Origin of the sequence: Micromonospora sp. DT48, assembly GCF_049844495.1 — a bacterium.
Lineage (GTDB): Bacteria > Actinomycetota > Actinomycetes > Mycobacteriales > Micromonosporaceae > Micromonospora.
On the sequence record NZ_JBNCLE010000024.1, the window covers coordinates 1 to 53,681 of the forward strand.

General features: G+C 71.6%; 62 protein-coding genes and 1 pseudogene (1 of these 63 running past the window's edge). 26 read left to right on the forward strand and 37 right to left on the reverse strand.

What is annotated here, in order from left to right:
* Window positions 1-194: 194 nt before the first annotated feature.
* From ACLQ2S_RS23715 to ACLQ2S_RS23735, 5 genes are all read right to left on the reverse strand, one after another.
* A complete protein-coding gene (locus ACLQ2S_RS23715; protein ID WP_309222743.1) occupies window positions 195-1,103 on the reverse strand; it encodes a hypothetical protein in 909 nt (302 codons plus the stop codon).
* Window positions 1,104-1,282: 179 nt separating this feature from the next.
* Window positions 1,283-1,891 carry a GNAT family N-acetyltransferase gene (locus ACLQ2S_RS23720; protein WP_155215418.1) on the reverse strand — a complete coding sequence of 203 codons (609 nt, stop codon included), beginning with the start codon at window positions 1,889-1,891 and terminating at the stop codon, window positions 1,283-1,285.
* 57 nt (window positions 1,892-1,948) lie between these two features.
* Complete coding sequence (gene glp, locus ACLQ2S_RS23725; RefSeq protein WP_155215255.1) at window positions 1,949-3,262, reverse strand: molybdopterin molybdotransferase MoeA; 1,314 nt, start codon at window positions 3,260-3,262, stop codon at window positions 1,949-1,951.
* Window positions 3,259-4,212, reverse strand: a complete 954-nt coding sequence (locus ACLQ2S_RS23730; RefSeq protein WP_155215256.1) for a UTP--glucose-1-phosphate uridylyltransferase — start codon at window positions 4,210-4,212, stop codon at window positions 3,259-3,261. Before ACLQ2S_RS23730 ends, glp begins: the two co-directional genes overlap by 4 nt.
* A 9-nt stretch (window positions 4,213-4,221) precedes the next feature.
* A complete protein-coding gene (locus tag ACLQ2S_RS23735; protein WP_155215257.1) occupies window positions 4,222-6,483 on the reverse strand; it encodes a diguanylate cyclase in 2,262 nt (753 codons plus the stop codon).
* A 118-nt stretch (window positions 6,484-6,601) separates the two neighbouring features.
* On the opposite strand from ACLQ2S_RS23735, the gene ACLQ2S_RS23740 reads away from it, so the two are divergent.
* Together ACLQ2S_RS23740 and ACLQ2S_RS23745 are read left to right on the forward strand one after the other, a co-directional pair.
* Window positions 6,602-7,231: a 5-formyltetrahydrofolate cyclo-ligase gene (locus ACLQ2S_RS23740; RefSeq protein WP_375335291.1), complete on the forward strand. Its 630-nt coding sequence runs from the start codon at window positions 6,602-6,604 to the stop codon at window positions 7,229-7,231.
* A gap of 61 nt (window positions 7,232-7,292) precedes the next feature.
* Window positions 7,293-7,433: pseudogene (locus tag ACLQ2S_RS23745) on the forward strand (FmdB family zinc ribbon protein); the annotation flags it as partial.
* 14 nt (window positions 7,434-7,447) lie between these two features.
* On the opposite strand, the gene ACLQ2S_RS23750 reads toward ACLQ2S_RS23745, so the two are convergent.
* Complete coding sequence (locus tag ACLQ2S_RS23750) at window positions 7,448-7,657, reverse strand: hypothetical protein (RefSeq protein ID WP_309222773.1); 210 nt, start codon at window positions 7,655-7,657, stop codon at window positions 7,448-7,450.
* A gap of 72 nt (window positions 7,658-7,729) precedes the next feature.
* Complete coding sequence (locus tag ACLQ2S_RS23755) at window positions 7,730-7,897, reverse strand: hypothetical protein (RefSeq protein ID WP_196222474.1); 168 nt, start codon at window positions 7,895-7,897, stop codon at window positions 7,730-7,732.
* 128 nt (window positions 7,898-8,025) lie between these two features.
* Here ACLQ2S_RS23755 and ACLQ2S_RS23760 point away from each other — a divergent pair, with 128 nt between their 5' ends.
* Window positions 8,026-8,391: a hypothetical protein gene (locus ACLQ2S_RS23760; RefSeq protein WP_309222745.1), complete on the forward strand. Its 366-nt coding sequence runs from the start codon at window positions 8,026-8,028 to the stop codon at window positions 8,389-8,391.
* A gap of 21 nt (window positions 8,392-8,412) precedes the next feature.
* Here the strand turns inward: ACLQ2S_RS23760 and ACLQ2S_RS23765 are convergent, their stop codons facing one another.
* Window positions 8,413-8,898 (reverse strand): DUF2231 domain-containing protein, encoded by a 486-nt coding sequence (locus ACLQ2S_RS23765; protein WP_425702992.1) that lies wholly within the window; start codon window positions 8,896-8,898, stop codon window positions 8,413-8,415.
* 125 nt (window positions 8,899-9,023) lie between these two features.
* Here ACLQ2S_RS23765 and ACLQ2S_RS23770 point away from each other — a divergent pair, with 125 nt between their 5' ends.
* Window positions 9,024-9,890: an oxygenase MpaB family protein gene (locus ACLQ2S_RS23770; protein WP_309222746.1), complete on the forward strand. Its 867-nt coding sequence runs from the start codon at window positions 9,024-9,026 to the stop codon at window positions 9,888-9,890.
* A 7-nt stretch (window positions 9,891-9,897) separates the two neighbouring features.
* Here the strand turns inward: ACLQ2S_RS23770 and ACLQ2S_RS23775 are convergent, their stop codons facing one another.
* From ACLQ2S_RS23775 to ACLQ2S_RS23825, 11 genes are all read right to left on the reverse strand, one after another.
* Window positions 9,898-10,740 carry a RecB family exonuclease gene (locus ACLQ2S_RS23775; protein ID WP_425702994.1) on the reverse strand — a complete coding sequence of 281 codons (843 nt, stop codon included), beginning with the start codon at window positions 10,738-10,740 and terminating at the stop codon, window positions 9,898-9,900.
* A 136-nt stretch (window positions 10,741-10,876) separates the two neighbouring features.
* A complete protein-coding gene (locus ACLQ2S_RS23780) occupies window positions 10,877-11,491 on the reverse strand; it encodes a MarC family protein (protein WP_425702951.1) in 615 nt (204 codons plus the stop codon).
* Between the two features lie 40 nt (window positions 11,492-11,531).
* Window positions 11,532-12,392: a PHP domain-containing protein gene (locus tag ACLQ2S_RS23785; protein ID WP_425702996.1), complete on the reverse strand. Its 861-nt coding sequence runs from the start codon at window positions 12,390-12,392 to the stop codon at window positions 11,532-11,534.
* Between the two features lie 25 nt (window positions 12,393-12,417).
* Window positions 12,418-13,623, reverse strand: a complete 1,206-nt coding sequence (locus ACLQ2S_RS23790; protein WP_425702953.1) for a hypothetical protein — start codon at window positions 13,621-13,623, stop codon at window positions 12,418-12,420.
* Window positions 13,624-13,673: 50 nt separating this feature from the next.
* Window positions 13,674-14,513, reverse strand: a complete 840-nt coding sequence (locus ACLQ2S_RS23795) for a SigE family RNA polymerase sigma factor (protein WP_425702955.1) — start codon at window positions 14,511-14,513, stop codon at window positions 13,674-13,676.
* A 100-nt stretch (window positions 14,514-14,613) separates the two neighbouring features.
* Window positions 14,614-15,480 (reverse strand): PH domain-containing protein, encoded by an 867-nt coding sequence (locus tag ACLQ2S_RS23800; protein ID WP_155215263.1) that lies wholly within the window; start codon window positions 15,478-15,480, stop codon window positions 14,614-14,616.
* Between the two features lie 6 nt (window positions 15,481-15,486).
* Window positions 15,487-15,645 (reverse strand): hypothetical protein, encoded by a 159-nt coding sequence (locus ACLQ2S_RS23805; RefSeq protein ID WP_007455302.1) that lies wholly within the window; start codon window positions 15,643-15,645, stop codon window positions 15,487-15,489.
* Between the two features lie 116 nt (window positions 15,646-15,761).
* A complete protein-coding gene (locus tag ACLQ2S_RS23810; protein ID WP_375335292.1) occupies window positions 15,762-16,511 on the reverse strand; it encodes a DUF6758 family protein in 750 nt (249 codons plus the stop codon).
* A gap of 29 nt (window positions 16,512-16,540) precedes the next feature.
* Window positions 16,541-17,164 (reverse strand): TrmH family RNA methyltransferase, encoded by a 624-nt coding sequence (locus ACLQ2S_RS23815; RefSeq protein WP_425702957.1) that lies wholly within the window; start codon window positions 17,162-17,164, stop codon window positions 16,541-16,543.
* Window positions 17,165-17,272: 108 nt separating this feature from the next.
* Window positions 17,273-17,740 carry a hypothetical protein gene (locus ACLQ2S_RS23820; protein WP_155215265.1) on the reverse strand — a complete coding sequence of 156 codons (468 nt, stop codon included), beginning with the start codon at window positions 17,738-17,740 and terminating at the stop codon, window positions 17,273-17,275.
* A gap of 133 nt (window positions 17,741-17,873) precedes the next feature.
* The gene (locus ACLQ2S_RS23825) at window positions 17,874-18,389 is read right to left on the reverse strand and encodes a MaoC family dehydratase (RefSeq protein ID WP_093408321.1); all 516 of its coding nucleotides are present in this window, start codon (window positions 18,387-18,389) and stop codon (window positions 17,874-17,876) included.
* A 614-nt stretch (window positions 18,390-19,003) separates the two neighbouring features.
* Here ACLQ2S_RS23825 and trxA point away from each other — a divergent pair.
* The 3 genes from trxA (at window position 19,004) to ACLQ2S_RS23840 (ending at window position 20,856) form a co-directional block, all read left to right on the forward strand.
* Window positions 19,004-19,366 carry a thioredoxin gene (trxA, locus tag ACLQ2S_RS23830; RefSeq protein WP_155215266.1) on the forward strand — a complete coding sequence of 121 codons (363 nt, stop codon included), beginning with the start codon at window positions 19,004-19,006 and terminating at the stop codon, window positions 19,364-19,366.
* A 123-nt stretch (window positions 19,367-19,489) separates the two neighbouring features.
* Window positions 19,490-19,930 (forward strand): hypothetical protein, encoded by a 441-nt coding sequence (locus tag ACLQ2S_RS23835; protein ID WP_155215267.1) that lies wholly within the window; start codon window positions 19,490-19,492, stop codon window positions 19,928-19,930.
* Window positions 19,927-20,856, forward strand: a complete 930-nt coding sequence (locus ACLQ2S_RS23840) for an HTTM domain-containing protein (protein WP_425702958.1) — start codon at window positions 19,927-19,929, stop codon at window positions 20,854-20,856. Before ACLQ2S_RS23835 ends, ACLQ2S_RS23840 begins: the two co-directional genes overlap by 4 nt.
* A gap of 71 nt (window positions 20,857-20,927) precedes the next feature.
* Here the strand turns inward: ACLQ2S_RS23840 and ACLQ2S_RS23845 are convergent, their stop codons facing one another.
* The gene (locus ACLQ2S_RS23845) at window positions 20,928-21,326 is read right to left on the reverse strand and encodes a thiol-disulfide oxidoreductase DCC family protein (RefSeq protein ID WP_155215269.1); all 399 of its coding nucleotides are present in this window, start codon (window positions 21,324-21,326) and stop codon (window positions 20,928-20,930) included.
* A gap of 91 nt (window positions 21,327-21,417) precedes the next feature.
* Here ACLQ2S_RS23845 and ACLQ2S_RS23850 point away from each other — a divergent pair, with 91 nt between their 5' ends.
* From ACLQ2S_RS23850 to ACLQ2S_RS23860, 3 genes are all read left to right on the forward strand, one after another.
* Window positions 21,418-23,478: an intein-containing Rv2578c family radical SAM protein gene (locus ACLQ2S_RS23850; RefSeq protein ID WP_155215270.1), complete on the forward strand. Its 2,061-nt coding sequence runs from the start codon at window positions 21,418-21,420 to the stop codon at window positions 23,476-23,478.
* An 83-nt stretch (window positions 23,479-23,561) separates the two neighbouring features.
* Entirely contained in the window at window positions 23,562-23,969 is a 408-nt protein-coding gene (locus tag ACLQ2S_RS23855) for a CoA-binding protein (RefSeq protein WP_155215271.1), read from the forward strand.
* 42 nt (window positions 23,970-24,011) lie between these two features.
* Window positions 24,012-24,557 (forward strand): DinB family protein, encoded by a 546-nt coding sequence (locus ACLQ2S_RS23860; RefSeq protein ID WP_155215272.1) that lies wholly within the window; start codon window positions 24,012-24,014, stop codon window positions 24,555-24,557.
* A gap of 52 nt (window positions 24,558-24,609) precedes the next feature.
* Here ACLQ2S_RS23860 and ACLQ2S_RS23865 read toward each other — a convergent pair whose 3' ends face one another.
* A complete protein-coding gene (locus ACLQ2S_RS23865) occupies window positions 24,610-25,806 on the reverse strand; it encodes an acyl-CoA dehydrogenase family protein (RefSeq protein ID WP_425702959.1) in 1,197 nt (398 codons plus the stop codon).
* 196 nt (window positions 25,807-26,002) lie between these two features.
* Here ACLQ2S_RS23865 and ACLQ2S_RS23870 point away from each other — a divergent pair, with 196 nt between their 5' ends.
* Window positions 26,003-26,485 (forward strand): DUF4190 domain-containing protein, encoded by a 483-nt coding sequence (locus ACLQ2S_RS23870; RefSeq protein ID WP_425702960.1) that lies wholly within the window; start codon window positions 26,003-26,005, stop codon window positions 26,483-26,485.
* 8 nt (window positions 26,486-26,493) lie between these two features.
* Here ACLQ2S_RS23870 and ACLQ2S_RS23875 read toward each other — a convergent pair whose 3' ends face one another.
* Window positions 26,494-27,330: an SDR family NAD(P)-dependent oxidoreductase gene (locus tag ACLQ2S_RS23875; RefSeq protein WP_196222471.1), complete on the reverse strand. Its 837-nt coding sequence runs from the start codon at window positions 27,328-27,330 to the stop codon at window positions 26,494-26,496.
* A 189-nt stretch (window positions 27,331-27,519) separates the two neighbouring features.
* Between ACLQ2S_RS23875 and ACLQ2S_RS23880 the strand changes: the two genes are divergently transcribed.
* Window positions 27,520-28,056, forward strand: a complete 537-nt coding sequence (locus tag ACLQ2S_RS23880; protein WP_155215275.1) for a DUF4190 domain-containing protein — start codon at window positions 27,520-27,522, stop codon at window positions 28,054-28,056.
* Window positions 28,057-28,110: 54 nt separating this feature from the next.
* On the opposite strand, the gene ACLQ2S_RS23885 is transcribed toward ACLQ2S_RS23880, so the two are convergent.
* Window positions 28,111-29,067 carry an HpcH/HpaI aldolase/citrate lyase family protein gene (locus ACLQ2S_RS23885; RefSeq protein ID WP_425702962.1) on the reverse strand — a complete coding sequence of 319 codons (957 nt, stop codon included), beginning with the start codon at window positions 29,065-29,067 and terminating at the stop codon, window positions 28,111-28,113.
* 109 nt (window positions 29,068-29,176) lie between these two features.
* On the opposite strand from ACLQ2S_RS23885, the gene ACLQ2S_RS23890 reads away from it, so the two are divergent.
* Window positions 29,177-30,001 carry an SDR family NAD(P)-dependent oxidoreductase gene (locus tag ACLQ2S_RS23890; protein WP_425702964.1) on the forward strand — a complete coding sequence of 275 codons (825 nt, stop codon included), beginning with the start codon at window positions 29,177-29,179 and terminating at the stop codon, window positions 29,999-30,001.
* A gap of 90 nt (window positions 30,002-30,091) precedes the next feature.
* A complete protein-coding gene (locus ACLQ2S_RS23895; protein ID WP_425702966.1) occupies window positions 30,092-30,805 on the forward strand; it encodes a GNAT family N-acetyltransferase in 714 nt (237 codons plus the stop codon).
* Between the two features lie 14 nt (window positions 30,806-30,819).
* On the opposite strand, the gene ACLQ2S_RS23900 is transcribed toward ACLQ2S_RS23895, so the two are convergent.
* Window positions 30,820-31,746, reverse strand: a complete 927-nt coding sequence (locus ACLQ2S_RS23900; protein WP_155215425.1) for a DMT family transporter — start codon at window positions 31,744-31,746, stop codon at window positions 30,820-30,822.
* Window positions 31,747-31,894: 148 nt separating this feature from the next.
* On the opposite strand from ACLQ2S_RS23900, the gene ACLQ2S_RS23905 reads away from it, so the two are divergent.
* Window positions 31,895-32,605: an HAD family hydrolase gene (locus ACLQ2S_RS23905; RefSeq protein WP_155215278.1), complete on the forward strand. Its 711-nt coding sequence runs from the start codon at window positions 31,895-31,897 to the stop codon at window positions 32,603-32,605.
* 23 nt (window positions 32,606-32,628) lie between these two features.
* Here the strand turns inward: ACLQ2S_RS23905 and ACLQ2S_RS23910 are convergent, their stop codons facing one another.
* Together ACLQ2S_RS23910 and ACLQ2S_RS23915 are read right to left on the reverse strand one after the other, a co-directional pair.
* Window positions 32,629-33,093 (reverse strand): hypothetical protein, encoded by a 465-nt coding sequence (locus ACLQ2S_RS23910; RefSeq protein WP_155215426.1) that lies wholly within the window; start codon window positions 33,091-33,093, stop codon window positions 32,629-32,631.
* 82 nt (window positions 33,094-33,175) lie between these two features.
* Complete coding sequence (locus ACLQ2S_RS23915) at window positions 33,176-34,045, reverse strand: PhzF family phenazine biosynthesis protein (protein ID WP_155215279.1); 870 nt, start codon at window positions 34,043-34,045, stop codon at window positions 33,176-33,178.
* A gap of 180 nt (window positions 34,046-34,225) precedes the next feature.
* Between ACLQ2S_RS23915 and ACLQ2S_RS23920 the strand changes: the two genes are divergently transcribed.
* The 3 genes from ACLQ2S_RS23920 (at window position 34,226) to ACLQ2S_RS23930 (ending at window position 37,369) form a co-directional block, all read left to right on the forward strand.
* Window positions 34,226-35,536, forward strand: coding sequence for a magnesium transporter MgtE N-terminal domain-containing protein (locus ACLQ2S_RS23920; RefSeq protein WP_425702969.1), 1,311 nt, complete (start codon window positions 34,226-34,228; stop codon window positions 35,534-35,536).
* On the forward strand, window positions 35,529-36,155 hold the full coding sequence (locus ACLQ2S_RS23925) for a DUF1003 domain-containing protein (RefSeq protein WP_155215280.1): 627 nt from the start codon (window positions 35,529-35,531) through the stop codon (window positions 36,153-36,155). The genes ACLQ2S_RS23920 and ACLQ2S_RS23925 overlap by 8 nt, the downstream gene beginning before the upstream one ends.
* A gap of 65 nt (window positions 36,156-36,220) precedes the next feature.
* A complete protein-coding gene (locus tag ACLQ2S_RS23930; protein WP_425702971.1) occupies window positions 36,221-37,369 on the forward strand; it encodes an Mrp/NBP35 family ATP-binding protein in 1,149 nt (382 codons plus the stop codon).
* 55 nt (window positions 37,370-37,424) lie between these two features.
* Here ACLQ2S_RS23930 and ACLQ2S_RS23935 read toward each other — a convergent pair whose 3' ends face one another.
* Window positions 37,425-37,838, reverse strand: a complete 414-nt coding sequence (locus tag ACLQ2S_RS23935) for a preprotein translocase subunit TatB (protein WP_309222755.1) — start codon at window positions 37,836-37,838, stop codon at window positions 37,425-37,427.
* A 72-nt stretch (window positions 37,839-37,910) separates the two neighbouring features.
* Complete coding sequence (locus tag ACLQ2S_RS23940; protein WP_375335293.1) at window positions 37,911-39,230, reverse strand: S1C family serine protease; 1,320 nt, start codon at window positions 39,228-39,230, stop codon at window positions 37,911-37,913.
* 193 nt (window positions 39,231-39,423) lie between these two features.
* On the opposite strand from ACLQ2S_RS23940, the gene ACLQ2S_RS23945 reads away from it, so the two are divergent.
* On the forward strand, window positions 39,424-40,098 hold the full coding sequence (locus ACLQ2S_RS23945; protein ID WP_230462281.1) for an O-methyltransferase: 675 nt from the start codon (window positions 39,424-39,426) through the stop codon (window positions 40,096-40,098).
* A 64-nt stretch (window positions 40,099-40,162) separates the two neighbouring features.
* On the opposite strand, the gene ACLQ2S_RS23950 is transcribed toward ACLQ2S_RS23945, so the two are convergent.
* Both ACLQ2S_RS23950 and ACLQ2S_RS23955 read right to left on the reverse strand, forming a co-directional pair.
* Window positions 40,163-41,629, reverse strand: a complete 1,467-nt coding sequence (locus ACLQ2S_RS23950; RefSeq protein WP_425702974.1) for a leucyl aminopeptidase family protein — start codon at window positions 41,627-41,629, stop codon at window positions 40,163-40,165.
* 224 nt (window positions 41,630-41,853) lie between these two features.
* Complete coding sequence (locus ACLQ2S_RS23955) at window positions 41,854-42,021, reverse strand: DUF3117 domain-containing protein (protein WP_155215283.1); 168 nt, start codon at window positions 42,019-42,021, stop codon at window positions 41,854-41,856.
* Between the two features lie 193 nt (window positions 42,022-42,214).
* Between ACLQ2S_RS23955 and ACLQ2S_RS23960 the strand changes: the two genes are divergently transcribed.
* Entirely contained in the window at window positions 42,215-43,039 is an 825-nt protein-coding gene (locus ACLQ2S_RS23960; protein WP_155215284.1) for a PaaX family transcriptional regulator, read from the forward strand.
* A complete protein-coding gene (locus ACLQ2S_RS23965) occupies window positions 43,036-43,827 on the forward strand; it encodes an enoyl-CoA hydratase-related protein (RefSeq protein WP_309222757.1) in 792 nt (263 codons plus the stop codon). Before ACLQ2S_RS23960 ends, ACLQ2S_RS23965 begins: the two co-directional genes overlap by 4 nt.
* A 12-nt stretch (window positions 43,828-43,839) precedes the next feature.
* Here ACLQ2S_RS23965 and ACLQ2S_RS23970 read toward each other — a convergent pair whose 3' ends face one another.
* Genes ACLQ2S_RS23970 through ACLQ2S_RS23985 form a run of 4 tightly spaced genes read right to left on the reverse strand, consistent with a single transcriptional unit; the run spans window position 43,840 to window position 46,250 of the window.
* Window positions 43,840-44,463: a hypothetical protein gene (locus ACLQ2S_RS23970; RefSeq protein ID WP_155215285.1), complete on the reverse strand. Its 624-nt coding sequence runs from the start codon at window positions 44,461-44,463 to the stop codon at window positions 43,840-43,842.
* 7 nt (window positions 44,464-44,470) lie between these two features.
* Complete coding sequence (locus tag ACLQ2S_RS23975; RefSeq protein ID WP_309222758.1) at window positions 44,471-45,058, reverse strand: DNA-3-methyladenine glycosylase I; 588 nt, start codon at window positions 45,056-45,058, stop codon at window positions 44,471-44,473.
* Between the two features lie 29 nt (window positions 45,059-45,087).
* A complete protein-coding gene (locus ACLQ2S_RS23980) occupies window positions 45,088-45,585 on the reverse strand; it encodes an SRPBCC family protein (RefSeq protein ID WP_309222759.1) in 498 nt (165 codons plus the stop codon).
* Entirely contained in the window at window positions 45,582-46,250 is a 669-nt protein-coding gene (locus ACLQ2S_RS23985; RefSeq protein WP_425702978.1) for a DivIVA domain-containing protein, read from the reverse strand. The genes ACLQ2S_RS23980 and ACLQ2S_RS23985 overlap by 4 nt, the downstream gene beginning before the upstream one ends.
* A 142-nt stretch (window positions 46,251-46,392) precedes the next feature.
* Between ACLQ2S_RS23985 and folP the strand changes: the two genes are divergently transcribed.
* On the forward strand, window positions 46,393-47,262 hold the full coding sequence (gene folP, locus ACLQ2S_RS23990; protein ID WP_425702980.1) for a dihydropteroate synthase: 870 nt from the start codon (window positions 46,393-46,395) through the stop codon (window positions 47,260-47,262).
* Between the two features lie 62 nt (window positions 47,263-47,324).
* Here the strand turns inward: folP and ndhC are convergent, their stop codons facing one another.
* Window positions 47,325-47,702, reverse strand: a complete 378-nt coding sequence (gene ndhC, locus ACLQ2S_RS23995; protein ID WP_309222761.1) for an NADH-quinone oxidoreductase subunit A — start codon at window positions 47,700-47,702, stop codon at window positions 47,325-47,327.
* Between the two features lie 346 nt (window positions 47,703-48,048).
* Between ndhC and ACLQ2S_RS24000 the strand changes: the two genes are divergently transcribed.
* Together ACLQ2S_RS24000 and ACLQ2S_RS24005 are read left to right on the forward strand one after the other, a co-directional pair.
* Window positions 48,049-49,896: a 2-oxoacid:acceptor oxidoreductase subunit alpha gene (locus ACLQ2S_RS24000; RefSeq protein ID WP_309222762.1), complete on the forward strand. Its 1,848-nt coding sequence runs from the start codon at window positions 48,049-48,051 to the stop codon at window positions 49,894-49,896.
* Window positions 49,889-50,926: a 2-oxoacid:ferredoxin oxidoreductase subunit beta gene (locus ACLQ2S_RS24005; protein ID WP_155215287.1), complete on the forward strand. Its 1,038-nt coding sequence runs from the start codon at window positions 49,889-49,891 to the stop codon at window positions 50,924-50,926. The genes ACLQ2S_RS24000 and ACLQ2S_RS24005 overlap by 8 nt, the downstream gene beginning before the upstream one ends.
* 78 nt (window positions 50,927-51,004) lie before the next feature.
* Here ACLQ2S_RS24005 and ACLQ2S_RS24010 read toward each other — a convergent pair whose 3' ends face one another.
* Complete coding sequence (locus tag ACLQ2S_RS24010; RefSeq protein ID WP_309222763.1) at window positions 51,005-52,018, reverse strand: potassium channel family protein; 1,014 nt, start codon at window positions 52,016-52,018, stop codon at window positions 51,005-51,007.
* Window positions 52,019-52,179: 161 nt separating this feature from the next.
* Here ACLQ2S_RS24010 and ACLQ2S_RS24015 point away from each other — a divergent pair, with 161 nt between their 5' ends.
* The gene (locus tag ACLQ2S_RS24015) at window positions 52,180-52,812 is read left to right on the forward strand and encodes a helix-turn-helix domain-containing protein (RefSeq protein ID WP_196222466.1); all 633 of its coding nucleotides are present in this window, start codon (window positions 52,180-52,182) and stop codon (window positions 52,810-52,812) included.
* 162 nt (window positions 52,813-52,974) lie between these two features.
* Window positions 52,975-53,562, forward strand: coding sequence for a ClpP family protease (locus ACLQ2S_RS24020; RefSeq protein ID WP_155215288.1), 588 nt, complete (start codon window positions 52,975-52,977; stop codon window positions 53,560-53,562).
* Between the two features lie 55 nt (window positions 53,563-53,617).
* Here the strand turns inward: ACLQ2S_RS24020 and ACLQ2S_RS24025 are convergent, their stop codons facing one another.
* A protein-coding gene (locus ACLQ2S_RS24025) for a hypothetical protein (RefSeq protein ID WP_155215289.1) crosses the window boundary here: on the reverse strand, window positions 53,618-53,681 show its final stretch. Its footprint extends 536 nt past the window's final position; only the last 64 of its 600 coding nucleotides appear in the window; the start codon falls outside the window, past its right edge; its stop codon occupies window positions 53,618-53,620.

Consider the following 53,681-nt stretch of genomic DNA (forward strand, 5'->3'; position numbering starts at 1 on the left):
GACAAGGCTAACAGGTCGAGCGCTCCCGCCGCGAACCACCCCGCCACCCCGGCTCCACAAGATCCGCGCAGTTTCCCGGAAACTGCTGCCTCAAGCTCGGCCTGAGGCAGCAGTTTCCCCGAAGTTGTCGCCTCCCCGCGCCTTCCCACGCCTCCCCACGCCTCGGCGCGCGGCGCGCGCCGAGGGGGCGGGGATTAGGCGGAGTGGGAGCCGGGGCCGGTTTCGTAGGGGCGACCGCGTAGGCCACCGGCCCGGCGGTAGGACACCGAGCCGCCGTTGGCGGCCTGCGGCAGGTCGGCCGGGCGGTCCAGGCCCATCGCGTTGCGCCGGACGGATTCTCGCTGGGCGGCCAGGCGGCGCTGCGCCTCCCGGCGGGCGGCGGCCCGGCGGGCCTGTTCCCGGCGTACCTCGGCCTGACGAGCCGCCAGCCAGGCGGCCTCGCGGGCCCGGGCCCGGCGTCGGCGGCGGTCGGCGACCGCACGGGCACGCAGGTGTACGACGTACACGATCAGCAGGGTGGCGGTGACCGCGAAACTGATCCAGAATCCTGGGCCGACGACCAGCACACCGACCAGCTCGACGGCGTTGAGCAGCACCAGCGCGGCGAGCACCCGGCGGCGGCGGTAGATGGCGGGGGTGTGGTGGTGCCGCCGGTCGGGCCGACGTCGGGGTCGACCCCCTCCTGCCGGTACGGCACGTAACCGGCTCGGCCGACCGGAGCGGCGCGGAACAGCGCGATCACCGGCCGCGCCCCGAGTGGTTCCGTCAGCGGGACGCGTGGATGATTGGCCGTCGTCAGCTGAGCGACGGGGCTGAGGAGGAACCGCGCGGCGCAGGGCGGGCGGTCCGGAGACCGGAGCGGCGAGGCCACCGGAGCTAGGGCTCTCACTGAGGGTGATCACCAGGGCACGGGAGGGGTTGATCGGTCGCCGACCGGGGACAGTGCGACGGCGTCGGCGGCGCTGGAGCACCCGCGCCGTCGACTGCGCCCGCTCCGCCACCAGCCGCTCGGCGGCGTCGTACCGGCGAACCAGCGCCGGAGCGAGGGCGAGCAGCCCGGCGGCGGCGAGGACGGCGAGGAGCACCGAGGTCGGCACCCTCACCCCTCCCGTCACCAGAGATTCGGAGCAGACGCCGACCGCCGCAGGATCTTCCACCGATCGGCGTCGGCGACGTGAATCATGCGGGGCGGGCAGCGCCTGCCGCAGCTTGCAGTTACCTGAGGTTACGGGTCACCATCGCCGGAACCGCCGCGCCGCGCCGATCCCGCACGTGGGACGACTCACGGGGTACGGGCGCGCAGCCGGTGCCAGCGGGCCAGCAGGCCGCCCTCGGCCGCGATCTCCTCGCTGGTCATCGCGTAGCCGATGTGGTCGCGCCAGGCACCGTCGATGTGCATGTAGCGCGCGTGGTACGCCTCCTCGCGGAAGCCCAGCTTCTCCACCACCCGGCGGGACGGCACGTTCTCGGGGCGGATGTTCACCTCGATCCGGTGCAGCCCGCCCGGGCCGAAGGCGTGGTCGACCACCAGGGCCAACGCGGTCGGGATGACACCCCGGCCGGCGACCCGCCGGTCCACCCAGTAGCCGACGTAGCCGGAGCAGAAGGCCCGCCGCACGATGTTGCCCACGTTGATGTGGCCGACCAGCCGTTCTTCCCCGTCCTCGTACAGGCAGACCGCGAACGGCATCCCCTCACCGGTACGCCCGGAGCGTCGCTGGTCGCGATAGACCCACCGGAAGGTGGCCGGGGAGTTCAGGTCGTCCCAGTCACCGGGTGCCGACGATTCCCAGGGGGCCAGCCACTCCCGGTTGGCTCGGCGCACCTGCGACCAGGCCGTCGCGTCCGACCGCCGGTACGGACGCAGCAGCACCGGGCCGTCGGAGAGCATCGCCGGCCAGCCAGGCGCTCGTCGGAACACCGAACCTCCACTCCCGAGCGTCGCCGGTTACCGGCGGCGGTCCAGCAGCAACACGTCGACGGTGGAGCCGGCGGCGGCAGCGGTCACCCGCTCGCCGAGGACGAGAAGACCGTTCGCCTCTGCCAGGCCGGAAAGCGTGAACGGACCGCCGTTGAGCGGTTGGACAGTGTAACCCCCGCCCCGCCGCTCGGCGACGTGCGCGGGCCGGAACTCGCGCAGTCCGGCCGGCGAGGAGACGGTTTCCAGCAGGTGCGCCCGTACGCTGGGACGGAACACCGGCTCCGCGCCGGCCAGCAGGTTGATCGCCGGCCGGGCCAGCACCTCGAAGCCGATCATCGCGGCCCCCGGGTCGCCGGGCAGGCAGACCACCGGCACCTCCTCGGCGCCGACGGTGCCGAAGCCGAGGGCGGTACCCGGATAGAGCGCCACGTCGGTGAAGGTGACCGGGCCGGCGCGGTTGCCCTCCCGACGCGACAGGATCCGGCGGACCATGTCGCCCGGCCCGGTGCCGGTGCCGCCGGTAGTGATGATCAGGTCGGCGCGCAGGGTCTGGTCCTCCAGCAGCCCGCGCAGCCCCTCAGGGTCGTCGTCACAGATACCCACCCGGTACGCCAACGCTCCCGCCTCCGCCGCCGCGGCCGTCAGGGCGTGCGAGTTGGCGTCCACGACCTGGCCCGGTTGGCTGCCCCGACCCACGTCGACCAGTTCGTCTCCGGTGGCCACGATCACCACCCGGGGGCTCGGGCGCACCACCACGTGCCCGATGCCGGTGGCGGCGAGCACCGCCACCAGCGCGGGCGAGACGTAGGTGCCGGAGCGGGCGAGCAGCGCACCGGCCGCCACCTCCTCCCCCGTCCGGCGGACCCCGTACCCCCGCTTCGGGACCCGGAAGATCTCCACTGCCGCCATGCCCTGATCGGTCCACTCGACCGGGACGACCACGTCCGCGCCGATCGGCAGTGGCGCGCCAGCCGCCACCGAGAAACACGAGCCCGGGGTGAGGCGGACCGGCCGCCAGCTCGCCGCACCGAGGTCACCGACGACGTTGAGTCGTACGGTGCGTCCGCCTGGCCGACTGGACTGGGCCGGGACGTACCCCGCGCCCCGGCCCCCACCCGCGATGTCCTCCCAGCGCGCCGCGTACCCGTCCACGGCCGCCTGGTCGAAGGCCGGGAACGAGTGCGGGGCGACCACGTCCTCGGCGAGGACGTTGCCGTACGCCTGGGTGAGGTCGAGGTCGAGCGGAGGCAGCGCGCGCAACCTGCGCAGCACGCTGCCCAGGTAGTCGGCGAGCGGCGTCAACCCGTTTTCGGCCGCCTCGGCGTCGGCCGTCGTGGTCATGTATTCGGACCGCCCGACGCGTCGGAGTTGACGAACTCGACCAGCCACTTGCGGAACTCGCTGCCCAGATCCTCACGGTCGGCGGCGATCTGGACCACGGTCTGGAGGTAGCCCAGCGGCATCCCGGTGTCGTAGCGGGTGCCTCGGTAGACGATCGCGTGCACCGGTGTGCCCTCGGTACGCAGGATCTCCATCGCGTCGGTCAACTGGATCTCGCCGCCGCTGCCGGGCTTCGTCCGGCGGATGGCGTCGAAGATCTTGCCGGGCAGGACGTACCGGCCGAGCACGGCGAGGTTGCTCGGCGCCTCCTCCGGTTGCGGCTTCTCCACCATGCCTGTCACCTTCACGACCTCGCCGATGTCGGCCAGCTCGGACTCGGCCGGCTCGACGGAGGCGATCCCGTACCGCTTCGTCTCCGCCGGGTCGACCTCGAAGAAGGCGAGCACCACCCCACCCGTACGCGCCTGGAGTTCCAGCATGGCCGGCAGCAGCGGCTCGCTGGGTTTGACGAACTCGTCGCCGAGCAGCACCGCGAAGGGCTCGTCGCCCACGTGGGACTCGGCGTACCCGACGGCGTGCCCGAGACCCAGTTGCTCCGGCTGGCGGCAGGTGTAGATGGACGCCAGTTCCTCGGTCCGCTTGACGGCGGCGAGCAGGTCGGGCTTCTCCGCGAGTCGTTCCTCCAGGTCGGGGCGACGGTCGAAGTGGTCCACCATCGATGTCTTGCCCCGGCCGGTGATCAGCAGCACGTCGTTGATGCCGGCCTGTGCGGCTTCCTCGACGATGTACTGCAACACCGGCCGATCGACGACCGGCAGCAGTTCCTTGGGGACGGCCTTGGTGGCAGGCAGGAACCTGGTGGCCAGGCCGGCTGCCGGGATGACGGCTTTGACGGCACGGGGACGGCCGGTGACTGCGGCCGCTGAGGGGTTCGCTGAGTGCTCCGACATGTCGCGAGACTATCGGCCATCGGCATGTCTCGGCGGGTGAGGACCAGAAGACGCGCCGCCCGTCGGACCGGTTCTGCCGGTGCCGGTGGTACCCGCCACGGCAGTCGGGTCGCCGCTGTGCTGGACGGCGTCGGAGCCGGCCGGCAGGTCGCCGGTGTCCGGCGTGTCGGGACCGGCCGGTACGTCGAGGCCGGCCCGAGGCAGCCCGTCGGCGGGGCTATGGGCCACCACCGACACCGGCACCTCCCGGGTCGGTGACGACTCCCGAGGCATCGCCAACCGCCAGGTGTCCCGGGTCGCGGCTTTCGCGGCGTAGAGCGCCTCGTCGGCCGCCGCCAACACCTGCGGTCCGGTGTCGGCGTGGTCGGGAAAGACGGCGATGCCGATGGAGACGGTCACCTGGATCGGCTCCCGGGCACCGGCGTGCCCCACCACCGTCACCGGGGTGTCCCGCACGGCCGAGCCGAGCCGCTCGGCGACGGTGGCCGCGCCTCGGGCGTCGGTTTCCGGCAGCAGCACCACGAACTCCTCCCCGCCGCGACGGAAGGCCAGATCCACCTCCCGGATCTCGCCGCGTATCCGCCGGGCGAACTCGGCCAGCACGGTGTCCCCGGCCGCGTGCCCGTACGTGTCGTTGACCGTCTTGAAGCGGTCCAGGTCGAGGGCGAGGACGCTGACCATCCGGCCGAACCGGCTGGCCCGTTCCACCTCCCGGCGCAGCGACTCGCGGAGGTACCGGTAGTTCCACAGCCCGGTCAGCGGGTCGGTCAGCGACAGCCGCTGCGCTTCCTCGTGCACCCGCACGTTGTGCACGGCGACCGCCGCGTGCCGGGCGAAGGTGCGCAGGGTGGCCAGGTCGTCGTCGTCGAACTCCTCCCCGCCGAGGCGGTCGTAGAGGGCCAGCACGCCGAGCACCACCTCCGCCGGGCGGCCGGCCGCCGGGGTCGCGCCCGGCGCGTCGGCTCCGGCGACGTCGGGGGCGGCGAAGGGCACCGCGATGTACGTCCGGCAGGGTGGCTCGTCCGAGGAGGAGCCCGTCGGTTCCGCCCGGCCCCGGCGCGGCTGGCCGGTCGCCGCGACCGCGCCGACCACCCCACAGCCCAGCGGCACCCGCAGTGGCGCGGTGCCGGGCCACCGGTCGTCAAGCCCTTCGCTGCACCGGGCGACGAGCTGCTCACCCTGCTCGGTGAGGAGCACGGCCCCCGCCCGCGCCCCGGTCGCGGCGAGCGCGCTGTGCAGGATCAGCCGCAGGATCCGGGGCAGGTCGTGGGTGCTGGCCAGCGTGTCGCCGAGCACCGCGAGGTGGCCGCGCAACTGGTCCCGGCTGCTGGTCAACGCCGCCAGGTAGCCGCCGGTCTCGCGGGTCATCCGGTTGAAGGCGACAGCCAACCGACCGATCTCGTCGCCGCTGCGTACCGGTACCCGGACGGTGAGGTCGCCGGTGGCGACGCGATCGGCCGCGACGGCCAGTTCCACCAGTGGCCGGGTGGTCACCCGGGCCAGTCGCCAGGCCACGGCCACGCCCAACAGGGCGGCCAGCAGCACCACGCCGACCAGCACCGCGTGCAGGCCGGGTGGCTGGTCGCTGGGTACGGAGAGCACCAGCGGCAGCGGCTGCCCGGCAGCGGGGCCGGCTCGGCGCACGTACCGCCCGTCGATGGTGCCGGTGACGCGCTCGTCGCGCAGTGACGCGGCGGCAGCCAGCACCGCGTCCCGACCGTTGCCGGATTCGGTGGTGTGGGCCACCTGGACGGGCATCGCCCCGTCGAGCAGGGTCACCGCGACCCCGGTCACCGCGGCGAGTCGCGCGACGAAGGCGGGGTCGACCGGCTGAGCGGCGGCGACGGTACCCAGCGCCGAGCCGGCCGCGTCGCGCAACTGCACCCGCACCACCAGGGCGCTGACCGACGCGCCGGGTGGCTCCGGCGTCGCGCAGTCCCGCCAGGGCGGCGGGGGTGGGTTCGGGGTGGTGTAACTGACCCGACCGGTCGCGTCGGTGACGAGCACCGCGGTGGCCAGGCCCCGGCTGACCACCTGCGCGGCGGTTCCGGCGTGGTCGGCGGTGACGGCGACCGCGTCGGCGGCGGCCCGCAGTTGCTGGCAGAGCGCGTCGACCGAGGTACGCACGGCGGTGGCGGCCACCGCCAACCGCTCGGTGGCGCGGCTGCGGTCGACCGCCGCTACGGTGGAGGCGACGAAGACGGCACCGAGCAGGACCGGGCCGAACGCCACCGCCAGGAAGGCTGCGGTCAACCGCCCGCGTAGCGTCAACGCTTCCCCTTCCCCCCGGAAGTTGCGCGACCGTCGCTTGCGATGCTGACACAGAGCGACGGCTAGACAAACGTTGCGTGAGGAGTGTTGCGTGCCGGAATTTGCGGAAGGAGCGGAAGTGACGCATGACGCGAAGCAGACCGCTCGGATCAGGCTGCTCGCGAACCGCCGCGCCCGCACCGAGGCCGAGCGCGCCACCGCCGCAGCGCGGGTCCAGGCCGAGCTGTCCTCCCTGGTCCGCCGGCTGCGGCCGGGGCGGCTGGCCGCGTACGTCCCGGTCGGCGGGGAACCGGGTGGCCCGGACCTGCCGGCGGTGCTCGCCGCCGCGCTGCCCCCCGGTGCGGACCTACTGCTGCCGGTGCTCCGCGATGATCTCGACCTGGACTGGGCCGCGTGGGACGGGCCGCAGGCGATGGTCGCCGCCGGACGCGGCATCCGCGAGCCGGTCGGGCCCCGGCTGGGGGTGACCGCAGTGGCCACCGCCGAGCTGGTGGTGGTGCCGGCGCTGGCGGTGGACCGCCGGGGCATCCGCCTGGGACGCGGCGGCGGTTCGTACGATCGGGCCCTGGCACGGGTGACGGCGACCGCGCTCACGGTGGTGCCGCTGCACGACGGCGAGCTGCTGGAGGAGTTGCCCGCCGAGCCGCACGACCGGCCGGTGCGTGCGGTGGTCACCCCGGAGCACGGGCTGACGGCCATCTCGGGTGTCGTGCCACACACTTCCGCTGGACGAACCGGGGGGCGATGACGCACCATTGGCACTCGAATACGTCGAGTGCCAATCGGCCGTGTCAGATCCGGAGGAGAACGTGCCCACGTACCAGTACGCCTGCACCGCGTGCGGTCATCAGCTCGAGGCGGTGCAGTCCTTCTCTGACGAGCCGCTGACCGACTGCCCGGCGTGCGAGGGACGACTGCGCAAGCTGTTCAACTCGGTCGGCATCGTCTTCAAGGGCTCGGGCTTCTACCGCACCGACTCCCGCTCCTCCGGCTCGGACACCGTGGCCAGCGGTTCGAACGGCAAGTCGGAATCCTCGACCTCAAGCTCGACCGGGTCGAACTCGTCGTCGACCAGCTCCACCTCGTCCGCCTCCGCCTCGTCCGGTTCCGGCAGCGGGTCGTCCGGGGGCTCGTCGGGAGGGTCCTCCGGCGGCACGAGCAAGGCGTCGGCCACGGCCAGCTCCTCCTGACCTGATCGTCGCAGCGAGGTCGCTCTCCGACCGGCTCAGGATCGCTCGGCGGGTGCTCACTCCCAATGTGGCGGGCGCTCGCCGAGCAACCAGTCGTCGTTGCCGCCGGCCCGCTCACCCCAGCCGTGGTCGGTGTCGTCGGCGGTCTGCTCCGGCAGCACCACGAAGTCGTCGGTCAGCTCGACCGTGCGATCGTCATCCCTCGGGCCATGCGGTTCGCTCACGAGCGGCAAGACTAACGCAGCCGTCAGCCCTCGGAGTCCGAGCGACGTCCCGGGGCCGCACCTGACCATGACCGGTTCGGGCGCGGCCTGACAGCGTGGCGACGGGGTGGTTGGTAGCGTCGGACGGCGTGACGACCCCCCGACCCGGCCTGGACCCAGACGATCCGTGGCGGCGGCCCGAGTCCGCCAGCGGGTCGCCCGCCGACCCGTCGGTGCAGGGCACCCCGGCCGACGTCAGTCAGCCCACGTCCCCGGGTCGGTCCGCACCCGACGGCGGGTATACCGGCCCGCCACCCACCACCGCACCGCCACCGGGCTGGCGGCCCCCGGTGCACCTGCGACCGGCACCACCGCGCCAGTTACCGGCCCAGGACATGATCGACCTGGACGCGCAGGAACAACGGGCGCAGCGGGTCACCTGGACCGTCGGTGCGATCGCCGGTGCCGTCCTGGTGGTGCTGACCTGTCTGCTCTGCACCCGGCTGCTGTTCTGAACGGTCGACCCGGCGGTCGGTCTATTCGAAGGTGTTGCCCCACACCATCTCGGCACCGGAGTGCCCGGTGAGCCAGACGTAGACGAGGGCAGCCACGCCCAACCCCACCGCCGCGACGGAGAGCACCACGGGCACCCAGCCGGGCAGCTTCGGCACCCGGGAGTGACCGCTGTTGGCGACCAGCAACAGGATGACCACCAGGCCGAGCGCCAGCGTGATGCGGGACAGCATCTCGCCGTGCGCCGCATGATCGGTGATCTTGTCGAGAATCTCGCCGGAGAAGCCCCGCTCGATCTGCCGGGCCTCCAGCGCCTCACCGGACCTCGCCGCGACCCACGCGGTGATCGGGGTGACCACCGCCAGCGCCGCCACCGCCCAGTCCAGCCGGGCCCGGAACCGGGGCAGCACGATGTACGCGACAGCGAGCAGCACCAGCAGCGGCACGAGGACGACGACCGCGTGGACGACCAGCACGTGTAGGGGCAGGCCCAGCGCCTTCTCGAACATCGGCACCTCCGAAGGTGATCGTGAATGTCAGCGTACGGGCCAAAGTTTGATCGCCCAACGCCCTGCTGCTCCACACGCAGACCGCAGCGGGCCGGTTCACTGAGCCGGCGTGGCACCCTTGACGGGTGGATACCGTCGACGTCGGCCTGTTCGGTCCCGGTTCGGTCACCTGGAAGCTGCACCAGGAACCGATCCTGTTCGTCGCCGGGCTGCGGTCGCTCTACCTGCAGGCGTTGCACCCCCGGGCCATGGCCGGTGTGGCGCAGAACAGCAACTACCGTCAGGACGCCTGGGGGCGCCTGATCCGCACCGCCGAGTACGTGGGGACCACCGTCTACGGCACCACCGCCGAGGCGGAGCGGGCCGGAGAGCGGCTACGCCGATTGCACGCCCGGATGACCGCTGTCGATCCGGAGACCGGCACCCGATTCCGGATCGACGAGCCGGCCCTGCTTCGCTGGGTCCACGTCACCGAGGTGGAGTCGTTCCTCGACACGGCGCGGCGGGCCGGTGTACCGCTGGACGCCGACGAGATCGATCGCTACTACACCGAACAGCGGCGGACCGCCGCCCTCGTCGGGCTGGACCCGGAGACCGTTCCCGGCACCGCCGCCGAGGTCGCCGACTACTACCGGCGGATCCGACCCGAGTTGCGGATGACCCGGGAGGCCGCCGAGACCGCCCTGTTCCTGACCGCCCCGCCCCTGCCGTGGAAGCTCAGCCTGCCGGCGCGGATCGGGCTGAACCTCGGCCCGCCCCGGTGGGCGTACCTGGGCATCGCCGGCACCGCGCTCGCCCTGCTGCCGTCCTGGGCGCGGCGGCTCTACGGCGGGCTGGGTCTGCCCACCACCGCGCTGTCGGCCGACGTGACGGTACGTGCGTTGCGGCTCGCCCTCACCGCCCTGCCGCGCGATTGGCGGGAAGGCCCCATGCAGCGCGCTGCCAAGGAACGCGCGGCCCGGCTGACCTCGACCGCCGCCACCACCGGCTGACGGTTGGTCAGTCCCGCTCCGCGGACGGCTCGGCGAATCGTTCCACCGCGGCCCACGGATCCTTGCCCGGCAGCGCGGAACCGGCCGGGCAGTCGCGCCGATAGTCGCACCAGGAGCAGAGCGCGCCGGGGTTGGTCGGAAAGGCGTCGTCCGGATCGGCACCGTCGGCGACCGAGCGTTCGGCGGCCATGATGTCGCGGGCGGTCTCCTCGGCGCGGGTCACCTGCCGCGCCAGCGACTCGGCGGTGTGCTCGTGCGCCGCCACGGTGCCGCTCGGCAGGTGGTGCAACTCGACCCGGCGGCACGGCCGCCGGAACACCCGCTCGGCCGCGTACGCGTACAGCGCCAGCGCCTGCGACCCGCGCGCGTCGTCGCTGTCGAGCCCGCTGCGGCCGGTCTTGTAGTCGACGATGACCAGCTCGGGCCCTTGCTGACCGGGCCGGGAGTCGATCCGGTCGGCGCGGCCGTTGAAGGCCAACACCCCGGTCTTCACCGCGACCACCCGTTCCACCCCGATCGGCTCGTCGGCCGGATCCAACCCGCCCACGTACGCCTCCAGCCAGCCGAGGGCCCGCCGGTAGGCCGCGCGCTCCTGCTCGTCGTCGCGGTAGCCCTCCCGCACCCAGGTGCCCTTGAGCAGGGCGGCCAGCGCCTCCGGGCGACGCCGGTCGGCGGGCAGCGCGAACCAGTTCTTCAACGCGGTGTGCACGCTGGCGCCGAGCGAGTTGTGCGCCCAGGGCGGGCCCTTCGGCGGTGCCGGACGGTCGACGTAGGAGTAGCGGTAGCGCCGGGGACAGTCGGCGTACGCACCGAGACGACTCGGGGTGCAGACGAACAGGCGCTCCGGCATTCCATCGAAGCCGAGCTGCTCGGGCTGCGCGTCACGGGGCCGGGGCGGGCGGCCACCGGCGGCGGGTCGTCCGGCTGGGGAGGTTCGTCGCACGACCTGATCCTGCCATCCACCCCCGACAGACCGGACGAGCCGGTCAGCCGACGCCGTTGTACTGCGCCACGAACGCCGCGATCGCATCCGCGATGAGCTGTACGGCGATCGCCGCCAGCAGCAGACCGGCGATCCGGGTGAGCACCTCGATCCCACCCGGACGCAGGACCTTCACGATGCCTCCGGAGAACCGCAGCACGATCCAGACGGTGAGCATCACCGCGACGATCGCGGCGGCGATGGCGGAGAAGTCGGTCGGCCTGTCGGCCCGCTGGACGAAGAGCATCGTCGCCACGATCGCGCCGGGCCCGGCCAGCAACGGGGTACCCAGCGGCACCAGGGCGATGTTGGCGGTGGCCTGTTTGGTCGGGTCGTCGGTCTTGCCGGTGAGCAGTTCCAGCGCCACCAGGATCAGCAGCAGCCCACCGGCCGCCTGCAACGCCGGCAGGTCGACGTGCAGGTAGGCGAGCAGCGTCTGACCCGCCACCGCGAAGATCACGATGACCCCGAGCGCCAGCGCGACGGCCTGCCAGGCGGCTCGGTGCCGCTCCCGCGCCGACAACGGGCCGGTCAACGCCAGGAAGATCGGCATCATGCCGGGCGGGTCGACGATCACCAGCAGGGTCACGAAGACCTCGCCGAACAGCTTGAGATCCACCCGGTCACCGTAGCCGCGGCCGTCGGCGTCGAGCGCCAGGTCAGCCCGAAGCGACCTCGGTCACCCCGGAGGAGGCGGCGACGATCCGCTCGTACGCCTCCACGCCGGTGGTGAAGGCACCCAGCCGTACCGTCTTGTGACTGCCGTGGAAGTCCGACGAGCCGGTCACCAGCAGGCCCAGCTCGGCGGCGAGGCCACGCACGTGGGCGCGTTCGGCGGGCGAATGATCCTCGTGATCGGCCTCCAGGCCGACCAGGCCCGCTGCGGCCAGCTCGGCGATCAGCTCGTCCGGCACGGTCCGACCGCGACGGCTGGCCCGGGGGTGAGCGAACACCGCCACACCTCCGGCCGCCCGGATCAGCCGTACGGCGCGGAACACGTCGATGTCGTCCTTGGGTAGCCGGTACCGCTTCCCCAGCCAGTCCGGCCCGAACGCCTCGGTGGTGGTGGCGACCAGACCGGCCCGGATGAGCGCCTGGGCGATGTGCGGTCGGCCCACCGTCGCGTCGCCGGCCAGCGCCAGGATCTGGGTCCAGTCCACATCGATGCCGTCGGCACGCAGCAGGTCCACGATCCGTTCTCCCCGGGCCAGCCGCGAGGCCCGCAACCGGGTCAGCTCGGCGACCAGTTCCGGATGCTCCGGATCGAAGAGGTACGCCAGCATGTGCAGCGACACCGGGGGCTGCTCGCCGTCCCAACGGCAGGAGAGTTCCGCGCCACGGACCAGCCGCAGCCCGGACGGCAGCGCACGCAGCGCGGGCTCCCAGCCGTCGGTGGTGTCGTGGTCGGTGATCGCGACGACGTCCAGCCCCGCTGCGGCGGCGGCGCGGACCAGCTCGGCCGGGTCGAGAGTGCCGTCGCTGGCCGTGGAGTGCGTGTGCAGGTCGATGCGGGTACACATCGTCCGCTGCCACCCGGTGCCCCGGTCAGCCACCGCTCACCACCACCGGCGACGCGCCGTCCGGGAGGCCGGGCAGAGCGGTCGGTGCGGCACGACGGCCCTCGGTCACCTGGTCGACGGCGACCCGCACCAGCCGACCGTCGGCGTCGGCGTAGTGGGCCGTGTCGGGCGTACTCCAGACCACGGTGCCGGTCATCGCCGGCCCGGCCGGTCGCACCCCGGAGGCGTCGAGCTTCGCCAGGTCCACCAGCAGCGCCGACTCCTCACCCGCCGACGGCCCGTTGACCAGCAACCAGCGCCCGTCCGGTGACACCGCGCCGGGGCCGTCGCCGGGCAGCTGCGGCCCGCACTCCGGCGTGGCGGGTGCGAGATCCCGGGCCGGGTCGAGCAGCGTCAGGCAAGTGCCGGTGCCGGTGCCTGGGGTGACCGTAGCGACCAACCGGCCGTCGGGCAGCGCACCGAAGATGTGGGTGCTGGCCCGGTCACCGCCCGGATCCAGGGTCCCGGGTCGCGGTGGCCACAGCACGTGCCCGGGACGGTCGGGCGCGAGCCTGACCAGCACGGCATCGCCGACGAACCGCACCGGCACCGCCTCGGCCGGTGCCTCGGCCCGCACGACGGTGTCCAGTTCGCCGTTGACGATCTTCGCTGCGGCCAGCACCGTGCCCTGTTTCCAGGCGACCTGTCGCCCCTGCGGGTCCAGCACGATCTCGTCGGCACCGGCCAGGAGCGCCTGCGCGGCGCCGTCCCCGGCGACCGCCCACAGTGAGCGTCCGGCCAGGGTCGGCACGCCGACGGCCAGCCAACCACGGCCGTCGGTGAGTCGATGCGCCCGTTCCACCTCGCCGGTGCCGAGCAGCGGCACCCGGCGGCCCTGTGCGGTGGCGATCGACCCGTCGATCAGCAGGTCCACCTCGGCGATCGGAGTCGTGGTGGCCGGCTCGGGCGGCGGGATGGGCCGCTCGACGAGCAGTGGTTGGTCCGGGTCGCTGATCACCACCGTGCCGCCCGTCGGCGGTCGATCGTCGCGCAGTTGCAGGCCGACCGCGCTGACCGCCATGACCGTCGCCACGGCGAGACCCATGCCGGTCAACGTACGGCGACGTTGGATGCGGTTGGCACGTCGGATCGCCACCCCCGCCGGGTCAGCGGTCACCGGACGCGGCACGTCCGCCCGCTGGGACAGCATCTCCCTGAGGGCGTCCTCCAACTCCTTGGATGACACGTCCATTGAACGATCCGGGGACCAGCTCTGGTTGTCATGAGCTGGGGGTTTCCGGTTCACCGCCGCTCTCCGACCAGCGCGCTGTCCGGCTGCGCCACCGATCCCGTCGCGTCGTCCCGCCCGCCGCTCTGGGCCGGGGTCGGCTCGCCGAGCCCGGAGGGCATGGCCGGGGTCGGCTCGCCGAGCCCAGAGGGCATGTCGCGGGCGGCCGTCACCTGGCCGGAGCCGGTCTCCCGGGGCGGGACGACCCCGCCGCTGGGCGTCCGGTCCGCCCGTTGCCGAGTCACCTTCCCGCGCCGAGCGCCTCCCTCCGGCTGCGGACGCCCGCCACTGGACCGCTCCGGCCTTCCGGCAGGCGGCTGCTCGGGTGACTGCGCGCCGTCGGCGCGCAGGCCGAGGGCACCCTCCGAGCCGATGCGTCGACGCAGCGTGGCCAGCGCCCGGGAGGTCTGACTCTTCACGGTGCCGGGTGAGATCTCCAGCAGGGCGGCGGTCTGCGCCTCCGACATGTCCTCGTAGAAACGCAGCACCAGCACCGCACGCTGCCGGGCGGGCAGCGCCCGCAGGTGCCGCCAGAGCACGTCCCGGTCCAGCTGCTGTTCGATCTCGTCGACGGCGGCGTGTTCGGGCAGCACCTCGGTCGGACGTTCGCCGTGCCAGCGACGCCGCCACCAACTGGTCGAGGTGTTGACCATGACACGTCGGGCGTACGGCTCGATCGCCTCGATCCCGCCCAACCGCTTCCACGCCAGGTACGTCTTGGTCAGCGCGGTCTGGACAAGATCCTCCGCGGTGCCCCAGTCTCCGGTGAGCAGGTAAGCGGTGCGCAGCAGGGCGCCAGAGCGGGCCGCGACGAAGTCGCGGAACTCCTCCTCCAGCGGATCACTGCTGGCCACACACCACCTCCGTGCCTGTTCCCGCCGCAGCCTGCCACAGCGTGACCAGCGGGTCGAGGACGAAAGGTGCGCAATACCTCCGATGTTCGGTCAAAAACCGTCAGGCCCCGTCGTCGGCCTTGGCCTCGTCCTGTTCCTTGCCCAACCGGGCCTCGACCGCCTGCGGCTCGTACATCTCCTCGACGACGCGTAGATAGAGCTCGTTGGGGTTGGGCAGGTTCTTGACCTCGCGGAGCGCCTGCTCCTGGCCAGCGGACTCCAGCACGAAGGTGCCGTAGTTGAGCGCCCGCCCCGCCGGGGTCTGCTCGTACTTCATGTCGGTCACCCGGACCAGCGGCATCATGGCCACCCGGCGGGTGATGATGCCGTTGACCACCATGACCCGTTTGTTGGTCAGGATGAACCGGTCGTACCACCAGTCGGCGACCCGCCACGCCACCCAGCCCATCACCGCGAACCAGAGCAGCACCGCGATGGTGGTGAGTGCACCGACGTCCTGCCCGGCGAGGAAGCCGGAGAGGTAGCCGAGCACGAAGGTGGCGGCGACGCCGACGATGATCGGCGTGGCGAGGTGGATCCAGTGCCGCTTCCACTCGCCCCGATACCGCTCGGTCGGGAAGAGATATCTGGCGACCAGCGAGCTGGGTTCGTCCTCCAGCGGCAGCACCCGGCGAGGGGTGGCACCACTGGCGTCGGCACGCAGACCGGCCAGCTCCTCCTCGGAGATCTCCGGCGGCTGATAACCGGCCTCCGGATCGCGCACCCACGCCCGGCCCTCGCCGGCATACCCCGGGCCGTCGCCGTAGCCGGCGTCGTCGGAGAAGGCCGGACCGTCGGAGAGGCGGGCACCGGAGCCGTAGCCCGGTCCGTCGTCGGGGTCGATCCGGGGAATCGGCTCCGTGTCGTGTTCCCGGCGGGCCCAGTCAGGGTCGTCGGGATCGAAGGGTGGGCCGGAGGGGCTTCCCATCGGCGGCTAAGCGACCAGTGAGGTGAAGAAGTCGCCGAAGCCCTGGGCGATGTCCATGATGCCGCCACCCAGCGACTTGAACACATCCGCCGCGGAATTGGGCCGATAGGCGACGAAAAAGATCAAGAATGCGATTCCGGCCCAGGTGAGGACCTTCTTGACCATGGCGGGCCATCCTCTCGCGCGGCGCCGGGTCCCATAACCGCAGCGGCACCCAGAGTATCAGCGTGGTGTCTTACCGTGAATATCTGCGTCCGTTCTCCGACATTCCGGGAGACTTGTCAAGCCTTCCCGTGCAGGTACGGAGATGGGGCGCCGTACACGAGTTCGGGTGGCGTCCACTCGACCAGGTCGTGCAGTAGCACGTCCTCCGCGAGCAGATGCCCCGCACTCGCCGGCCAGGCTATCGCATAGAGCCACATTCCCAGAGCCTCGCCGGCGTACGCGCTTCGATCCGACAGTGAGTTCACCAACCACAGTGGAGTAGGGTGACCGGCCACTCTGATCCCGGCTCGTCCGACATGGCCGGGATGTCCCGGACCCGGATCGGCCAACGCCTCGGCCAGCTCCGGTCCAGCGTCCGGGCCGGACACTCCGGCGTATCGCGCGCCCAGGCCGACTCCGGGTTCCTCGGCCACGAAGATGAGATCCGCCGGTCCACCACCCAGCGGCGCGGGCCCGGCGCAGGCGACCGCCGTGGCCCGCACGCCGAGTCGATCGTCGCCCGCCCACGCCACGCCGGTCGCGGTCCAACCCGGAGGCAGCGGCCACGGGCACCACAGCGGAACCGTCGGCTGCGCCGGACGGGCGGCGGTCTGGATGAGATCGACCACGCTGGCCACGATCTCCGCCCCGATGCGCTCCGGCACGTGCAGCGGAGCGACCGGCCCGCAGTCGGGGCAGCGAGATTCGGCGTGCATCAGGTCCGGGGATCGGACCGACCCACCACATCTCGGACAACTCACCGCAACCGTCACCACTCCACCGTCACCCCGTGGCCGCCCCGCGTCAAGCCGAGCCGCCCCATTCACCCGCCCGGCCCCACCACCGGCAGGGTGGGTCAGGTGGGAGGCGGTCCGGCGTGAGCCCGGATCCAGGCGTGCATGGCGATTCCGCTCGCCACCCCCGCGTTGATCGAGCGGGTCGAGCCGTACTGGGCGATGGAGAAGATCTGGTCGCACGCGGCGTGGGCGGCCTCGGACAGCCCTGGCCCCTCCTGCCCGAACAGCAGGACGCACCGTCGTGGCAACGTCGCGGTCTCCAGGGGCCGACAGCCGGGCAGGTTGTCGATGCCGACCAGCGGCAGGTTGTCCTCCGCCGCCCAGGCGACCAACTGGTCGATCGTCTCGTGGTGGCGTACGTGCTGGTAGCGGTCGGTGACCATGGCACCGCGCCGGTTCCAGCGCCGCCGACCCACGATGTGCACCTCGGCCGCGAGGAACGCGTTGGCGTTGCGGACCACCGTGCCGATGTTGAGGTCGTGCTGCCAGTTCTCAATCGCCACGTGGAAGTCGTGCCGCCGCCGGTCCAGGTCGGCGACGATCGCCTCGCGCCGCCAGTAGCGGTAGCGGTCGACCACGTTGCGCCGGTCCCCGGTGGCGAGCAGCTCCGGGTCGTAGCGGGGATCCGTCGGCGGTTCCCCGGGCCACGGCCCCACGCCGACTTCGAGCTGCTCACCGGTCACGGTCACGCAGGTTACGCCCCGCCGCCCGTACCGCCTCCGTGGCCCGCCACCGGTCCGGCCACGCCCGCTCGACCCCACGGGCGGCGTCCCGGCCGGGCCGACGAGCGGTCAGCGCAGCGCGAGCGCGCCGCCGAGCCGGTCGAGCAGGCGGCGGTCGGCGGGAGCCAGCGCACCGCCGGGCATGGTCGAGGAGGCGGTACGACAGACCCGGGCGGCCACCGACTGCACCCACTGCCGATAGGCCGCCGAGTCGGCGGGATCGGCGTGGCGATCGAGCACCCGGACGACGGCCCGGCAGGCGGCGAGCACGTCCACCAGGTCGGTGAGTTGGATCACGGTCGGGGCCGCGCCGTCGTGCCGGGCGTAGATCGCGGCCACCACTGCCCGGACCAGATCGCTGTCGAAGGCCCGCCCGGCCGCCACCGCGTCCAACCCGGCCAGGCCGGCCGCCACGCTCCGGTGCGGGCGTCCGGGGTCGGGCTGGGCAGCCGCCACGATCACCCGCCCGGGCAGGCTCGTGAGCAGGTCCCACTCCGTGGCGGAATAGGCGGTGGCGGTGGTGATTCGCTCGCTCATGGCGGGACCTCCGGCGCCAGCATATGCGCCCGGAACCGGGACCGAACCCCTCCGGTGGGAACCCGCCCCGGCGCGCCTCGCGCGACCGTACGGGCGGCGTTCGATCAGGCGAACCGGGCGCCGCCGGTACGGGTCAGCGGGGCTCGGGGAAGCTGGGCCGCTCGGGGTCGACGCCGTCCGGGACGGCTGCCGCCGCGTACTCCCGTTTGGGGACCATCACCTTGCGCCGGAAGACACACACCAGGGTGCCGTCCTGGTTGTAGCCGCGCGTCTCCACGGCGACCACGCCCCGATCCGGCTTGGAGGCGGACTCCCGCTTGTCCAGCACGGTCGTCTCGCCGTAGATCGTGTCGCCGTGGAAGGTGGGTGCGACGTGCCGCAGAGACTCGATCTCCAGGTTCGCGATGGCCTTGCCGCTGACGTCCGGCACCGACATCCCGAGCAGGAGCGAGTAGATGTAGTTGCCGACCACGACGTTGCGCTTGAACTGGCTCGCCGTCTCGGCGTAGTGCGCATCCATGTGCAGCGGATGGTGATTCATGGTCAGCAGGCAGAAGAGGTGGTCGTCGTACTCGGTGACCGTCTTGCCCGGCCAGTGCCGGTAGACCGCGCCGACCTCGAACTCCTCGTAGTAGCGGCCGAACTGCATCCTGGTCCCCTTCGACGGGAGGCGACGGAGTTCGGCACAGCATGCCTTATCGAAGGTTAAGGCGTGTCGCGGGGCGGGGCGGCGGCCGAAAAGTCACACCGCCGCAGGGCCGGCGGGTCGGCTGTTCAGCAGGTGGGCGAGCGATCGGGTGCGCTCCCGGCGTGGGTGAAACCGAGGCCGGACGCAATGAGCGGCGGGGCCCTCCCCGGCACCCGCCGCCCACGCTCTGATGCCTCAAGATTCTGCCGTACGCCCGTCCGGCAGCACAGAGACCGAGGTCACATTTACCTTTTTGTTACATCACTCTGGGTAAGCGATCATCGGCCCCTAAGCGATCTCCGCAGGTCGAATCCTCGCTAGTCAGTGCCGAAATTCTTGCGTAGTACCGGGTCAAGCCGTTGATCTCATTGGAAACGCTCCCATTACGGGCGGTTACGCAAATGCGACATGCATGTGCGACATGCGAACGCCTTGGGAGACCGACGACGGTCGATGCGGACAAACGCCCCACGGGGCACCGCGACCAGGGTTACGGTGGCAGCACGCCGGGAATGCGATGAGGTACGCCCGAGTTCCACCAGACATAGCTGTTCCGCGTGATCGGAGAGACTCACATGGCAACCGTCGAGCTGACCACGGCTAACTTCGACCAGGTGACCGAGGCCAACGGCATCGTGCTGGTGGACTTCTGGGCAGACTGGTGCGGCCCCTGCAAGCGGTTCGCTCCGGTCTACGAGCGATCGTCCGACAAGCACGCGGACATCACCTTCGGCAAGGTCGACACCGAGGCGCAGCAGGAACTCGCCGCCAAGTTCGACATCCGGTCCATCCCGACGATCATGGCCATCCGCGACGGGGTGATCGTCTTCGCTCAGCCCGGCGCGCTGCCGGAGTCGGCGCTGGAGAACCTCATCGAGCAGGTCCGGGCGCTCGACATGGACGACGTACGCAAGAAGCTCGCCGAGCACAAGCACTGACCCACATACGACGGCCGGCCCGATCGGGGCCCGGCCGTCGTGGTGTCGGGGCCGTCACAGCTAGGACACGGCCCGCCAGTCGGCACGTTCCGGCGAACTGCCGTGCCGTATCTTCAGCACGCGATGGATGCGTTGACGAGCCGTGGCCGCACGGTCCGGGTGGCGGTGACGGCCCTCGGCCTCGCAGTCCTGCTGGCCGGCACGGTCTGGGGCGCGGACGACCACTTCCCGTTCGGCCCGTTCCGGATGTACTCCACCTCCGATCCGGCCGACGCCGACGCCCCGGACACCCGGGTGGAAGGGGTCGACCGCAACGGCAACCTCGTCGACCTCGGCGAGCGGGCGACCGGCATCCGCCGGGCCGAGATCGAAGGCCAGCAGAGCCGGTACGTCGCCGACCCGAGCCGGTTACGCGAGGTCGCCGAGGCGTACGGCCGGCGGCATCCCGACGCACCGGAACTGACCGAGGTCCGGATCGTGATCCGGTGGCATGACATCACCGACCGTCGACCCACCGGCCGCTGGGTCGACGAAACCGTCGTCAGCTGGCAGGTCACCCGATGACCCGCTGGCTCACCGAGGCGGTGCCACGCGGTCGGGTCGCCGCGTTCCGCACGCTGGTCTACCTCTTCGTCGCCGCCGACCTGGTCGTCTTCACCCCCTGGGTACGCGACCGCGTCGACGTGCCCGGCAACCTCTACCAACCACTCTTCATCGGACGCGTCCTGCCGCTGCCCACCCCCACCTCGGCGTGGGTGAGCGTGATCTTCTGGGCCCTGCTGTCGCTGGCCCTGCTCGCCGCCACCGGACGGGCCCACCGACTGCTCGGCTGGACGGTCTTCGCGCTCTACTTCGAGTGGATGATCATCGCGATGAGCTACGGCAAGGTCGACCACGACCGGTTCGCCCTGCTCGTCGCGCTGGCCGTGCTACCCACCGCCGGCCGGGCAAGACACGGTGACCAGACCAGGACCGAAGCGGGCGGCTGGGCCCTGCGGGTCACCCAGATCTCGGTGATCTGCACCTACTTCCTCGCCGCCTGGGCGAAGTTCCGCTTCGGCGGCCTGGATTGGGCGACCGGCTCGGTACTCGCCAAGGCGATCATCCGGCGGGGCACCGACCTGGCCGACCTGATCGCGCAGGTCCCTCACCTGCTGCTCGTCGCCCAGTTCGGCATCCTCGCCTTCGAACTGCTCAGCCCAGTGGTCTTCGTGCTGCCCGAGCGCTGGCGGCTCGCCACGGTCGCGTTCTTCTACTCGTTCCACCTGGTGACGATCGCGACCATCACCATCTCGTTCGCACCACACCTGGTCGCCATGACCAGCTTCCTGCCGCTGGAGAAGGTCCGCCCGGTGGTCGCCCTGCGACGCCTACTGGCCCGCAGGGCGGCGCGGAGCGACCTCGCCCCGGAGCCACCGGCGGGCGCCCGCACCCCGGCGGACACCCGGGACGGTGACGACACCCCGGTGCCGGACCCGGCACCGTCCTGACCGGAGGGGGCAGGCCGCCCGGTCGGCGGGCCGGTTCGCCCCGTACCGGGTGTCGCGGCGGATGGCGGTGGTCAGCCGCCGGAGGAGCCGTAGAGGCGGTTCCGGGTCTCCTGGGGCAGTGAGCAGGCGGCCGTGCCGCCGGGCATCCGGTGCCGGTTGCGGGCCACCAGGCGGTAGACCGGCCAGGCGGCGGCGCGTACCGGCGGGAACCGTAGCCCGGCTCCGGCGATCCGCCACCCCCGGCCACTGCTGGCGAGCAGCGCGGCGATGGCGTCCGGACCGGCGGCCCGGCTGCCGTCGGCGCCGACCCACTGCACCGCCTCCTCGCACTGCGCCTCGGTCAGCCCGAGCTGGTCGAGGTCGGCGAACTGCCAGGGCACCACCCGGGCGGCGGTCGGGATACGACGCTCGATGAACTCCGCGCAGCGGGTGCAGAAGGCGCAGTCCCCGTCGTAGACGAAGGTCGACATGCCTCCATCCTCCCTCCGCAGCAGGCGATCCACACTCGGGTGTCCGGCGAGTCACTTGTACCCGACTAGAACGTGTGTTCGGATACTGGTCATGCGCTGGGAGAACCTCGCCGCTCCCCCGGTCGAGGGAGTTCCCACCCGGGCAGCGCCAGCGACGCCACCCCTGCCGCTGGCGCTGCCCGAGGCGATCGTCCGCACCTTCGACACCCCCGACTTCGCCGGCATGACCTTCTACGAGGTGCACGCCAAGTCGATCCTCAACAAGGTCCCCGGCACCTCCCGCGTCCCGTTCGAGTGGACCGTCAACCCGTACCGGGGATGCAGTCACGCATGTTCGTACTGCCTGTCCGGGGACACTCCGATCCTGATGGCCGACGGAGGCATCAGAGCGATACGCGATCTGGAGGTGGGCGACCGCATCTATGGGACCGAACGGCGGGGTGCCTACCGCCGCTACGTGGTGACCACCGTTCTGGCCAAGTGGTCGACGATGAAGCCGGCCTACCGGCTCACGCTCGAGGACGGCACGACATTTGTCGCGAGTGGCGATCACCGCTTCCTGACCGAACGGGGCTGGAAGCACGTCACGGGCGCCATGCACGGCGATGGCCAGCGCCCCTACCTGACCACGAACAACCGCCTGATCGGCACAGGGCGATTCGCAGCCGGGCCGAAGGAGAACGACGCCTACCGAAAGGGCTATCTCAGCGGCATGATCCGCGGGGACGGCAACCTCGGCACCTACGTCGACCCGTACGGCGTCGTGCACAGGTTCCGGCTCACGCTGGCCGACGAGGAAGCGCTGCACCGCACCCAGCGCTATCTGCGCGCGTTCGGAGTTGAGACGACACGGTCCTGCTTCACACCGGCCAGTTCACATCGCCGGGCGATGAAAACCATCCGTTCCTCCAGTGAGGCGGACCTGAACGCCATCCGGAGGCTCATCGCGTGGCCCGCGCAGCCCGACGACGACTGGTACCGAGGTTTCCTCGCCGGCATCTTCGACGCCGAAGGAAGTTGTAGCCGGGGGATCCTCCGGATCTCCAATGCCGACGACGCCATCCTGACCCAGACAGCGGACGCGTTACGTCACTTCGACCTCTCCGCCATACTCGAGGGTTCCGGGCGGGCCAACCGGGTCCGCACCCTGAGGGTGACGGGTGGCCTCGCGGTACGTCTGCGGTTTTTCCACCTGACCGATCCCGCCATCACCCGCAAACGTTCGATCGAGGGGGCTGCGGTGAAGTGCCGGGCCAGGCTGCGGGTCACCGAGATCGAATCTCTCGGCCTGGACCTTCCGCTGTGGGACATCACCACGGGCACCGGTGACTTCATCGCCGACGGGGTGGTGAGCCACAACTGCTTTGCCCGAAATACTCACACCTACCTCGACTTCGACGCGGGGGCGGACTTCGACAGCCGGGTGGTCGTCAAGGTCAACGCGGGTGAGCTGCTGCGCCGTGAGCTGGCCGCACCGCGCTGGCGCGGCGCGCACGTGGCGATGGGCACGAACGTCGACTGCTACCAGCGGGCCGAAGGGCGCTACCGGCTCATGCCGCCGATCATCGAGGCGCTGCGCGACTTCGCGAATCCGTTCTCCATCCTGACCAAGGGCACCCTGATCCTGCGTGACCTGCCGCTGCTGCGGCAGGCGGCCGAGGCCGCTCGGGTGGGCGTCTCCTTCTCGGTCGGGTTCGTCGACGAGCGACTGTGGCGCTCGGTCGAGCCCGGCACGCCGAGCCCACGCCGCCGGCTCGACGCGGTACGCCGGTTCGCCGACGCCGGCTTCGAGGTGGGCGTACTGATGGCGCCGATCCTGCCCGGCCTCTCCGACTCGGACGAGTCGATCGAGGCCACCGTGGCGGCGATCGCCGCGGCGGGCGCGGCCAGCGTGACGCCGCTTGCGCTACACCTGCGTCCCGGCGCTCGCGAGTGGTACGCGCGATGGCTCGGGCGGGAGCACCCCCATCTGGTTCCGCGCTACCGGGAGCTGTTCCGGGCGGGCGCGTACGCGCCGCAGTCCTACCAACGGGAGCTGACCGCCCGGGTCCGCATCGCCGCCCGCCGTCACGGGCTGATCCGGGCCGAGGCCGGCGAACACCGTGCCGCGCCGCAGCCAGCACCAGCACCGGAGCAGCTGAGCCTGCTCTGAACAGGGCGGGGCGGGGGAGGCTGAGCGTTGTCGAAAGGGTCGATCGGGGGCAGCCTGGACAGCGACGCGGCTACAGTCGTCGGATGCGTGCCGCCAAGCAGATCCTCGCCGACGCCGCCGTGATCGCCGTCGTCGGTGCGTCCCGCGATCCGTTCAAGGCTGCTCACCGCGTACCGCTGGAGATGCAGCGGCATGGCTGGCGCATCATTCCGGTCAACCCGACCGCCGACAAACTCTTCGGCGAGCCGGTCTACCGGTCCCTGGCCGACATCCCGCACCCGGTCGACCTGGTCGACGTGTTCCGGCCGGCCCACGACGCCGTGGAAGTGGTGCGGCAGGCGGTGGCGATCGGTGCCCCGGCGGTGTGGTTGCAGCTCGGCATCGTCTCGGCGCAGGCTCGGCAGATCGCCGAGGAGGCCGGGATCGACTACGTCGAGGACCGCTGCCTGATCGTGGAGCGGGCCAGGGCCGGGCTGACCCGGCGGAGCTGAATACCAGTCGACCCGGGCGGCGATCAGCGGCATCCTGTGCGGATGCCCACGTCGTGCCAGACCCTCCTCCGGTGGCAGTTCGACCTGACCTGGTCGCTGTTCGAGTACCACCTCGAACAGCTCGAACCGGCGGACTTCGGCTGGGCACCGGCCGGGCACCACTGGACCATGCACCGGGATGCCGCGGGTCGGTGGACGCCGGACTGGGCGGACAGCGAACCCGACCCGGTCCCGGTACCCACGATCGCGTGGCTCACCTGGCACCTCGGGTGGTGGTGGACTGCGGCGATCGACCACCTGCGTGGCCGCCCGATCCCGCAGCGGGCGGATGTCGGCTGGCCCGGGCCGGGTGACGAGACCGTGGCGTGGCTGCGCGACCTGCGTACGCGATGGCTGGCCGTGCTCGACAACCTGACCGACGGCGATCTCGACGCCGCGGCCACGTTCCCGTGGCCGGCGGAGAGCGGGCACACCGTCCGACACCTGCTGGGCTGGGTCAACGCCGAGCTGATGAAGAACGTGGCCGAGATCGGTCAGCTCCGGCTGATGCGTACGGCGCAGGCCGTCGGCTCCGGCCCCGAGCGTTAATAGGGGGCCCCTGCTCTACCGGAGGCGTTAATAAGGTGCCCTTCCTTACCGCTCAGAGCTTGTAGTGGCGGAGCAGGCCGCGGGAGATGATCGTCTTCTGGATCTCCGAGGTGCCCTCGCCGATGAGCAGGAACGGGGCCTCCCGCATCAGCCGCTCGATCTCGTACTCCTTGGAGTAGCCGTAGCCGCCGTGGATGCGGAACGCCTCCTGGACGACCTCGGCGCAGTACTCCGAGGCGAGCAGTTTCGCCATCCCGGCCTCGACGTCGTTGCGCTGCCCGGCATCCTTGAGCCGGGCAGCGTTGACCATCAGGGCGTGCGCGGCCTCGATCTTCGTACCCATCTCGGCCAGCTTGAAGGCGATGGCCTGGTGCTTCGCGAGCGGCTGGCCGAAGGTCCGGCGCTGCTGGGCGTAGCCGACGGCCAGTTCGAAGGCCCGGATGGAGATGCCGCAGGCGCGGGCGGCGACATTGACCCGGCCGACCTCGATGCCGTCCATCATCTGGTAGAAGCCCCGGCCCACCTGGTCGACCCCGCCGAGGACGGCGCTGTCGTCGACGGTGACGCCGTCGAGCACCATCTCGGTGGTCTCGACGCCCTTGTAGCCCATCTTGTCGATCTTGCCGGGGATGGTCAGGCCCGGAGCGGTCTCGCCGAAGCCGGGTTCCTTCTCCAGCAGGAAGGTGCTCATGTTGCCGTAGACCGAGTCGGCGCCGGTCTCGGTCCGCACCAGGGTGGCCACCACCGACGAGTACGCGCCGTTGGTCAGCCACATCTTCTGCCCGTTGATGACGAAGCGGTCGCCGTCGCGGACGGCCTTCGACTTGATCGCCGAGACGTCGGAGCCGCATTCCGGTTCGGACATCGAGAAGGCGCCGCGCACCTCGCCGATGGCCATCTTCGGCAGCAGCCGCGCCCGCTGTTCGGCGGAGCCGTGCTGGGAGATCAGGTACGCCACGATGAAGTGCGTGTTGACGATGCCGGAGATCGACATCCAGCCTCGGGAGAGTTCCTCCACCACCAGCGCGTAGGTCAGCAGGGACTCGCCGAGACCGCCGTGTTCCTCGGCGATGGTGAGGCCGAACAGGCCCATCTCCTTCATCCCGTCGAGGATGTCGGCCGGGTACTCGTCGGCGTGTTCCAGGCGCTGCGCGTGCGGGATGATCTCCTTGTTGACGAACTCCCGGACGGTTTCCAGGATCGACCGCTGCTCGTCGGTCAGGCCGGGCGTCTGGGCGAGTCGAGCCATCTCAGCCTCCGGGGAATCGGCACCTTACTCATTGGTAACTAAACGCTCGATCAGTATCGGTCGCCCGGCCGGAGCGGCCAAGGTGACCAGTACCCACAACCGCTGTGAAAAGGTTCACCGCGACGGGTAGCGTCCCGCAATGAGGGCCCCCTACCGAAGGGGACGGGCACCGGACGGCGGGACGGAGGACAAGAGCGTGGGCCAACCACCGGAACCAGAACAGCCACCGTCGCCCTACGAGCCACCCCCGGGCGGAGGGCAGCCGCAGTACGGCCAACCGTACGGACAGCAGCCGGGCGAGCCCGAACAGCCGACGTACGGGCAGCCGTCGTACGAACACCCGGGCCAACCGCCGCACGGCCAGCAGTGGGGCCAACAACCGCCGTACGCCCCACAGACCCCCTACGGGCAGTACGGACCGCCCACCGGACAGGGCGGCGGACGCGGCACCAACGTCCTGGCCGTCCTGTCGCTGGTCTTCGCCTTCGTCTTCGCCCCCGCCGGCATCGCCCTCGGGCACCTGGCCAAGCGGCAGCTGCGCACCAGCGGCGAGGACGGCGAGCAACTCGCCACCTGGGGCCTGATCCTCAGCTACGTCTTCACCGGCCTCATCCTGCTGGCCTGCTGCGGCTGGCTGGCCCTGGTGATCTGGGCCGGCTCCGACAGCGCCAACACCTAGCCGGCCGCTCAGCGGAACTGCGCCTCCCGGACACTGTTGCCGCCGTCCACCACCAGCATCTGCCCGGTGATGTACGACGCGGCCGGTGAGCAGAGGAACGTGATCGCGGCGGCGACCTCGTCCGGAGTGCCGGGGCGACCCACCGGCGTACCAAGACCCTGCTTGATCTCGGCCACGGTCGACGCCGCGGTGTAGATGGTGCCCGGGGCCACCGCGTTGACCGTCACCCCGTCGGCGATCATCTCCATGGCCAGCGCCCGGGTCAGGCCCACCACACCGGCCTTGGCCGCCGCGTACGCCGCCTCGGTGGGCAGCGCGTTGACCGGTCCGGCGGTGGCCGCCAGGTTGACGATCCGGCCCCAACCACGCTCGGCCATCCCGCCGATGAAGGCCCGGCTGCACAGGAAGGCGGTGGTCAGGTTCCGGTCGATCTCGCCCTGCCACTCGTCGTAGCTGAGCTGAGCGACCGGGCGCAGCACCTCCGGGCTGGCCCGGCTGGCCAGGCCGGCGTTGTTGACCAGCACCTCGACATCGCCGAGCTGCTCGGTGACGGCATCGGCCAGGGCGCCCACCTCGGACTCGTCGGTGAGGTCGGCGACGAAACCGGTCACCCCGAGTTCACCGGCCCGTTCGTGGATGCGCCGGGTCGTCGACACGATCGCCACCCGGGCACCCAGGTCGGACAGTCGGCGTGCGGTGGCGTACCCGATGCCGTCCGGGCTGCCCGCCCCCGTCACCAGGGCCACCTTGCCGTCCAGCCGCATCGTCACCGGTTCCGGCAGTGCCGCCGGCGCGTCCTGCTCTCCGGGCTCCGGTGTCGCGACGGAGCGTGTCCGCCGGACCATGCCGGGCCGGCTGACGTCCCGTCGTGGTCTGCTGCCGGAACGGTCCGCCGCCCGCGCGTCAATCCCCATGCCGAGATCCTGCCCTCACCGTCGCCGTCGGGCAACGCGCACCCGGTGCCGGGCGCGTCGCGAAGTGCGGGGCGTGACTACCCTGACGGCGCCACAACCTCACGACGGAAGAGAAGCCCGATGACGCAACCCCCGCCGGCGGGCTGGCCCGACCCCGCATCGACAGGCCAGCCGTCCGGCCCGCCCGCCGACCCGACACTGCCGGCCACTCCGCAACCACAGGTCCCATCGCAGCCGTCCGGATACGACCCGTACCAGCCCAGCGCCGACCCGTACCAGCCCGGTGCCGACCCGTACGCCGGTCTGAAGTCCGATCAGGCTGCCGCCGCGCCGTACCCGCCCGTCGGTTACCCGCCCGCCCAGCCGCACGGCTACCCGCCGGTCCCACCCGGATACGGCTACCCGCAGCCGAAGACGAACGCCATGGCGATCGCCGCCCTGGTGCTCGCGCTGCTCGGGGTCAGCTCGTGCATCACCGCGCCGATCGGCGCCATCATGGGTCATGCGGCCATGCGCCAGATCCGGGAGACCGGTGAGGGCGGCGAGGGCATGGCCAAGGCCGCCATCATCGTCGGTTGGATCCTCACCGGCCTGGTCACGCTGGCGATCATTGCCTACGCCATCGCCATCGCCATCGCCATCGGGGCCAACAACTGACCCGCGCCGCCCGCCCCGATCGAGGTCGGGGCGGGCGCGGGAACAGCGGTGGGGCTACTCGGCCGGTGGGGTGAACGTCGAGGTACGCGTCATGCCGGCCGCTCGCCCCTTGGCGGCGATCACGAGCGCCATCTTGCGGGACGCCTCGTCGATCATCTCGTCGCCGAGCATGACCGCACCCAGCCGGCCGCCCGCCTCGGAGGTGTAGTGCTGGTACGCGTCGAGGATCAGCTCGGCGTGGTCGTAGTCGGCCTGGGCGGGCGAGTACACCTCGTTCGCGGCGTCGATCTGGCCCGGGTGCAGCGCCCACTTGCCGTCGAAGCCGAGCGCCGCGGACCGCTTCGCCACCTCACGGAACCCGTCGGTGTCCCGGATCTGTAGGAACGGGCCGTCGATGGCCTGCTTGTCGTGCATCCGGGCGGCCATCAGGATGCGCATCAGGATGTAGTGGTACGGGTCGCCCGGGTAGTCGGGGATGAGGGCACCGACCGCCAACGACTTCATGTTGATCGAGGCCATGAAGTCGGCCGGGCCGAAGATGATCGTCTCGACACGTGGCGACGCGGCGGCGATGGCGTCGACGTTGACCAGCCCGGCGGCGTTCTCGATCTGCGCCTCGATGCCGATCCGGCCGACCTCCAGACCGAGGGTCATCTCCAACTGGGTGAGGGTCATGTCCAGCCACTGCACCTGCGCCGCGTTCTGCACCTTCGGCAGCATCACGCAGTCGAGGTTGGCGCCCGCGCCCTCCACCACGTCGATGACGTCCCGGTAGGTCCACGCGGTGGTGAGGTCGTTGACCCGGACGACCCGGGTCTTGCCCGCCCAGTCACCCTCGTTGAGCGCCGCCACGATGTTCTTGCGGGCGTCCGGCTTGGCCAGCGGGGCGACCGCGTCCTCCAGATCGAGGAAGACCTGGTCGGCCGGAAGTCCCTGAGCCTTACCGAGCATCTTGACGCTCGACCCGGGCACGGCCAGACAGGACCGGCGGGGACGCCCAACAACGGCCATCGACGGTGCTCCTTCCGGGTACGGCCGCTGCGCCGCCCCTGACTTAACGATCCCAAAGGTGATTGTGACGTCACGGTAACCTCGTCGCGTGACCCCGGTGAATGGACCTGTGGAAGATGTCACTGGCCGCCGTCTGATCGTGATCACCGGAGCGAGTTCCGGCATCGGGTTGGCCGCCGCCTGCCACCTCTCCCGCCGGGGTGACCAGGTCGTCCTGGTCGGGCGCGACCCGGCCAGACTACGGGCCGCCGCCGACGAGGTACGCGAGACCTCCGGAGAGCGACCCGAGGTGTTCCGCGCCGACTTCGCCGTCCTCGACGACGTCCGGCGGTTGGCCGAGCGGCTGCGCGCCGCGTACGACCAGATCGACGTGCTGGCCAACAACGCGGGCGCCATCGCGCTCCAGCCGGTCACCACCGTCGACGGTTTCGAACTGTCCATCCAGGCCAACCACCTGGCGCCCTTCCTGCTCACCAACCTGCTCGTCGACCGGGTACGGCGGACGGTGGTGACCGCCTCCGGCGCGCACCGCAGCGGCGCCCTCGACCCGGACGACCTCAACGCGCCGTTGCGCCGTTACCGGGCACTGACCGCGTACGGCACCAGCAAGCAGGCGAACATCCTGTTCACCGCCGAGGCGGCCCGGAGGTGGCCGCAGCTCGACTCGTACTGTTTCCATCCCGGGGTGGTGCGGACCCGTTTCGGCAACAACAGTCGGCTGGTCGCCCTGGGCATGCGCCTGCTGCCGTTCCGCACCCCGGTCAAGGGGGCGCAGACGTTGGTGTGGCTGACCAACCAGGAGCGAACCCGGCTGAACAGCGGCGGTTACTACTTCGACTGCCGACCACGTCGCCCGTGGCCGAAGGCGGCCGATCCGCAACTCGCGGCACGGCTCTGGGCAGCCAGCGCCGCTGCCGTCGGTGTCCCGGCCTGACGGGTCGCCGCGCGCCTGCGAGGCCGGTGAGAAGGTCAGCGAGGAGAAACCGGATCGCCACGGTCGGTCGGCGTTGCGATACTGCGCGCCATGACCGGCAGCGAAGACGCCGTCCTGCGGGTACTCGGCAAGGACGAGGAACTGACCAACCGGCTGGACGCGGAGTTGACCGCCTTCAACCAGCAGGCCACCGGCGCCGCCGACGAGGCGGAGCTGTCCGTCCGGGTGACCGACGCCGGCGGTGAACTCGTCGCCGGGTTGACCGGATGGAGCTGGGGCACCTGCGCCGGGATCAACATGGTCTGGGTCCGGGCGGACCGTCGCGGCCGAGGCTGGGGTGGCCGGTTGCTGGCGGCGGCCGAGCGGGAGGCCCGCCGCCGTGGCTGCACCGAGATCTCGGTCGCCTCCTTTTCGTTCCAGGCTCCGGGCTTCTACCGTCGGCACGGCTACCTCGACACCGGCCGTCGGGAGGGCATCCCGGGCGGCCACGTCGACCACCAGTTCTGGAAGTCGTTGGTCACCGACACCGCCTCGGCGGTGCGCCTGGTCGCGTTGGTGGAGCTGCCCGACGTGGCGGCCGGGCGGCACTACGAGGACTCGGTGCTCGCCCTGCTGCCCCGCCACGGTGGTCGGCTGGAACGGCGACTGCGAACCGGCGACGGGCGTACCGAGGTGCACGTGATCCGGTTCGACACCCGGGCCGGCTACGCGGGCTACCTGGCCGATCCGGAGCGGATCGCGCTGCGGGCGGGCCTGGGCGAGGCCGCGCCGCAGACCCGGGTGCTGGAGGTGCACGAGGTGTGACGCTCGCGGGGGTGTCAGTCGCGGACCGGCGCGGCGTCCGCCGGCACCGCGGTGGTGACCCGTGCCGTACGCCGAGCCGTGCGGGCGCTGGACAACACCACCACGGCGACGCCGACCAGCAGCAGCGCCAGGCCGGGCAGGGTCACCGGGTCGGGCAACTGGCCCAGCCACGCCCAGCCGATCAACGCCGCGCCGGGCGCCTCCAGCAGGATCAGCACGCTGACCGTGGTGGCGGAGACCCGCCGCAGGGCGTAGCTGAACATCGAGTGGCCGAGCAACTGCGCCCCGCCGACCAGGGCGAGCACCGCCAGCCAGGTGCCGGTGTCGAAGCCACGCAACGGCACCCCGCCGACCAGGCAGACCACCAACAGGATCAGCCCGCACACCCCGTAGCAGATGGTGGTGTAGGTGGCGTTGCTGACGGTGACCCGGGCGCGTTCCCCCAGCGCGGTGTACACCGCCGCGAACAGGCCACCGGCCAGCGCCAGTAGGTCCCCGGTGAAGGCCTGGCCGGAAACCGTGAAGTCGGCCCCGGTCGCCAGCACCGCCCCGACCACCGCCACCCCGATACCGGCCCAGACACCCGTCGGTAGCCGACGGCCCTGGGCACGGGCGATCAGGCCCTGCCAGACCGGTTGGGTGGCCACCAGCGCCGTCGCCGCCGCCACCGAGGTGAGCTTCGTGCTCGGCATCCAGGCGGCGAAGTGGGCCGCCAACGCCGCCCCCGCCAGGACGCAGAACATGCCCTCGCGACGGCCGACGCGGCTGGTCAGGGAGCGGAACTCGGACCGGCGACGGGTCAGCGCGAACGGGCTGAGCACGGCCACCGCCAGCACGTTGCGCCAGAACGCGACCGCCAGGGCCGGTGCGGCGGCGAAGGCGATCAGCGGCGCGGATGACGACACGGCGAAGACGGCCACGGCCAGGGCCGCGCCGGTCATCAGGTCGAACGGCGGACGATGGGGTTCGGGGACCACGAGGTGCAATCTTCACATGTCGCCAGGGCGGCACTGACCGTCAACGTTCGGTTACGATCAGGCGCGTCCTCCCCCGGGACTCCCCCCTCATCCGCCGGAAGGCAGTTTCCCCATGCCCAGGTTCCGCGCGGTGCTGTTCGACTTCTTCGGCACGTTGACCGGTCCGGTCCAGCGTGGCGCGGGCCACCTCAGCATCGCCGAGCTACTCGGCTGTCCACCGGACATCTTTCTCAAGGTGCTGGACAGCAGCTTCTACGACCGCGCCAGTGGGCGCTTCGGCAGCGTCGAGGCGTCCCTGCGCTGGGTGTGCGCGCAGGTCGGCGTACACCCTCCGGCGACGGCGTTGCGAGCCGCCGCCGCTGCCCGTCACCAGGCCATCCGCGCGGAGACCCGGCTACGGGACGAGGCCGTGCCGACCCTGCGGGCGCTGCGGCGTCGGGGGGTGCGGACCGGCGTGATCAGTGACTGTACGCACGAGTTGCCGCTCCTCCTGCCGGAGTTGGCGGTCGCCCGGCTGCTCGACGTCCAGGTGTTCTCCGTCCAGGTGGGGCGGTGCAAGCCGGACACCGCCCTCTACCTGGACGCCTGCGCGCGGCTCGGCCTGTCACCGCAGGACTGCCTCTACGTGGGTGACGGCGGCAGCCAGGAGCTGACCGGCGCGCAGCGGACCGGCATGAGCGCTGCCCGGCTGGCCGCACCCGACCTCGTCGACCACCTGGTGTTCAACCTCGACGTCGAGTGGGTCGGCCGGACGCTGGCGTCCCTGAGCGAGGTGGTCGACCTGGTCGACGGGGTACCCAGCCCGGTGGGTGCGCTGCGGTAGCCGCGCCCGACGGCCACGGCGGGTCAGCGACGGCGGACGCGGTGCAGCCGGAACGGCCGACGGGTGGCCCGCGCGGCCGGCGTCGGCCGGGGTGGCTCGGCCAGCGAGTCGGCCGGCAGGTCGGCACCGCGCACCGACTCACCGGCCGGTGCGAGCCGCACCAGGGCACAGCCGTCGGCCGCCCAACGGGCGACGAGTTCAGCGGTCGGTCCGGGCGCGTTCAGTCGCTTGGCCCCCACCAGCGGGGCGAGCGTCTCCCACTGCTCCGTGCCCGGCGCCACCCGGCTGACCCGTGCCGGCCAGGTGATGATCCGGCCACCGTGGTCGCCGCGGAGCGTCACCTGGGCCTCGTCGGCCTCGGCCAACCCCGGCGCGGACTGCTCGCCGGGGCCGCTGACCACGAACAGCGCCGCTTCCAGGGGTACGCACCACAGGGCCAGCGGCGGACGGTCGCCCACCGCGACCCAGGCCACCGAAGCCTTCTTCATCGCCTCGTCGACCAGCGGGTGGTTCTCGCGTTCGTCGGTCACCGCGGCATCCTCTCGTATCCGGGCTGGTCCACGTCGGTGCTCAGCCGACGAACGGCGGGACGAGGATCTCTCCCCGCGCCACCGGCATCACCTGACCTGCGACGCTCGTGCCCACCGCCATCCCACCGGCTGCGGTCACCGTGCAGGCCAGCGAGGACGGCCGGCCCATCTCGACGCCCTGCCGGACGGTGTACGACGATCGCCCCTCGCCCGGCAACAGGCCGCTGGCGACCAGCCACACGCCGAGGCCGAGCGCGGCCGACCCGGTCGCCGGATCCTCGGGCACGCCGAGACCGGGGACGAAGACCCGGGCGTACGCGGTTTGGGTGGCGGCGTTCCAGGAGAAGACGCTGACATGCTCGATGCCGTACCGTCCTGCCGCGACCGGGTTCACCTGTGCCCGGGCGAGGGCGTCGGGGCGTACCGGCAGGAACGGGAACTCCAGACCGCAGCCGGCGACCCGGGGTGCCGGGCCGAGATGGTCCTCGGCGCCGAGCCCGGCCATCTCCAGCAGCGGCTCCGGCTCCAGTTCCGGCCCGAGGGTGGGGCTGCCGCCGGTCAGCGTGGCGGAACCGTCGCCGACCTCGATCGGCAGCACCCCGGCACCGCACTCCTGAGTGACCTGCCCCACCGGGAACAGGCCCCGGCGAGCGGCGGTGACCGCGGCGCCGACGCTGGGGTGCCCGGCGAACGGCAGCTCGTCGACCGGCGTGAAGATCCGGGCCCGGTAGGTGGCCCCGGCCTGGGTGGCGGGCAGTACGAAGACCGTCTCCGAGAGGTTGAACTCGCGCGCCAGAGCCTGCATCTGGTCGGTGGCCAGTCCTTCGGCGCCGAAGACCACCGCGAGCGGGTTCCCGGCGTACGGACGGTCGGTGAAGACGTCCACGATCTCGTAAGCCAAGGTCGACATGTTGATAGACACTAGGCCCTCGAAGCGTCCATCGGGGCCACTGGCCGGCAGTGCCGATCCTGTGCCGTGGCGGGCCGGGTCACCGGCCGACGCCATCACGCTCCCCCGCTGGCCCAGCCCTGGCCGGAGGCTCGCCACGACTCAGGCCGGTGCGCCGACCTACCCCCTAGGCTGGTGCTCGTGAGCACGCCGTCCCGGGTCTACATCGCCCGCCTCGCCGGAGTCGCCGTCTTCGACCCCAACGGTGACCAGGTCGGCCGGGTACGCGACGCGGTGGCCCGGCTGCGCGCGAGCCAACGACCGCCCGAGGTGGTGGGGCTGGTCGCGGAGATGCCGATGCGCCGCCGGATCTTCCTCTCCATCAACCGGATCACCTCGATCGACGCTGACGCGATCGTGCTGGGCAGCGGCACGTTGAACCTGCGCCGGTTCGAGAAACGCCCGAACGAGTTGCTCGTCCTCCAGGAGCTGCTGGACCGGCGGGTGCAGATCGCCCCGGAGGGCCGTACCGCGTCAGTGGTCGACGTGGCGATGGAGTGCAGTCGCACCGGCGAGTGGTCGCTGACCCGGGTGGCGGTACGCGAACAGACCGGCCGACTGGCGCGCCGGGGTCACCTGCGCCAGGTCGAGTGGAACCAGGTAGGCGGGCTCAGCGGGGTGGCGGAGACCCGGGGCACCGCCAACCTGCTGGCCGTGCTGGAGGAACTGCGTCCGGCCGACCTGGCCAACGCGCTCCAGGACCTGCCCGACGCCCGGCGCAACGAGGTCGCGGCGGCCTTGGACGACCAGCGGCTCGCCGACGTGCTCAGCGAGCTGCCCGAGCACGACCAGGTGGAGATCCTCGCCGCGCTGGACCGCGAGCGGGCCGCCGACATCCTGGAGGAGATGGAGCCGGACGACGCCGCCGACCTGCTCGGTGAGCTGTCGCCGCCGGAGCAGGACGTGCTGCTCGACCTGATGGAGCCGGACGAGGCCGATTCGGTGCGGCAGCTGCTGAAGTACACGCCGGGTACGGCGGGCAGCGTGATGACTTCCGAACCGGTCATCCTGCCCCCGGACGCGACGGTGGCCGAGGCGTTGGCCCGGATCCGGGAGCCGCAACTCTCCCCGGCGGTGGCCGCGCAGGTGTTCGTGGCCCGGGCACCGATGGCCACCCCCACCGGCCGCTATCTGGGCATGGTGCACTTCCAGCGGCTGCTTCGCGAGCCACCGGCCGATCTGCTCGGTGGTGTGGTGGTCAACGACATCGACCCGCTGAGCCCGACCACCCCGCTGCCGGAGATCACCCGTCGGATGGCCACCTACGATCTGGTGGCCATGCCGGTGATCGACCGGAACAACCGGCTGGTGGGCGCGGTCACCGTCGACGACGTGCTGGATCATTCGCTGCCACGGGACTGGCGGGACCGCAACGCGGTGATGAGTGGCCACCACAACGGGGCGACGACGTCGGCCGCTCCGGACCCGGCGATGGACGGTGACCATGACTGAGCAACGGCGCGCGGAACGGTTGGACCTGCCACGGGAGCCCCGAGGTCTGAAGCTGCCCCGGGTGGATCAGGAGACGTTCGGACGCTGGGCCGAGGGCATCGCCCGTGGCATGGGTACGGCGAACTTCATCGTCTACATGACGCTGGTGATCACCGCCTGGTTCCTCTGGAACACCCTCGCTCCGGCGGGCCTGCGCTTCGACCCGTACACCTTCACCTTCCTCACCCTGGTGCTCTCCATCCAGGCGTCCTACGCCGCGCCGCTGATCCTGCTGGCGCAGAACCGCCAGGCCGACCGCGACCGGGTGGCGTTGGACGAGGATCGCCGCCGGGCCACCATGCAGAAGGCGGACACCGAGTACCTGGCCCGGGAGATCGCCGCGTTGCGGATCGCGCTGGGCGAGGTGGCCACCCGGGACTTCGTCCGCTCCGAGTTGTCCCGGCTGGCCGAGGAGTTGGACGAGGCGGCGCAGCGGCGACAGCGGCTGGAGCGTCGACACCGGGACGATCCGGTCCGCACCGGCGGTGACGGGTTGGACGAGCCCCGCGACGAGCTGGACGGCGACTCCCCGGGTGACGGTCGTCACGACACCGCCTCGACCCGTCGGCCGGAGAGCTGATCGACTCGCTCACACCGCTGTGACCGGCACCGGTGGCGGTTCGCCGCCGACGTAGCATTGCGGGCATGTCAGCTCCCGTCAGCACCGTCAACGACGCCGTCATGGCCGCCCTGGCCACCGTCAACGACCCGGAGATCCGCCGGCCGATCACCGAACTCGGCATGGTGCGCTCCGCCGAGGTCGGTGAGGACGGTGTGGTCCGGGTCGAGTTGCTGCTGACCGTCGCCGGCTGCCCGCTGAAGGACAAGCTCCGCTCGGACATCACCGCCGCCGTTGGCGCGGTGCCCGGGGTCAGCGGCGTGGAGATCGAGTTCGGGGTGATGAGCACCGAGCAGCGCCAGCAACTCCAGGCGAAGCTGCGCGGTGGGGGTGCGACCGCGGAGCCGGTGATCCCGTTCGCCCAGCCCGGCTCCCGCGCCCGGGTGTACGCGGTGGCCAGCGGCAAGGGCGGGGTCGGCAAGTCCAGCGTGACGGTCAACCTGGCGGCGGCGCTGGCTGCGCGGGGCCTGTCGGTCGGCGTGGTGGACGCGGACATCTACGGACACTCCGTGCCCCGGATGCTCGGTGCGGACGGCCGCCCCACCCGGGTCGAGGACATGATCATGCCGCCGCAGTCGCACGGCGTGAAGGTCATCTCGATCGGGATGTTCACCGACGGCAACGCCGCCGTGGTGTGGCGCGGCCCGATGCTGCACCGCGCGTTGCAGCAGTTCCTCGCCGACGTCTACTGGGGCGACCTGGACGTCCTCCTGCTCGACCTGCCCCCAGGCACCGGTGACGTGGCGATCTCCCTGGCCCAGTTGCTGCCGAACGCCGAGATCCTGGTGGTCACCACCCCCCAGGCAGCCGCCGCCGAGGTGGCCGAGCGGGCCGGCGCGATCGCCCTGCAAACCCACCAGCGGGTGGTCGGCGTGATCGAGAACATGTCGTGGCTGGAGCTGCCGGACGGCTCCCGGATGGAGATCTTCGGCGCCGGTGGTGGTCAGACCGTGGCGGACTCGCTGACGCAGGCGATCGGCGCGCAGGTGCCGATGCTGGGCCAGGTGCCGCTGGACACCCGGGTCCGGGAGGCGGGCGACGAGGGCAACCCGATCGTGCTCGCCGCGCCGGACTCCCCGGCGGCGAAGGCGCTGAACCAGGTGGCCGACCGGCTCGCGCTGCGCCGCGAGTCGCTGCTCGGCAAGCCGCTGGGCCTCAAGCCCGCCGGGCGCTGAGCCGGGCGGTCACCGCGACAACCTGGGCCACCTCGGCCGTTGATGCGGCCGGGTGTCAGGTGACGTCGTCGTAGTTGGGCGTCCGGGGGGCCGGGGCTGAGGTGCTCGCCGGGGCCGGAGCGGGTCGGCGGGGGTCCGCCGCCGTGGCGACGTCCTTGAGTTCCTGGTGCACGCCGGTGACGTCGGCCTTCAGACCGTCGTAGACGCCCTGAAGCGGCTTCCGGATCGCCTGCTCGTCCTCCTCGCTGAGCAGGTGCTTGCGGATGAACGCCTTGGGGTGCAGGTCCTCCAACTGGATGTCGGTGCCCAGTTCCTTGCTCAGGTCGGTGGTGGCGCTGCGGGCCATGTTGCGCAGGTTGCGCACCATCCGGAGCCCGTCACTGATCACCACCGGCAGCCGGTCGCCGAAGATCAGCAGCGCCAGCATCAGCAGCGCGCCGACCTCCCACACGTTCAGGTTCTCGAACACCTCGGTCCCCTTCCCCCGGCTACCGCAGCCAGAGTACGCAGGTAGGTGCCGTTGTCAGAAGAGGGTGGGAAGTCACTTCGCATCCGCCGCGAGGGTGACCGAGGCGTTCTGCCGGCTCGAACCCCGGCGGTACTCGACGGTGACCACCGATCCGGGGGCGTACTTGCGGACCAGGGCGATCAGGTCGGTCGGCTCGGTCATCGGGCGGCCGTTGAGCTTCAGGATCACGTCACCGGCGCGTAGGCCCGCACCGGCTGCCGGACCGGACGGCTCGACCGCCGCGAGGCGCACCCCACTGCCGTTGGTACCCGAGCCGGGCCCGCCGACCTGGGCACCGATCACCGTGCGGCGGGCCTTCCCGGTGCCGATGATGTCCTGGGTGATCCGTTTCGCCTGGTTGATCGGGATGGCGAAGGCGAGGCCGATGTTGCCGGCCTCCTGGCCGTCGGCGACCAGCGACTTGATCGTGGAGTTGACACCGATGACCCGACCGGCCGCGTCGACCAGCGGGCCGCCGGAGTTGCCGTGGTTGACCGCCGCGTCGGTCTGGATGGCGGCGTAGTAGCGCGTCGGGCCGCCGGGCTCGCCCGCGTGCATCGTCCGGTCCAGCGCGCTGACGATGCCCGCGGTCACCGTGTTCGCCAGCGACAGCGGCGAGCCCATCGCCAGCACCGGATCGCCCACGGCCAGGGCGTCGGAGTCGCCGAACTCGACCGGACGCAGCCCGGTGCGGGAGACCTTGATCACCGCGATGTCGGACTCGGCGTCCTGACCGACCACGGTCGCGGAGGCCGAGCTGCCGTCGTTGAAGATCACCGACGCCTTTCCGGTGCCGCCGGCCACCACGTGATCGTTCGTGATCACGTGCCCGTCGGCGCTGGCGATGAAGCCCGAGCCCTCACTGGTGCCGCCCAGGCCCGCCACCCGGACGGTGACCACGCTGGGCAGTACCCGTTCGGCGACACCGGCCAGCGACTCCGGCGGGCGCTGGGCGAGCGTCGGCGCGGTTCCGGGGGCTGCCCCGAGCACCGCCCCACCGGCACCACCGCGCAGCGCGAACGCGTAGCCGAGCGCACCGCCGAGTGCGCCCGCGAGCAGGGCGGTCACCAGCGGAATGACCAGAAGCTGCTGGAGCCTGGGCCGGCCGACCGCGTCGGGGTCGGTGACCGGTTCCGGCTCGCTGCCGGCCACCGGGGCGGCGGGCAGCACCACCGCCGCCGGTGCGTGCGGATCCCGCCACGGATCGGCGAGCGCGTCGGACCACCACGGCGACGGCGGTTGGCCACCGTCGCGTGGTGTCGCCGGCACACCGGCTGGCGGATGCCCCGCCATCGGCTGCCCGGCCGGTGCTCCGCCCACGCCGGGCTGGCGCCAGTCCCAGCCGTCGGTCACTCGGTGCCTCCCACTCCCGTCCCCGGTATCCACGCGATCCACGTCCGGCACGCCGGGTACGGGCGACGGATACCGCTTCCAGGATTGCACGGATGCGCCCAACGGGGTCAGCGGTTGTCACTCCGGGTGGATGCCCCGCTGCGTTGCAAGCGCGCCGCCTTTAGAGTCACAGTGCCCATCCGCCCTGCGCATCATGCTCGTCGCCCGGAGGTGTCCCATCGCCACGGTCGCCGGTTCCGGCAGTTCGACGAACCCGGCCCTACAGTTCGCCGAGTCGTACGTCACCGAGGACCTCGTCCTGCGGACCGCGCGCAGCCTCGCCCACGAGGTCGGCCTGACTGCCGTCACGCCGGGCGCGGGCGCTGCCCTGCGCCTGCTCGCCGCCGCCGGTCACGCCCGCGCGGTGGTCGAGATCGGCACCGGCACCGGCGTCAGCGGGGTGTGGCTGCTGCGCGGCATGCGGGCCGACGGGGTGCTCACCACCATCGACGTCGAGGTGGAGCATCAGCGCATCGCCCGGCGCATCTTCACCGAGGCCGGCTTCGTGTCCGGCCGCACCCGGATCATCACCGGCCGGGCGCTGGACGTGCTGCCCCGGCTCGCCGACGGCGCGTACGACCTGGTCTTCGTCGACGCCGAGGTGACCGGCTTCACCGCCTACGTGGACGCGGCGCTGCGGCTGCTGCGGCCGGGAGGGGTGCTGGTGCTCAACGGAGCGCTGGCCGCCGGTCGGATCGGCGATCCGGCCGCCCGGGACGCGGAGACGGTGACGGTACGCGAGACGGTGAAGGCCATCCGCGAGTCGGAGCACTGGATTCCGGCCCTGCTGCCGGTCGGTCACGGGCTGCTGGCCGCGGTGCGCTGCTGAGCAGCGGCCCGCCACGCCGACCCCACGCCTGCACAGCGGCCGGGGTCGGCGTGGCGGTCGAGGGTCAGTCCAGCGTCGCCAGCCACCGCAGCAGGCCGCGTACGCCCCAACCGGTCGCGCCCTTGGTCAGCTCCACGTCGTCGCGTTCGCACCAGGAGGGCGCGGACATGTCGATGTGCAGCCAACGCTCACCCAGCTCGCCGGTGAACTCGCGCAGGTAGAGCGCGGCCAGCACGGAGCCGCCGCCCTGCGTCGGCGCGCTGTGCAGGTCGGCCAGATCGCTGCCGAGGTGCTCGACGTAGTCGTTGGGCAGCGGCATCCGCCAGGCCGACTCACCGGCCGCCCTGATCGCCGTCAGCAGGTCTTCGGCAAGCTGGTCGTTGTCGCTGTAGAGGGCACCGGTGCGGGTGCCCAGGGCCACCGCGTTGGCACCGGTCAGGGTGGCCAGGTCGATCAGGAGGTCGGGCTTGATCTCCCGCACCGCGTACGCCAGCGCGTCGGCGAGGACTAGTCGACCCTCGGCGTCGGAGTTGGTCGTCTCGCTGGTCATCCCGCCGTAGTGTCGGACGATGTCGCCGGGCCGGAACGCGGCCCCGCTGACCATGTTCTCGGCCAGCGGCGCGAGCGTGGTCACCCGGACCGGCAGCCGCAGCGACGCCGCGCCGAGGGTGGCCGCCACGACGGCGGCGGCACCGGCCATGTCCTTGCGCATCAGCTTCATCGCCGGCACGGGCTTGATCGAGATGCCGCCGGTGTCGAAGGTGATGCCCTTGCCCACCAGGGCCACGTGGGTGTCCGCCTGCGGGGGGTTCCAGTCCAGCTCGATCAGGCGCGGACCGCTGGCCGATCCGCCACCGACGGCGAGGATGCCACCGAAGCCCTCGGCGGCCAGCTGCTCCGGCTCGCGGACCCGCAACGTCAGCCCGGGCAGGTCGGCCACGGCCTCGGCGACCTGCTCCACGAACCACTGCGGGTTCTTCACCGAGGAGGGCATGTTGGTGAGGTCACGGGCCAGCCGGGTCATCCGGGCGGTGGTCTGGGCCACCGTGACGGCCTGCTCGTACGCCTCCGGGTCGGCGACGGCCAGGTCGACGTCGGTCAGCGCGGGGGCGTCGGGATCCGCGCCCAGCCGAAACCGGTACGACCCCAGCAGCAGCCCCTCGACCAGACCTCGAACCGCGTCCGACGCGATCCCCTCCGGCAGGGAAAGTGTGACATGAGTCTCATCTTTGACCGCGCGCACCAGTGCCGCGCCGCCCCGGCGCCAGGCCGCCTCGTCCGCGTCGCCGATCCCGAGCAGCAGCAGCCGGCGTGGAGTACCTCCGGGCCGCCACTGCGTGTGTAGGTCACCGGCCCGACCCGCGAACCGGGTCACCGGGATCAGCGCGGCCACCTCGTCGACGATCCCGTCGGGTGGGGTCACCCCGGTCGGTACGGGCTCGGCCGACGCGTCGTCGGCGACGCCGGGCCGTACGGGCAGGACCAGGGTGTCGAGCCGTTCCGGCTCGGCGGTCAGACGGATGGCGAGCACGCGGAGCCGTACCTCCAGAAGACGGACGCGCGGTCGATCAGCCGCGCGAGGGTGTGACGGCTCTGAGCCACCGGTGAAACCGGTGGCTCAGAGCCAGGGACCAGACGAACCGTCCGCGGCGGCGAGCGTCGCCGACGAACCGGCCGCACGTGGACCGACCGGCAGTAGGACTGGCGGGGTTGCGGCGGGCCGCCTCGCTCCCACCGCCCTATTGCCGGTCGGTCTCAGCCAGCAGCCGCCTTCAGCGCCTCACCGAGAGCGGTCGCCTCGTCGGGAGTCATCTCGACGACGAGCCGGCCACCGCCCTCCAGCGGGACCCGCATGACGATGCCCCGGCCCTCCTTGGTGACTTCCAGCGGACCGTCGCCCGTCCGCGGCTTCATCGCCGCCATGTTGTCTCCCCTCAGACCTACACCAGGGTCGGTGGGTTGCCCCACAGCCACTTCGCCATGACCACCCGCCGCAACTTGCACGTGGGTGTCGACCGACGATTTTCCCTGATGAACACCGCCGGACCCAAACCGAAGCAGCATTGATGTAACAGCATCTAGCTTATCCTTAGATGGCCTGTCACAATGTGCGGTCATGCAGGCACGGTCGGCACTCTTCGACCTGTACGGCGACCACCTCCGACCACGGGGTGGCCGCGCACCCGTTGCCGCGCTGGTCAAGCTGCTGGCACCGCTCGGGATCGCACCACCGGCCGTACGCACGGCGGTGTCCCGGATGGTCCGCCAAGGCTGGCTCGAACCGGTCAGGCTGACCTCCGGTCCGGGATATTCGATCACGCCGAAGGCGGCCCGCCGGCTGGACGAGGCCGCCTCGCGGATCTACCGCACCGGCCGGGTCACCTGGGACGGGCGCTTCGACCTGCTGGTGCTGGACGGGCCGGGGGCCCGGCGGGACCGCCAGCGACTCGCCGCCAACCTGCGCTACCTCGGCTACGGCACGCTGGACGAGCAGACCTGGGTGGCCACCCGCCCGGCCGAGGACGTCGACCTGCTGCTCAGCGAGGCGGGCGTACGCTTCGAGCGGTTCAGTGCCGCGCACGCCGCCGGGACGCCGGGCGCGATGGGTCTGGTCCGCCGGGCCTGGGACCTGGCCGAGATCGGCCGAGCGTACGAGGAGTTCGTCGCGGAGCAGCGCACGCTGCTGACCGGCGTCACGGCCCGCAGCGGCGACGAGGAGGCGTACGCGGCCCGGTTCCGGCTGGTGCACGCATGGCGTACGTTCCTCTTCCGGGACCCGCAGCTGCCACCGGCACTGCTGCCCGAACGCTGGCCCGGTATCGCCGCGGCCAGCTTCTTCGACCGCCACGCGGCCCGGCTCCGACCGGCCGCCGACCGGTACGTCGAGCAGTGCCTCGACGGTGGACACCGGATAGCCCGACAGAAGGGTCGCCAGACGTGACCGAGCCGCTGCTCGTCGACCGCACCGACGCGGTCGTCACCCTCACCATGAACCGCCCGAAGGCGATGAACTCGCTCGACGTGGCGCTCAAGGAGGCGCTGCGGGACACCCTCGCCGAGCTGGAGTCCGACCGCAGTTGCCGGGCGGTGGTGCTGGCCGGGGCGGGTGGGTCGTTCTGCGCCGGTCAGGATCTGCGGGAGCACGTCAACACCCTCCAGGCCAGCGACAGCAACCCGCTGGACACGGTCCGGGCGCACTACAACCCGATCGCCGCCCGGCTGGCCAGCCTGCCCAAGCCGGTGGTGGCGGCGGTCCGGGGCATGGCCGCCGGGGCGGGCGCCTCCCTGGCCTTCCTGGCCGACATCCGCATCGGCGGGCCCTCCACCAGCTTCCTGATGGCCTTCGCCAAGGTGGGGCTGGCCGCTGACACCGGCGCCTCGTGGACCCTGCCCCGGCTCGTCGGCCACGCCAAGGCCGTCGAGCTGCTGATGCTGGCCGAGCCGGTACGCGCCGAGGAGGCGTGCCGGTTGGGGCTGCTGAACCGGATGCTGGACGACGACGAGCAGGTGCTGCCCGCCGCGCAGGAACTGGCCGCCCGGCTCGCCGCCGGTCCGACCGTCGCCTACGGGGCGATCAAGCGTCAGCTCTCCGTCGCCGACGCCGGCACCCTGGCCGACGCGCTGGCCGCCGAGGCGCAGGCGCAGGCCATCTGCGGCGCTACCGCGGACCACCGCGCGGCCACCATGGCCTTCGTCGACAAGCAGAAGCCGGTCTTCGAAGGCCGGTGAACCGTCGGCCGGTCAGTCGTCCTCTTCCGGGTCCTGGTTCGCCTCCGCGCCGAGCACGAACGCCTGCATGGCCAACTCGTCGCCGGAGGGTGAGACGAAGGCGGGCAGTTCCCGAGGACCGAGTTCCTGCACGTACGCCCAGAACAGCCGGACCGCCTCGCCCGGCGAGTCGGCCTCGATCGGCAGGTCCAGGCTGACCAGCCAGGTCCGGCGCTGCGGCGGCGGGCCGAGCCGGTCGACCAGCTCACGGAAGGTGGCCGCGTCGAGGGCGGTGACCGGCCCGCTGAGGACCAGCGCATCGGCCGGGACCGGCTCGTCGAAGGCCCGCCGGGTGTACGCGACGACCAGTTCGCCGGGCGCCAGGTCGGACTGCGGATCGTCCGGGTCCTCCGGGCGCCGGTCGGACGGGCCGGCGACCCGACCCACCGCCACCAGCCGGGGCGGCTCGTCGGCCAGCACCGCGACCTGGTCACCGAGGCGGGGCCGGATGGCCTCGTCCAGCCCGGTCAGTTCGAGTGTGTCGTGATGGACGAGCCGTTCGGCGTCGTACCGTCCGGCGGGCAGGAGCACGGCCCAGGTGCCCGTGCTGTCGGCCTGGCTCGCCCCGTTCACCCGGTGTGCGGTGTCGGTCGTCATGCCCTCATCACATCACGCCCGTCGTGGACGTCACGACGTGGCAGCCCGCTAGATGGTCGTCGACCATCCCGGTGGCCTGCATCAGCGCGTACGCCGTGGTCGGGCCGACGAACCGGAAGCCGCGCTTCTTGAGCGCCTTGGCCATGGCCGTGGAGGCGTCGGTCAACGCCGGCACGTCGGCCCCGGAGTTCGGCCGGGCCCGGCCGGGCGGCGGCGCGAAGGACCAGAGCAGCGCCGACAACCCCTCGGGCAGTACCCGCGCCGCGCGGGCGTTCGCGATCGCAGCTTCGATCTTGGCCCGGTTCCGGACGATGCCGGCGTCGGCGAGCAACCTGGTCACGTCGGCCTCGCCGTAGCCGGCCACCGTGTCGATGTGGAAGTCGTCGAAGGCCGCCCGGAAGGCCGGTCGCTTGCGCAGGATCGTCAGCCAGGACAACCCGGACTGGAACGCCTCCAGCGTCATCCGTTCGTAGAGGGCGTCGTCGCCGTGCACCGGGCGCCCCCACTCGGTGTCGTGGTAGACCGCGTAGTCGGCGGTGCTGGCTCCCCACCCACACCGGGCCAGACCGTCGGCACCGATCACCAGTTCAGTCACGCGACCAGGCTAGTGCCGGGGCGGGACAGTCAGGGCAGGTGTCCCTGCTCGACCTGGCGGGCGAAACGACGCAGCGCCCGGGTGAGGCTCATCTTGGAGCCGGGCCAGAGCACCGGCCAGGCCACCCGCCCGGCCGGGCCACCCGGCAGGTGGAACCACTCGTGCCAGACCACCTGGGTGCGCCCGCTCTCCAGCGGGGTGCACCGCAGCGCACCGGGCCCGCGCAGCAGCGTGCCGCAGTGCACCACGCCGATCTCGTACGGCGCGTCCACCCGGACCACCCGCATGGTGTCCCGCAGCACCGCCGGGCCGAGCGAGGTGACCGCCTCGACCAGGCTCCCCTCGCCGCCGTCGCCCTCCACCACCCGGACGGTGGTGAACGGAATCCACTCGGACTGCCGTTCCCAGGCCAGCAGGGCGGCGAAGACCTTCTCGGCCGGCGCGTCGACGATCACGGTGGCGGTGACCTCACCGGCACCCGGTCGGGCCGCCTCGCGAAGATCGTCTGCGCCGTCCGGGTTGCTCACGTCGACTCCGACCGGACCACCGATTCGCGGTCGTTGTTCGCCGGTGCGTCGCTGGTGGTCGGCTGCCCGTCGGTGGTCGGGTCAGCGGCAGCGTCGGCCGACTGCCCGTTCGACACCGGCTTCCCGTCCGCCGCCGACTGCTCGGCGGCCGGCCGGACGTAGCGGTCGGTCGGCTCGGTCGCCGTGGCCTCCGCCTCCGTCGCCGACGCGGCACCCGAACCCGGGTTGGAGACCCCGTCGGGGTCGACCGTCACCGAAAGGTCGATCACCGGCGCGTCCTGCGACGCCGCCTCCGCCTCGGTCGGGTTGGCCGCCTGCTCACGGGCTCGGCGAAGCGCGTCCGCGTCGGCGGTCCGCCCGTCTCGCAACGCCGTCACCTCCGCCTCCAGCACCCCGATCAGCTCGGCCTTGTAGCCGATGTCGTACGCCGCCCGGCGCATCGCCTGATCCACCTGGGCCATCCGGTACCCACGCAGGGCGATGTCGAAGCGCACCTCGCCCACGTCCGACTCGCGCAACGGACGGTCGCCGGGCAACGGCACCGCCCGCCCGTCCGCCTCGACCGGGGTCAGGCCGGGATCCCGACCGGTCACCAACGCCGTCACGCCGAACACGACCGCCGCGACGGTGACCGCCACGACCAGCAGGAGCAGAAGCTGATCCATGCACTGATCGTGGCACGCCGAAGGGAACGGGGCGACCCCACCCGGCGCGCCGTACCGGACAAGGCACCAGGGCGACGACCGGATAGCGTCATCGTGACGCCGACGTGATCGGCCGACGGCGTACGGCGATGTGGGAGGTGGCGTGGCCGGGGTGCTGCGGCTCGGGGCTCGGCGGTTCGGCCCCGGCGACCTGGTGGTGATGGCGATCGTCAATCGCACCCCGGACTCGTTCTTCGACCGGGGCGCGACCTTCGCGGCCGACAGCGCGCTGCGGGCGGTGGAACGGGCGGTGCAGGAGGGCGCGGACATCGTCGACATCGGCGGGGTGAAGGCCGGGCCGGGCGCCGAGGTCGACGTCGCCGAGGAGATCCGTCGCACGGTGGGCACCATCGCCGCCGTACGCGAGGCATTCCCCGAGGTCGTCATCTCGATCGACACCTGGCGCGCCGAGGTGGCGGTGGAGGCCGTGGCGGCCGGCGCGGACCTGCTCAACGACACCTGGTCGGGGGCGGATCCGGCGCTGGCCCAGGTGGCGGCGCGGACCGGGGTCGGGCTGGTCTGCTCACACGCGGGCGGACTCGCCCCGCGCACCAGGCCGCACCGGGCGGCCTTCGACGACGCGGTGGCGGACGTGGTCACGACGGTGACCGGGCTCGCTGAACGCGCGGTGTCCCTGGGCGTACGCCCCGACGGGATCCTCATCGACCCGGCACACGACTTCGGCAAGAACACCCGGCACTCGCTGGAGATCACCCGACGGTTGGGCGAGCTGGTCGAGACCGGCTGGCCGGTGTTGGTGGCCCTGTCGAACAAGGACTTCGTCGGCGAGACGCTGGACCTGCCGGTCACCGAGCGGCTGGAGGGGACGCTCGCCGCGACGGCGGTCTCCGCGTGGTTGGGCGCCCGGGTCTTCCGCGCCCATCAGGTCCGCCCGACCCGCCGGCTGCTGGACATGGTCGCGGCCATCCGGGGTGACCGCCCACCGACGCTCAGCCGACGCGGCCTCGCCTGATGCGGGCCGCTGCGGGCCCGCCTGAGCTGTGGGGTCGGCGCGGCCCAGGCTTAGCTGCGGGTTCAGGTCCAGCGAAGGATGTTGCGCCGCCAGGCGTAGGCCAGGCCGAGCGCGAGCACACCCACGAAGATCGCCATCTCCACCACGGTGACCAGCCCGAACCCGGGCCGGTCGAAGACCACCGCCCAGGGGAAGAGGAACACCGCCTCGACCGCGAACAGCACGTAGAGGTAGGCGTAGACGTAGTAACGAATCTGCATCTGCGCCCAGTCGCCACCCACCGGGTCGAGCCCGCACTCGTAGCTGGCGCGCTTGCCGGGCGGATCGGCCGGGCGGGCGGGGCGCAGCACCCGGTTGGCCGTGAACGCCACGACGAGGAAGAGCACGCCGGCGAGGAGCAGGAGCCCGAGCGTCGCGTACGAGCCCAGGTAACCGGTCACGGTAGATCAGCCTACCGTCCCGTGTCGGACTGTTCCGTACCAGACGACCGGTCCCGGACCGATGACCGACCGGGTTGATACGTACGGTGATATGGATTACGGCGGCCCCGGCGAAACACCGCAAGTGACCACATAAACCCTCACTTTTCGATCCCAGTCGGCGGACCTCCGGGCCGGGCGGGACCGTGATTAGACGTAGGCTCTCGGTGAGGAAAGGACAACGGGCCGGACGTTAGCGGACGGCCGGTACAACGGCGCGTCAAGGAGGTCTCGTGGCCGGGCAAGGCGAGGTCACCATCCAGTTCAGCCGGCCGCGCCACGGCGCGCGACGAAGCGAGGTGCGGCCGTGAGCAAGCAGATCCGCCAGTTGGAACGGGTGGTCATCCGGTTCGCCGGCGATTCCGGCGACGGCATGCAGTTGACCGGAGACCGATTCACCTCCGAGACCGCGCAACTGGGCAATGACATTTCCACGCTGCCCAACTTCCCCGCCGAGATCCGCGCGCCCGCCGGCACCCTGCCGGGCGTGTCGAGCTTCCAGGTGCATTTCGCCGACTACGACATCCTCACCCCCGGCGACGCGCCGAACGTGTTGGTCGCGATGAACCCGGCGGCGCTCAAGGCGAATCTCGTGGACCTGCCCCGGGGCGCCGACATCATCGTCAACACCGACGAGTTCACCAAGCGCAACCTGGCCAAGGTCGGCTACGCGAGCAACCCGCTCGACGACGACACGCTCGCCGGGTACGCGGTGCACCCGGTCGCGCTGACCTCCATGACGATCGGTGCGCTGGCCGACCTGGACGTGTCCAAGAAAGACGCCGAGCGCGCCAAGAACATGTTCGCCCTCGGCCTGCTGAGCTGGATGTACTCCCGGCCGTACGAGTCGACGCTGCGGTTCCTGGAGCGCAAGTTCGCCAAGCGGCCCGAGCTGGTCGCGGCGAACGTCGCCGCGTTCAAGGCCGGTTGGAACTTCGGCGAGACCACCGAGGACTTCGCCGTCCGCTACGAGGTGAAACCGGCCAAGATGCCGCCGGGGACCTACCGCAACATCACCGGCAACGCCGCGCTGTCGCTCGGCATCGTCGCCGCCGGTGTCCGCTCCGGCCTCCCGGTCTTCCTCGGCGCGTACCCGATCACGCCGGCCTCGGACATCCTGCACGAGCTGAGCAAGCACAAGCGGTTCGGTGTCACCACCATGCAGGCCGAGGACGAGATCGCCGCGATCGGCGCGGCGCTGGGTGCCTCGTACGGTGGCGCGCTCGGCGTGACCACCACCAGCGGCCCGGGCGTGGCGCTCAAGGGTGAGACCATCTCCCTCGCGGTGGCGTTGGAGCTGCCGCTGGTGATCGTGGACGTGCAGCGGGCCGGGCCGTCGACCGGCATGCCGACCAAGACCGAACAGGCCGACCTGAACATGGCGCTGTTCGGCCGGCACGGCGAGGCGCCGGTGGCGGTGATCGCGCCGAAGTCACCGTCCGACTGCTTCTACGCGGCGCTGGAGGCGGCGCGGATCGCGCTGACCTACCGCACCCCGGTCATCCTGCTGTCGGACAACTACGTCGCCAACGGCTCCGAGCCGTGGCTGCTGCCCGAGGTGGATTCCCTGCCGGATCTGCGGGTCGAGTTCGCCACCGCGCCCAACAGCGAGGACGGCACCACCTTCCTGCCGTACCTGCGCGATCCGCAGACCCTGGCCCGGCCGTGGGCCGTGCCCGGCACCCCGGGCCTGGAACACCGCATCGGTGGGCTGGAGAAGGCCGACAAGACCGGTGACATCTCCTACGACCCGGCGAACCACGACTACATGGTGCGTACCCGGGCGGCCCGGATCGAGACCATCCCGGTGCCGGACGTGGAGGTGGAGGACCCGGACGGCGACGCCCGGGTGCTGGTGCTCGGCTGGGGCTCGACGTACGGCCCGATCGGTGCCGCCTGCCGCGCCCTGCGCCAGCGCGGCCTGTCGATCGCGCAGGCACACCTGCGGCACCTGGCCCCGATGCCGGCCAACCTCGGCACGGTGCTGCGCTCCTACGACCGGGTGGTCATCCCCGAGATGAACCTCGGCCAGCTCGCACACGTGATCCGGGCCCGCTACCTGGTCGACGCCATCGGCTACAACCAGGTCCGTGGCCTGCCGTTCACCGCCACCGAGCTGGAGACGACGCTGGAAGAGGTCCTGAAGAATGTCTGAGCCCGTCGCCCTCAAGCTCACCGCCAAGGACTTCAAGTCCGACCAGGAGGTGCGCTGGTGCCCCGGCTGCGGCGACTACGCGATCCTCGCCGCCGTCCAGCAGTTCATGCCGGAGCTGAACATCCCCCGGGAGAACATCGTCTTCGTCTCCGGGATCGGCTGCTCGTCGCGCTTCCCGTACTACATGAACACCTACGGGATGCACTCCATCCACGGGCGGGCACCGGCGATCGCCACCGGTCTGTCGGTCTCCCGGCCGGACCTGTCGGTGTGGGTGGTGACCGGTGACGGCGACGCCCTCTCCATCGGCGGCAACCACCTGATCCACGCGCTGCGCCGCAACGTCAACCTCAAGATCCTGCTGTTCAACAACCGGATCTACGGGCTGACCAAGGGGCAGTACTCCCCCACCTCGGAAGTCGGCAAGATCACCAAGTCGACGCCGGTCGGTTCGGCCGACGCGCCGTTCAACCCGCTGTCGTTGGCGCTCGGCGCGGAGGCGACCTTCGTCGGCCGGACCATCGACTCCGACCGTAAGCACCTGCAATCGGTGCTGCGCGCCGCAGCCGAGCACTCCGGGTCCGCGTTCGTGGAGATCTACCAGAACTGCAACATCTTCAACGACGGGGCGTTCGAGCAGCTCAAGGAGCCAGGCACCCGCGACGATCACCTGATCCGGCTGGAACACGGCCAGCCGATCACGTTCGGCAAGGACGGGCAGTTCTGCGTCGTACACCCGCCCGGCGGCTTCGGTCTGGAGGTACGCGACACCGCGTCGACCCCGGCTGAGGAGATCGTCGTGCACGACGCCACGGTCGACGACCCGGCGTACGCGTTCGCCTTGTCCCGGCTGCCCGGCTTCGACCTGCGCAACACCCCGATCGGTGTGTTCCGCTCGGTGCACCGGCCGTCCTACGACAGCGTGGTGCAGGGTCAGGTGGCCGAGGCACAGGCGAGCGTCACCGACACCCCGGAGCAGCAGCTGGCCGGGCTGTTGGGCAGCGGCGACACCTGGACGATCGTCGGCTGACCGGGCCTGACCCCACCGACCGGGTCGTTCCCGCTGGGGGCGGCCCGGTCGGCGTCCGGAAGCCTCGCCGACCGCCGATCAGGGCAGGGTGTTCGCGGTGGGTCGGTCGTCGCGGACGTGCACCAGCATGTCCCCGGTCTCGATGACCGCTCCGGCCCGGTCCGCCAGGGTGACCACCTTGCCCCGCCGGACCAGCGCGATCACCAGCGTGTCCAGTTCGCGGGGCGACCTGCCGACCTCGCTGCGTTCCGCGGACCGCATGGCCAGCGCCATGCCCTGACCCGGGGTGAGCAGGTCCTCCACCACGTCGATCAGCGGTGGCGCCGACGTCGACAGGCCCAGCAGTCGGCCTGCGGTCGCCGACGAGACGATCACGTGGTGCGCGCCGCTCTGCTTGAGCAGCGGAGCGTTCTCCGCCTCCCGGGCCGCCGCGATGATCCGCACCTGACCGGCGGTGAGCTGGCGTACGGTCAATGCCACCAGCACCGCCGCGTCGTCGCTGTCGGTCGCGATGATCACCGCCTTGGCGGTGCGTACGTGGGCCTGGTTGAGCACGGAGGATCGGGTCGCCGACCCCTCGATGGCGACCAGCCCGTTCGACGTGGCCTGACGCAACGCCGGGCCCGCACGTTCCACCACCACGATCCGGGACTTGTCCAGCCCGTTCTCCATCAGCGCCGAGATCGCGCTCCGGCCCTTGGTGCCGTAGCCGCAGATGATGACGTGGTCCTTCACTTTTCTCTCCCACCGGTGCAGGCGACGGCCGGTCCGGTACTGCTCGGTCAGGACCTCAAGGGTGGTGCCGACCAGGATGATCAGGAACAGCACCCGGGCGGGGGTGATGAACAGGACGTTGACCAGCCGGGCCTCCTGGGTCACCGGCACGATGTCGCCGTAGCCGGTGGTCGACAGGGAAACCACCGCGTAGTAGAAGCAGTCCAGCAGGGTCAGGCCGTCGCCGTTGTTGTCGTGGTACTGCTCCCGTTCGAGGTAGACCACCGCCACCACGGCGAGCACCAGCCCGACGGCGGCGGCCAACCGGATGCTCAGCGCGCTGAGCGGCCCACGCCGCTGCGCGGGAAAGTGGATCACCGGAGGACACGCCCTACCTCGGTCGTCTGCACGCCCACAACATAGCCGCTGATCCGGCAACCGCACGGCGGGGTGGCGTTGCGGGCACACGGTACGGCGAACGGAGCGGCGGCCAGGCATGATGGGACGATCAGCAAAGAAGCGGCGAGAGTGAGGCCCCTATGTCGTTGCTGAGACGGGTGATCGGTGCGGTACTACGCCGCAGGCGACAGCTTCAGGGCCGTACGCTGCGGGAGGTCGCCCTGGCCGCCGGGGTCTCCGTGCCGTACCTGTCCGAGGTGGAACGGGGGCGCAAGGAGGCCTCCTCCGAGGTGCTCGCGGCGATCTGCCGGGCGCTCGGCCTGCACCTGTCGGACCTGCTGGAGGAGGTCCGAGACGAGTTGCGGCGAGTCGAACGGCGACTGCCCGTCACCGAGCCGACCGGCCGGGTGCCGGTCAGCCGTCCCGGCGACCCAGTGGCCGCGTCGGCCGGTCGGGGCACGGACGGGCCCGTCGCCCGTCTCGGCTTCGGTTCCCACCTAACCGCAGGGCCGGGTGGCAGCGACGCGGTCGACGGCGGCCGGCTCCGCTCGGTCGGTGGCATCGGCGGGGCGCAGAGCACCGTCTCCGCCGGGATCAGGATCATCGCCCTGGCCGACCGGACCGGCCCGGTCCACGTCGTCACCCGGGGACCACTGCTGCGTCGCGCGTCGGCCGGACGGCCGTCGGTCGGCGCGGCGCGGCGCGCCAGGACCGGACGCCCGGCCCGGCGGATCCCCACCGTCCGCGTCGCCGCCGGACGTCACCCGAGGTAGCGCGCCCAGCCCTTCGCTGCCACCGGTTCCGGCCGTGTGGCCGTTCTGCCGTGGGCGAATCTGCCCGGGGCAGAACGGCTGGCCAGCGAACGTCGGCATCCCGCAGGCTCAAGGGGCCGGTCTCCGAGCGTTCGACGTCGCCGCCGGCAGTGGAGGTTAACCATGATCACGATGCTCGACGATGGCCGACAGACCTTCGGCGACCAGGTGTTCGAGCGGCTGCTGCGGGAACGCATCGTCTTCCTCGGCAGCGAGGTGAACGACGACATCGCCAACCGGATCTGCGCCCAGATCCTGCTGCTCGCCGCCGAAGACCCGGAACGGGACATCACCCTCTACATCAACTCACCGGGCGGCTCGGTGAGCGCGGGGATGGCGGTCTACGACACGATGCGCTTCGTCCGCAACGACGTGGCGACCCTGGCCCTGGGGCTCGCCGGCTCGATGGGTCAGTTCCTCCTCTGCGCGGGCACGCCCGGCAAGCGGTACGCGCTGCCGCACACCCGCATCCTCATGCACCAGCCTTCCGGTGGCATGGGCGGCACCGCCTCCGACATCACCATCCAGGCCCAGAACATGCTGCACGTGAAGCAGACGATGCAGGAGTTGATCGCTCAGCACAGCGGGCGGACCCTGGGCGAGATCCAGCGTGACTGGGACCGGGACCGCTGGTTCACCGCCGAGGAGGCCCGCGACTACGGCCTGATCGACCAGGTGATCACCGCCGCCACCCAACTGCCCGCGAGCTGACCCGACGGCGTACCCGGAGAATCTGGTGACCGGTGCGGTAGGGCCGACCGACCGGTCAGCCGGCCTCGCCGGACGCCGCTGGCCGGGCCGGGCCGACGATCGAGTAGACGACCGACCCG

Bases quoted from the DNA above. Each gene is read 5' to 3' on its own strand.
- ACLQ2S_RS23790 (WP_425702953.1), bottom strand. From the start codon at position 13,623: ATGGACGTGTCATCCAAGGAGTTGGAGGACGCCCTCAGGGAGATGCTG.
- ACLQ2S_RS23895 (WP_425702966.1), top strand. From the start codon at position 30,092: ATGACCGGCAGCGAAGACGCCGTCCTGCGGGTACTCGGCAAGGACGAG.
- ACLQ2S_RS23845 (WP_155215269.1), bottom strand. From the start codon at position 21,326: ATGTCGACCTTCGTCTACGACGGGGACTGCGCCTTCTGCACCCGCTGC.
- ACLQ2S_RS23730 (WP_155215256.1), bottom strand. From the start codon at position 4,212: ATGTCGGAGCACTCAGCGAACCCCTCAGCGGCCGCAGTCACCGGCCGT.
- ACLQ2S_RS23960 (WP_155215284.1), top strand. From the start codon at position 42,215: ATGCAGGCACGGTCGGCACTCTTCGACCTGTACGGCGACCACCTCCGA.
- ACLQ2S_RS23840 (WP_425702958.1), top strand. From the start codon at position 19,927: ATGACCCGCTGGCTCACCGAGGCGGTGCCACGCGGTCGGGTCGCCGCG.
- ACLQ2S_RS23905 (WP_155215278.1), top strand. From the start codon at position 31,895: ATGCCCAGGTTCCGCGCGGTGCTGTTCGACTTCTTCGGCACGTTGACC.
- glp (WP_155215255.1), bottom strand. From the start codon at position 3,262: ATGACCACGACGGCCGACGCCGAGGCGGCCGAAAACGGGTTGACGCCG.
- ACLQ2S_RS23805 (WP_007455302.1), bottom strand. From the start codon at position 15,645: ATGGTCAAGAAGGTCCTCACCTGGGCCGGAATCGCATTCTTGATCTTT.
- ACLQ2S_RS23970 (WP_155215285.1), bottom strand. From the start codon at position 44,463: ATGACGACCGACACCGCACACCGGGTGAACGGGGCGAGCCAGGCCGAC.
- ACLQ2S_RS23855 (WP_155215271.1), top strand. From the start codon at position 23,562: ATGCGTGCCGCCAAGCAGATCCTCGCCGACGCCGCCGTGATCGCCGTC.
- ACLQ2S_RS23925 (WP_155215280.1), top strand. From the start codon at position 35,529: ATGACTGAGCAACGGCGCGCGGAACGGTTGGACCTGCCACGGGAGCCC.
- ACLQ2S_RS23785 (WP_425702996.1), bottom strand. From the start codon at position 12,392: ATGTGTACCCGCATCGACCTGCACACGCACTCCACGGCCAGCGACGGC.
- ACLQ2S_RS23865 (WP_425702959.1), bottom strand. From the start codon at position 25,806: ATGGCTCGACTCGCCCAGACGCCCGGCCTGACCGACGAGCAGCGGTCG.
- ACLQ2S_RS23945 (WP_230462281.1), top strand. From the start codon at position 39,424: ATGCTCGTCGCCCGGAGGTGTCCCATCGCCACGGTCGCCGGTTCCGGC.
- ACLQ2S_RS23885 (WP_425702962.1), bottom strand. From the start codon at position 29,067: ATGGCCGTTGTTGGGCGTCCCCGCCGGTCCTGTCTGGCCGTGCCCGGG.
- ACLQ2S_RS23915 (WP_155215279.1), bottom strand. From the start codon at position 34,045: ATGTCGACCTTGGCTTACGAGATCGTGGACGTCTTCACCGACCGTCCG.
- ACLQ2S_RS23850 (WP_155215270.1), top strand. From the start codon at position 21,418: ATGCGCTGGGAGAACCTCGCCGCTCCCCCGGTCGAGGGAGTTCCCACC.
- ACLQ2S_RS23900 (WP_155215425.1), bottom strand. From the start codon at position 31,746: ATGACCGGCGCGGCCCTGGCCGTGGCCGTCTTCGCCGTGTCGTCATCC.
- ACLQ2S_RS24020 (WP_155215288.1), top strand. From the start codon at position 52,975: ATGATCACGATGCTCGACGATGGCCGACAGACCTTCGGCGACCAGGTG.
- ACLQ2S_RS23800 (WP_155215263.1), bottom strand. From the start codon at position 15,480: ATGGGAAGCCCCTCCGGCCCACCCTTCGATCCCGACGACCCTGACTGG.
- ACLQ2S_RS23835 (WP_155215267.1), top strand. From the start codon at position 19,490: ATGGATGCGTTGACGAGCCGTGGCCGCACGGTCCGGGTGGCGGTGACG.
- ACLQ2S_RS23820 (WP_155215265.1), bottom strand. From the start codon at position 17,740: ATGAGCGAGCGAATCACCACCGCCACCGCCTATTCCGCCACGGAGTGG.
- ACLQ2S_RS23825 (WP_093408321.1), bottom strand. From the start codon at position 18,389: ATGCAGTTCGGCCGCTACTACGAGGAGTTCGAGGTCGGCGCGGTCTAC.
- trxA (WP_155215266.1), top strand. From the start codon at position 19,004: ATGGCAACCGTCGAGCTGACCACGGCTAACTTCGACCAGGTGACCGAG.
- ACLQ2S_RS23910 (WP_155215426.1), bottom strand. From the start codon at position 33,093: ATGAAGAAGGCTTCGGTGGCCTGGGTCGCGGTGGGCGACCGTCCGCCG.
- ACLQ2S_RS23880 (WP_155215275.1), top strand. From the start codon at position 27,520: ATGACGCAACCCCCGCCGGCGGGCTGGCCCGACCCCGCATCGACAGGC.
- ACLQ2S_RS23765 (WP_425702992.1), bottom strand. From the start codon at position 8,898: ATGTTCGAGAAGGCGCTGGGCCTGCCCCTACACGTGCTGGTCGTCCAC.
- ACLQ2S_RS23985 (WP_425702978.1), bottom strand. From the start codon at position 46,250: ATGGATCAGCTTCTGCTCCTGCTGGTCGTGGCGGTCACCGTCGCGGCG.
- ACLQ2S_RS23860 (WP_155215272.1), top strand. From the start codon at position 24,012: ATGCCCACGTCGTGCCAGACCCTCCTCCGGTGGCAGTTCGACCTGACC.
- ACLQ2S_RS24005 (WP_155215287.1), top strand. From the start codon at position 49,889: ATGTCTGAGCCCGTCGCCCTCAAGCTCACCGCCAAGGACTTCAAGTCC.
- ACLQ2S_RS24015 (WP_196222466.1), top strand. From the start codon at position 52,180: ATGTCGTTGCTGAGACGGGTGATCGGTGCGGTACTACGCCGCAGGCGA.
- ACLQ2S_RS23720 (WP_155215418.1), bottom strand. From the start codon at position 1,891: ATGCTCTCCGACGGCCCGGTGCTGCTGCGTCCGTACCGGCGGTCGGAC.
- ACLQ2S_RS23775 (WP_425702994.1), bottom strand. From the start codon at position 10,740: ATGCCGGAGCGCCTGTTCGTCTGCACCCCGAGTCGTCTCGGTGCGTAC.
- ACLQ2S_RS23955 (WP_155215283.1), bottom strand. From the start codon at position 42,021: ATGGCGGCGATGAAGCCGCGGACGGGCGACGGTCCGCTGGAAGTCACC.
- ACLQ2S_RS23875 (WP_196222471.1), bottom strand. From the start codon at position 27,330: ATGGTCCGGCGGACACGCTCCGTCGCGACACCGGAGCCCGGAGAGCAG.
- ACLQ2S_RS23930 (WP_425702971.1), top strand. From the start codon at position 36,221: ATGTCAGCTCCCGTCAGCACCGTCAACGACGCCGTCATGGCCGCCCTG.